This window comes from Mycolicibacterium chlorophenolicum (genome assembly GCF_001044235.1).
GTDB lineage: Bacteria > Actinomycetota > Actinomycetes > Mycobacteriales > Mycobacteriaceae > Mycobacterium > Mycobacterium chlorophenolicum.
This window is the reverse complement of sequence record NZ_JYNL01000035.1, coordinates 1-43,607: the sequence shown is the minus strand read 5'-3', so window position 1 is coordinate 43,607 and position 43,607 is coordinate 1. Positions and strand designations below refer to the sequence as shown.

35 protein-coding genes and 5 pseudogenes are annotated in these 43,607 nt (G+C 65.6%); 20 read left to right on the top strand and 20 right to left on the bottom strand.

The window, feature by feature from the left end; translation table 11 throughout:
• The first annotated feature begins 194 nt into the window (after nt 1-194).
• From MCHLDSM_RS17380 to MCHLDSM_RS36160, 3 genes and pseudogenes are all read left to right on the top strand, one after another.
• Nucleotides 195-853 (top strand): annotated as a pseudogene (locus tag MCHLDSM_RS17380) (DUF305 domain-containing protein).
• A 511-nt stretch (nt 854-1,364) separates the two neighbouring features.
• Nucleotides 1,365-2,627 carry a L,D-transpeptidase gene (locus MCHLDSM_RS17375; RefSeq protein WP_048471244.1) on the top strand — a complete coding sequence of 421 codons (1,263 nt, stop codon included), beginning with the start codon at nt 1,365-1,367 and terminating at the stop codon, nt 2,625-2,627.
• Between the two features lie 417 nt (nt 2,628-3,044).
• Nucleotides 3,045-3,811: pseudogene (locus tag MCHLDSM_RS36160) on the top strand (L,D-transpeptidase).
• A 244-nt stretch (nt 3,812-4,055) separates the two neighbouring features.
• On the opposite strand, the gene ccsB reads toward MCHLDSM_RS36160, so the two are convergent.
• Together ccsB and MCHLDSM_RS37770 are read right to left on the bottom strand one after the other, a co-directional pair.
• Nucleotides 4,056-4,997 (bottom strand): c-type cytochrome biogenesis protein CcsB, encoded by a 942-nt coding sequence (gene ccsB / locus MCHLDSM_RS17370; protein ID WP_048471243.1) that lies wholly within the window; start codon nt 4,995-4,997, stop codon nt 4,056-4,058.
• Between the two features lie 56 nt (nt 4,998-5,053).
• Complete coding sequence (locus MCHLDSM_RS37770; RefSeq protein WP_131722650.1) at nt 5,054-5,344, bottom strand: hypothetical protein; 291 nt, start codon at nt 5,342-5,344, stop codon at nt 5,054-5,056.
• 267 nt (nt 5,345-5,611) lie between these two features.
• On the opposite strand from MCHLDSM_RS37770, the gene MCHLDSM_RS17365 reads away from it, so the two are divergent.
• Together MCHLDSM_RS17365 and MCHLDSM_RS17360 are read left to right on the top strand one after the other, a co-directional pair.
• Nucleotides 5,612-6,613: a M23 family metallopeptidase gene (locus MCHLDSM_RS17365; RefSeq protein WP_048471242.1), complete on the top strand. Its 1,002-nt coding sequence runs from the start codon at nt 5,612-5,614 to the stop codon at nt 6,611-6,613.
• 182 nt (nt 6,614-6,795) lie between these two features.
• Nucleotides 6,796-7,056 carry a hypothetical protein gene (locus MCHLDSM_RS17360; RefSeq protein WP_048471250.1) on the top strand — a complete coding sequence of 87 codons (261 nt, stop codon included), beginning with the start codon at nt 6,796-6,798 and terminating at the stop codon, nt 7,054-7,056.
• Here MCHLDSM_RS17360 and lnt read toward each other — a convergent pair.
• Entirely contained in the window at nt 7,019-8,653 is a 1,635-nt protein-coding gene (gene lnt / locus MCHLDSM_RS17355; protein ID WP_234714080.1) for an apolipoprotein N-acyltransferase, read from the bottom strand. The genes MCHLDSM_RS17360 and lnt overlap by 38 nt on opposite strands.
• Nucleotides 8,654-9,281: 628 nt before the next feature.
• Here lnt and MCHLDSM_RS17350 point away from each other — a divergent pair.
• Nucleotides 9,282-10,004, top strand: coding sequence for a response regulator transcription factor (locus tag MCHLDSM_RS17350; protein ID WP_048471249.1), 723 nt, complete (start codon nt 9,282-9,284; stop codon nt 10,002-10,004).
• A 569-nt stretch (nt 10,005-10,573) separates the two neighbouring features.
• Here the strand turns inward: MCHLDSM_RS17350 and MCHLDSM_RS36155 are convergent.
• Both MCHLDSM_RS36155 and MCHLDSM_RS17345 read right to left on the bottom strand, forming a co-directional pair.
• On the bottom strand, nt 10,574-10,912 hold the full coding sequence (locus tag MCHLDSM_RS36155) for a DUF2752 domain-containing protein (protein ID WP_234714079.1): 339 nt from the start codon (nt 10,910-10,912) through the stop codon (nt 10,574-10,576).
• A gap of 290 nt (nt 10,913-11,202) precedes the next feature.
• A pseudogene (locus MCHLDSM_RS17345) lies at nt 11,203-11,515 on the bottom strand (integrase core domain-containing protein); the annotation flags it as partial.
• On the opposite strand from MCHLDSM_RS17345, the pseudogene MCHLDSM_RS39425 reads away from it, so the two are divergent.
• Both MCHLDSM_RS39425 and MCHLDSM_RS36145 read left to right on the top strand, forming a co-directional pair.
• A pseudogene (locus MCHLDSM_RS39425) lies at nt 11,513-11,954 on the top strand (transposase); the annotation flags it as partial. The pseudogenes MCHLDSM_RS17345 and MCHLDSM_RS39425 sit on opposite strands and share 3 nt — an antisense overlap.
• 363 nt (nt 11,955-12,317) lie before the next feature.
• Nucleotides 12,318-12,776: a rhodanese-like domain-containing protein gene (locus tag MCHLDSM_RS36145; protein WP_234714078.1), complete on the top strand. Its 459-nt coding sequence runs from the start codon at nt 12,318-12,320 to the stop codon at nt 12,774-12,776.
• Here MCHLDSM_RS36145 and MCHLDSM_RS17335 read toward each other — a convergent pair.
• A complete protein-coding gene (locus tag MCHLDSM_RS17335; protein ID WP_201780386.1) occupies nt 12,682-13,365 on the bottom strand; it encodes a cytochrome b N-terminal domain-containing protein in 684 nt (227 codons plus the stop codon). The two genes, MCHLDSM_RS36145 and MCHLDSM_RS17335, sit on opposite strands and share 95 nt — an antisense overlap.
• A gap of 101 nt (nt 13,366-13,466) precedes the next feature.
• Nucleotides 13,467-13,994: hypothetical protein (locus tag MCHLDSM_RS17330; protein ID WP_234714077.1), on the bottom strand; the 528-nt coding region annotated here is incomplete at its 3' end.
• 674 nt (nt 13,995-14,668) lie between these two features.
• Here MCHLDSM_RS17330 and MCHLDSM_RS17325 point away from each other — a divergent pair.
• The 10 genes from MCHLDSM_RS17325 (at nt 14,669) to MCHLDSM_RS17285 (ending at nt 27,880) form a co-directional block, all read left to right on the top strand.
• Entirely contained in the window at nt 14,669-16,090 is a 1,422-nt protein-coding gene (locus tag MCHLDSM_RS17325; RefSeq protein ID WP_234714076.1) for an MFS transporter, read from the top strand.
• Nucleotides 16,091-16,106: 16 nt separating this feature from the next.
• On the top strand, nt 16,107-18,569 hold the full coding sequence (locus tag MCHLDSM_RS17320; protein ID WP_048471238.1) for a heavy metal translocating P-type ATPase: 2,463 nt from the start codon (nt 16,107-16,109) through the stop codon (nt 18,567-18,569).
• 66 nt (nt 18,570-18,635) lie between these two features.
• A complete protein-coding gene (locus tag MCHLDSM_RS17315; RefSeq protein ID WP_048471237.1) occupies nt 18,636-21,050 on the top strand; it encodes a phosphoketolase family protein in 2,415 nt (804 codons plus the stop codon).
• Between the two features lie 73 nt (nt 21,051-21,123).
• Nucleotides 21,124-21,636 carry a YflT domain-containing protein gene (locus MCHLDSM_RS17310; RefSeq protein WP_048471236.1) on the top strand — a complete coding sequence of 171 codons (513 nt, stop codon included), beginning with the start codon at nt 21,124-21,126 and terminating at the stop codon, nt 21,634-21,636.
• Nucleotides 21,637-21,696: 60 nt separating this feature from the next.
• On the top strand, nt 21,697-21,840 hold the full coding sequence (locus MCHLDSM_RS38150) for a hypothetical protein (RefSeq protein ID WP_156455061.1): 144 nt from the start codon (nt 21,697-21,699) through the stop codon (nt 21,838-21,840).
• Entirely contained in the window at nt 21,837-25,118 is a 3,282-nt protein-coding gene (locus tag MCHLDSM_RS17300) for a beta-phosphoglucomutase family hydrolase (RefSeq protein WP_268781658.1), read from the top strand. The genes MCHLDSM_RS38150 and MCHLDSM_RS17300 overlap by 4 nt, the downstream gene beginning before the upstream one ends.
• Before the next feature lie 133 nt (nt 25,119-25,251).
• Nucleotides 25,252-25,557 carry a three-helix bundle dimerization domain-containing protein gene (locus MCHLDSM_RS40460; RefSeq protein ID WP_407661959.1) on the top strand — a complete coding sequence of 102 codons (306 nt, stop codon included), beginning with the start codon at nt 25,252-25,254 and terminating at the stop codon, nt 25,555-25,557.
• A gap of 13 nt (nt 25,558-25,570) precedes the next feature.
• Nucleotides 25,571-26,581 carry an inorganic phosphate transporter gene (locus MCHLDSM_RS17295; protein WP_048471234.1) on the top strand — a complete coding sequence of 337 codons (1,011 nt, stop codon included), beginning with the start codon at nt 25,571-25,573 and terminating at the stop codon, nt 26,579-26,581.
• Nucleotides 26,578-27,192, top strand: coding sequence for a hypothetical protein (locus MCHLDSM_RS17290; protein WP_048471233.1), 615 nt, complete (start codon nt 26,578-26,580; stop codon nt 27,190-27,192). Before MCHLDSM_RS17295 ends, MCHLDSM_RS17290 begins: the two co-directional genes overlap by 4 nt.
• A 520-nt stretch (nt 27,193-27,712) precedes the next feature.
• Nucleotides 27,713-27,880, top strand: a complete 168-nt coding sequence (locus MCHLDSM_RS17285; RefSeq protein ID WP_082168937.1) for a zf-HC2 domain-containing protein — start codon at nt 27,713-27,715, stop codon at nt 27,878-27,880.
• A gap of 259 nt (nt 27,881-28,139) precedes the next feature.
• Here the strand turns inward: MCHLDSM_RS17285 and MCHLDSM_RS17280 are convergent, their stop codons facing one another.
• Nucleotides 28,140-29,012 (bottom strand): alpha/beta fold hydrolase, encoded by an 873-nt coding sequence (locus tag MCHLDSM_RS17280; RefSeq protein ID WP_048471232.1) that lies wholly within the window; start codon nt 29,010-29,012, stop codon nt 28,140-28,142.
• 29 nt (nt 29,013-29,041) lie between these two features.
• On the bottom strand, nt 29,042-30,505 hold the full coding sequence (locus MCHLDSM_RS17275; RefSeq protein ID WP_131722649.1) for a molybdopterin-dependent oxidoreductase: 1,464 nt from the start codon (nt 30,503-30,505) through the stop codon (nt 29,042-29,044).
• A gap of 49 nt (nt 30,506-30,554) precedes the next feature.
• Here MCHLDSM_RS17275 and MCHLDSM_RS40455 point away from each other — a divergent pair.
• A pseudogene (locus MCHLDSM_RS40455) lies at nt 30,555-30,665 on the top strand (TetR family transcriptional regulator); the annotation flags it as partial.
• A 3-nt stretch (nt 30,666-30,668) separates the two neighbouring features.
• Nucleotides 30,669-31,172 carry a hypothetical protein gene (locus tag MCHLDSM_RS17270; protein ID WP_060937702.1) on the top strand — a complete coding sequence of 168 codons (504 nt, stop codon included), beginning with the start codon at nt 30,669-30,671 and terminating at the stop codon, nt 31,170-31,172.
• A gap of 136 nt (nt 31,173-31,308) precedes the next feature.
• Here MCHLDSM_RS17270 and MCHLDSM_RS17265 read toward each other — a convergent pair whose 3' ends face one another.
• The 11 genes from MCHLDSM_RS17265 to MCHLDSM_RS17225 form a co-directional block, all read right to left on the bottom strand.
• A complete protein-coding gene (locus MCHLDSM_RS17265) occupies nt 31,309-32,247 on the bottom strand; it encodes a Gfo/Idh/MocA family protein (RefSeq protein WP_234714081.1) in 939 nt (312 codons plus the stop codon).
• Between the two features lie 205 nt (nt 32,248-32,452).
• Entirely contained in the window at nt 32,453-33,553 is a 1,101-nt protein-coding gene (locus MCHLDSM_RS17260; RefSeq protein ID WP_048471228.1) for a lysylphosphatidylglycerol synthase transmembrane domain-containing protein, read from the bottom strand.
• 170 nt (nt 33,554-33,723) lie between these two features.
• Nucleotides 33,724-35,349 (bottom strand): NAD(P)-binding protein, encoded by a 1,626-nt coding sequence (locus MCHLDSM_RS17255; RefSeq protein WP_174545968.1) that lies wholly within the window; start codon nt 35,347-35,349, stop codon nt 33,724-33,726.
• Nucleotides 35,349-36,344 (bottom strand): thiamine pyrophosphate-dependent enzyme, encoded by a 996-nt coding sequence (locus tag MCHLDSM_RS17250; RefSeq protein ID WP_048471226.1) that lies wholly within the window; start codon nt 36,342-36,344, stop codon nt 35,349-35,351. The genes MCHLDSM_RS17255 and MCHLDSM_RS17250 overlap by 1 nt, the downstream gene beginning before the upstream one ends.
• Before the next feature lie 10 nt (nt 36,345-36,354).
• Complete coding sequence (locus tag MCHLDSM_RS17245; RefSeq protein WP_048471225.1) at nt 36,355-37,608, bottom strand: pyruvate ferredoxin oxidoreductase; 1,254 nt, start codon at nt 37,606-37,608, stop codon at nt 36,355-36,357.
• Nucleotides 37,592-38,182 (bottom strand): 2-oxoacid:acceptor oxidoreductase family protein, encoded by a 591-nt coding sequence (locus tag MCHLDSM_RS17240; RefSeq protein WP_048471245.1) that lies wholly within the window; start codon nt 38,180-38,182, stop codon nt 37,592-37,594. Before MCHLDSM_RS17240 ends, MCHLDSM_RS17245 begins: the two co-directional genes overlap by 17 nt.
• 556 nt (nt 38,183-38,738) lie before the next feature.
• Nucleotides 38,739-39,560 (bottom strand): Acg family FMN-binding oxidoreductase, encoded by an 822-nt coding sequence (locus MCHLDSM_RS17235; protein WP_407661961.1) that lies wholly within the window; start codon nt 39,558-39,560, stop codon nt 38,739-38,741.
• Complete coding sequence (locus tag MCHLDSM_RS40450; RefSeq protein WP_407661962.1) at nt 39,560-39,736, bottom strand: nitroreductase family protein; 177 nt, start codon at nt 39,734-39,736, stop codon at nt 39,560-39,562. The genes MCHLDSM_RS17235 and MCHLDSM_RS40450 overlap by 1 nt, the downstream gene beginning before the upstream one ends.
• A gap of 172 nt (nt 39,737-39,908) precedes the next feature.
• Nucleotides 39,909-40,052 carry a hypothetical protein gene (locus MCHLDSM_RS38145; protein WP_156455060.1) on the bottom strand — a complete coding sequence of 48 codons (144 nt, stop codon included), beginning with the start codon at nt 40,050-40,052 and terminating at the stop codon, nt 39,909-39,911.
• The gene (locus MCHLDSM_RS17230) at nt 40,049-42,757 is read right to left on the bottom strand and encodes a heavy metal translocating P-type ATPase (protein WP_048471224.1); all 2,709 of its coding nucleotides are present in this window, start codon (nt 42,755-42,757) and stop codon (nt 40,049-40,051) included. Before MCHLDSM_RS17230 ends, MCHLDSM_RS38145 begins: the two co-directional genes overlap by 4 nt.
• Nucleotides 42,758-42,815: 58 nt before the next feature.
• Nucleotides 42,816-43,190, bottom strand: coding sequence for a hypothetical protein (locus tag MCHLDSM_RS17225; protein WP_048471223.1), 375 nt, complete (start codon nt 43,188-43,190; stop codon nt 42,816-42,818).
• Nucleotides 43,191-43,607 lie beyond the last annotated feature (417 nt).

The window sequence follows — 43,607 nt, the reverse complement described above, 5'->3', positions numbered from 1 at the left end:
CAGCGGATTCACGCTGCCCACCCACCGCAGCACAGCAAAATCAGTCTGACCGGACCTCAACAGGGTCGATCCACGGATTGAGGCTTAGGTCTAAGCTTCATGCTGGGGCGCGGGAATGGAAGGTGCCGGTCGGGATGGTGCCCTCAGGCCCGGGCACTGTCTAGATGACAGGTATTACGACTGGAAGGATGGACGTGCACAAAAGCCGTTTTGTTGTCACCGCCACCGCGTTGGCGACCGCGCTCGCATTGGGCGCGTGTAGCAGTAACTCGGCAAATAGTCAGAACACGTCGTCGATGTCGAGCTCGGCGGCTGCGTCCCCATCGTCGCCGTCAGCTGACGTGACGCAGGCTCAGGCGCACAATGACGCCGACATCGCCTTCGCCCAAGGAATGATCCCCATCATCAACAGGCGATCGAGATGAGCGACATGCTCTTAGCCAAGCAAGGTATCGACCCGCGAGTGGTGTCGTTAGCCAATCAGATCAAAGCAGCTCAAGAACCCGAGATTCAGCAGCTGCAGGGCTGGCTTGCCGATTGGGATGCGGCGCCGACCACGACGTCGACGTCGTCCGGTGGCGGTATGCCGGACATGCCGGGCCATGACATGGGCAGTATGGGCGGCGGGATGATGTCGGAGCAGGACATGGCCGCTTTGCGCAACGCGCAAGGTATCGAGGCCAGCCGCCTGTTTCTGACTCAAATGATTGAGCATCACAAGGGTGCGATCGCGATGGCGCAGACCGAATTGAATAGCGGTCAATTCTCGCCGGCAGTCGAGCTCGCGCGGTCGATCGTCTCCTCGCAGCAGAAGGAGATCGACACCATGCAGCAGATGCTAGGTTCGCTTTAGCCCAGGCCGAGGCGTTCATTTGGCGAATGCATTAACCCCTGTCCCGGTGCCGACGTGACATGACGCTGGCACGGGACCGTTGTTGAATCTCCCGCGAAGCCGCTACAGGACTTCAACTTCGGTGCCAGTTCGTGATTGTGGATCGCCAGGCACGCTGGCGGCGCGGGCCTGACAAAGGCTTCTTCTCCACGGGGCGCGCACGGTGTTGTCACACCCCTCAACCGCCGTCGGTCCGAAGCCCCAACCCAGCGAATTACGCCGATTGCAGTTGCGCGCCGCACGCAGACTGTCTTCACGATCCGTCGCGAAACGAACATTCGGTTCGGAGCGCCGTTGTAATCGGATCTGACTGTACGATCGGGTTGGTGAGAGTGTCAACCGGCTATCACAATGTGCTTGGGCATAGCTGCCGGATGCGCAATTCAACGTAACTACTAGGTAGGATAGTATTTGAGCCTGGCCGAGGGAATCCCGGCAGTTGCGCATCGCTAATCGGACACGGGGAGCAAGTTTGGTCGTCCATCGTCGACTCAGAACCTTGGTGCTTGCGGCCGTTTTACTGGTTACCGCGGTGCTGGGAGTCGTTGTGAGCGTGAATCTCGGGCGTTGCGGCACCGCCTGCGCGCCTGCTCCCACTAACGCGCAGCCCGGCGATAAGGCTCCCCCGCCGGGACCAGCGGTTCTAGCTATCACTCCCGGGCGCGGCGCCACCGATGTTGACCCGTTGGCAGCGGTAACGGTGACGGCGAGGTCGGGCACATTGGCTGAGGTAGTGATGGTCAACGAGCAGGGTAACCGCATTGTCGGCATAACCACCCCCGACAACTCGGTGTGGAAACCCGGCGTGCCGCTGGGTTACGGACGTACCTACACGGTCAAGGCGACCGCCGTAGCAGCCGATGGTGTTCCGACTCAGCAGGTTTCGACCTTTTCGACGCTGACCCCCCGTAACCAGACGAAGGTCTCGCTGACCACGACAGCGGGGACCGAATTGCGTGACGGTGCCACGTATGGCATCGGCACCGTTGTCGTGGCACGCTTCGACGAACCAATCACCGACAAGGCGGCCGCCGAGCGGCGACTTTCGGTTAGCACTTCGCCTCCTGTGCGCGGATCCTGGTACTGGCTGGATGATCAGAACGCACATTGGCGTCCACCCCAATACTTCTCACCCGGAACAAGGCTCACTGTCGAGGCGAATATTTACGGCGCACCATTGGGTCAGGGACTCTACGGTCAGGAAGATGCCAGGGTGAGCTTCGGTATCGGCGACGCCCATGTGTCGATCGCCGACGACCTGACCAAGCAAGTCAGCGTGTATAGCAACGGCCAATTGGTGCGCACAATGCCGACCTCAATGGGGATGGGCGGCAGCGAAACGGTTAATGGGCAGACTATTTCATTCTGGACGCAGCGCGGCATCTACACGGTGATGGACAAAGCCGACAGGGTGGTGATGGATTCATCAACCTACGGCCTGCCCATCAATTCAAGGCTCGGCTACCGCGAAACGATCACGCTTGCCACCCGCATTAGCACCGATGGTGTGTATCTACACCGACTCGATAGCACGGTATGGGCGCAGGGCAACACCAATGTCTCGCATGGTTGCTTGAACCTCAACGCCGAAAACGCGCGGTGGTTCTTTGACTTCTCAGTGCCCGGCGACGTCGTCGAGGTCCGCAATACGGGCGGCGAACCCCTACAGGTGTGGCAGAACGGCGACTGGAGCATGCCGTGGGATAAGTGGCTGCAGGGCAGCGCATTGTCCTGACCAGCAGCGACCCGGCCATGTCGCTGCTGCGGCTAGCAACTGCGCTCATCGCTAGGTCGAGGGCACTACCTCACAAGTAACAAACAACGAGGGCCGATCGGCGGTGACTTCGCTGACGCGGTGGCATTGCCATAGGTGGCCCCGTACCGCCACAAATGCCGGCTCGGACACGACTCGACGCTGCGGCATTCGGCGGCGTGACGGGTGCTGGTGTTCGTCACGCTCGCCGCAGTAGCAGGCTGCCATCGATCGGGGCCAGCCCTTGTAATGTTAGGAGGCGAACTAGCCTGGATAAGCAGCGGTGTCAGTTTTCGTTGCCCCAACGCATCCATTGTGGCTCGACGCGCACGCCGACCGTGAGAAAACGTAGTTGTTACGTAAAGTGGTGGTACAGCGCACCACCGTGAAAGGGGACACGTGCACAGCATCCTGCGCGGCCTACTAGTACTGACGCTCACGGCTGCGGTTGTGACCGGATTAGAAGCGCCGTCTGCCTCCGCCGTAGCATCCTCAGCGAAGGTTCGGTCGAGCATCGACGGCCGCGTAGCGATGGTCCGCCCGGGACCAGATGAGGTGGTGGGTGTTGGGCATCCGGTGCTTGTGGAGTTCACCGCCCCCGTCGATGATCGCGCGGCGGTTGAAGGCGGCATCACGGTAACCACCTCGCGGCCGTTGAACGGGCGATTCACCTGGCTCACCGATCGCCTCCTGGAGTGGAGGCCGAAGGGCTTATGGCCAGCACACTCGACGGTGGCGCTGCGCGTGGGTGGGATAAAGACCGGATTCACGACCGGGGCGGCGGTTGTGGGCGTAGCCGACGTGTCGGCGCACACGTTCACAGTAAGTATCGACGGCCAAGTGGTGCGTGAGATGCCGGCATCAATGGGTAAACCCGGGTTCGAGACGCCTCCAGGAACCTTCAGCGTGCTGAAAAGCAACGGGCGGTGGTCTTCGACTCCCGGACGATTGGTATTCCACTCGACGATCCCGAGGGCTATCTGATCGACGGTGAGTACGCGGTACGGGTGACATGGGGCGGTGTTTACGTACATTCCGCGCCATGGTCAGTGGGGTCTCAGGGCTCGGCCAATGTGAGCCACGGATGCATCAACCTCAGCCCGGCAAACGCTGAATGGTATTTCAATACAGTCCACGTCGGCGACCCGGTAATCGTGCAAAGCTGACAGCTTTGTCCAGCGGCGGATTCATTCCCAGCCAACACGCAGCAGAGACTACTCAAGCCGGATACTTTGCTTCAGAAACAAGGACGGTGGTCAGTACTTGCCGGCGACATAGTGCTCGCTCGGTGACACTCACATCAGGCGATGTAATCGCGCGCGCATGAGGTACTGGAGGGCTGAAAACCGCATTGCTGGAGCGCTTTTGGAATCGTGATGGCCGGCGTGGCAGCAGGCCTCGGTGTGGGCGCTACATGACGCCGGCATAGGAATGCAGTCCCGCTATGGCCAGGTTGATGAAGAATAGGTTGAACACCATCGCGACGAAGCCCACGATGTTGATCCAAGCCGCCTTCTTATCGCGCCACCCCGCCGTGGAACGTGCGTGCAGATAGGCGGCATATGCCACCCATGCGATGAACGACACAGTCTCCTTGGGGTCCCAGCCCCAGTAACGGCCCCAGGCTTCCTCGGCCCAAATGGCTCCGAAGATTACGCCGAACCCGAACACCGGGAACGCAAAAATCGTTGTGCGGTAGGCGATGCGGTCCAAGGTCTGACTGTCGGGCAGTAGCTGTACCAACGAGTTGCTGGGTAGGTAGCTTTTGAGCAGGAACAGGATACTGGCCACGCCCGCGAGCAGGAACACCCCGGAGCCGAGGCTTACGACCGACACGTGTATGGGCAGCCAGTAGGACTGCAGGGCGGGCATGACGGGTGCGGCGTTGGTGTAGAGCCAGCGGCCCGACACCGTCAGCAGGATCAGCACGGGCACCAGGACGAACACCCACAACGCTCGGTGTTGGGGCTTGCGCAGCATGATGACGCCGGCGACCAGGCCCGAAAAGCACGTCAGGTTGATGAACTCGTACATGTTGCCCCACGGCACCCGCGCGGTGGCGAGGCCGCGCAAAACGATGCATGCGAGCAGCAGTCCGATGCCGACGTAAACCAGGGCGAGTCCGGACCTGCCGGCGCGCTCATTGAGTGGGCGCTTCGCCGCGTCGGCGACGACGCCCGGGGTGGCGGAGTTTGCGCCGACCGCGGCGCCAACGGGCGTGCGCGCCTCGACCGTCCGGGTGCGGGAGTACGCCAGTTCGACTGCCAACAGCAGCAGCGCGGCCACCAGCACCACTACCGACGAAGTGAAAGCCATGTCGGAATAGCGGGCCAATTCGACGTTGATGTGCATGTCCTCGTGTCTCCGATCCAGCTGAGGCCCCACTAGGAAGGCCAGTACGTGACCCGTTAACGATGCCGGGCGTGTTTTGCTGACGACTTGCGGATCTTCTCATCGGTAATGATCACCGGTGACAGTTCATGCGCCGTCGCACTGGCACCGAGCATGCGCTTGCGGCCTGGTCCCACGGGTTGCGACTGCGCAACCCAGCGCATCCAAGGGTCGGTGTCGTTCAACGGGAAGACGCGAATCCTGTTCCTGCCCCCGCGACGTGATTCCTGGATGTCTTGCTCGTGCGCAAGTTGAATTATCGCCACTGCCGCAGCGGGCGACACGCGACCCGCTTCGGACAGGCTCATCGCACTCACACGGTCTCCAATGTCTGGGCACGATCTCAACGTCGCGAACCAACTACTGAGATGAATAGTACTAAGGTAACCGGACTCGACGCACACTGGCACCGATCGAGAGCCGGGGGAATCGGTGTTGCGCGTGGATGTTCCGACATCAGGTGCGAAGCCCGGCTCGGACAACGACTTCGTCGACTCTCTTGTCACATGCCAGCAAGTTTGGTTTAGTCACCTGATCCCGGTAACAATTCGGTCACGGCGCGGAGGTACCCCCAAGTGAGTGCGCAGCGTCGGCCCGCATCACCGCTCCATTCGACAAGCTGGGATCCTGAGGCAACAGAGATCATTCCGTTCAACGAGTTTGGCGCACTGGCCGATCTCGTGTCTCGTGAGCACCGCGCGTTCGACAAGGACTTCAACGTCGTCCATGCCCGTGAATTAGGTGACGACGTCGATGGTGACGATGACCAACTACCGCTACGGCTGCTCCCGTCAATTCCGCGCCACGCGACGAGACGGTCGCACCATTTGCCGTCATCGGGCAGCCGCGGCGGCCTACCACGACCGCGACCACCGCGACGTCACCGCGCTGCGGCCTTGGGGCCCAAGCGCACCCGTGTACTGATCGCGGCGATGGCCGTCGGCGCAGCTGGTGGGGCCGCACAATCCGCGTTCGGTGCTGTCGACATGGACTCTGGGCCGACTGTCATGGCTGCCGAAGCAACGGTCCTCGCCACCGGCGGCGATGCGGGCAGCGACGGCATTCAGGTTATTGCGTCGACTCAGTCGGTCAACCCTGCGGTGACGGCCGAGGAATTCGCTCGGGGGGTGGCTTTTGCCCAGCAGCGCGCCGAACGTGAGGCCCGGTTGCTGCGGCCGTTGTATGTGCTGCCGACCCGCGGCATGCTCACATCGGGGTTCGGCTACCGATGGGGTGCACTGCACGGCGGGATCGACATCGCGAATGCGATTGGTACACCCATCTACGCCGTCAGCGATGGCGTTGTGACTGCCGCAGGCCCGGTGGCGGGGTTCGGTATCTGGGTTAAGCTGCGTCATCCCGATGGCACCGTCACGTTATATGGCCACCTCAACAGCACTGTCGTCGACGTCGGTGAGCGCGTCGCGGCCGGGGATCAGATTGCCACCATGGGCAACACCGGAAACTCCACGGGTCCGCATCTGCATCTGGAAGTCCATGCCAACGGCGCCGATCGCGTCGATCCTGCACCCTGGCTGGCCACGCGGGGCGTAACGCTGGCCGATGTCGTCGGGTAGAAGCGCTGAGTCCTAGCGGTCGCCGATACGGGCCGTCGTGGCACGGCCGGAAGTCGGGTGCAGAGGCCTGGTCCTGGGCAGTAGGTACGCAGGTCGCAGTGGATCGACACTCGCAGAAACCAGCCTACTGTCGCAGATAGTACTGTTTGTGTCCGTAGGAGTTTGAAAGGCGGATGTTTGTCATGAGCCCAAAGCGGCGTGTATCGCGCAGCCGTAAACCGTCGATTTACACACAGGCCTACCGACGTGAACGATTGCGCCGCTGGCTGGGCTGGCTGCTTGTCGGGGTGGGCTTGGTGATGGCGCTGGTGCACGCATACACCCACCTTGCGCGGATGCGCTTCATCGCCTACCAGGACCTCTTGCTCGGCTATCCGATGGCGGCGGTGCTGGTGCTTGCCGGCTTTATGCTCGTCGGATGGGCCGCCAAACCCAGTCGCTAACACGCCCTGATGTCGGGTCAGTCGAGCTACCCGCGGCATTTCCCGGATTCAGACCGCGGCTGATGAGCCTGATGACCAGAGCGCATACGGCGATCGCAATGAGAACCCACTGCACATACGGCGCCCACCGCGTCGCCGGAGCAATACTGGTCTCCAACGGAATTCGACTGTCCAAATAGGCCGCCTCGAAGAATTCGGTCTCCGCGACGACCCGGCCGGCAGGGGTAATCACCGCGCTGATGCCGGTCGTGCCAGCGACGAGGACACTGCGGCCGTGTTCAATCGCGCGGATCTTGGCGAACGCCAACTGCTGACGACTCATCTGCTCGTTGAACGTCGCATTGTTGCTGGGAACTGCCAGCACCTGCGCACCGTTGAGCACGGCTTCACGCGCAGCCCGATCGAAGATCACCTCCCAGCAGGTGGTGACACCGACCGGCACGCCGGCGGCCCGAACAACCCCGGTGCCTGTGCCTGCAACAAAGTACCCGGCCCGGTCGGCGTAGTCCGACAGATGTCGAAAGAATTCCCGCCAGGGCAAATATTCACCGAACGGCTGCACGATCTTCTTGTCGTGTCGTGACCCGGGCCCGGCGACCGGATCCCAAACAATCACTGAATTCGAACTGACGGGGGTCGATGGACTCCAGTCGGGCCGAGTCACAACGGCACCGACCAGAATCGGCGCACCGACCGCCCGAGCTGCCCGCGTAATCTGACGCGCTGCATCCTGGTTGGTGAACGGATCGACATCCGAGGAATTCTCTGGCCACAGGACGAATTGCGGTGGGTCGGCGCGACCTGCGCGGATGTCCTCGGCAAGCCGCAGCGTCTCACGCACGTGGTTGTCGAGCACCGCGCGGCGCTGGGCATTGAAATCCAAACCGAGGCGCGGCACGTTCCCCTGCACCACGGCAACGGTCATCGACGACCCGCCATATCCAGTTGGGTTGCGCACCAGAGGTGTCATCGTCGCTGCGGCGGCTATGACCACTGCAAAGCACAACACAGGAGTCGCAACAGCACCGACGAAACCCGCGCGGTTTGATCGCCGAACTAGTAGGACGACGGCGGCCACGCAGAAGCTCAGCAGAGCGGTGATGAACGACACAAGGGGCACACCGCCCAGGCGCGCGAACACGGCCAACGGGCCGTCAGCCTGGCTGAATGCAACAGTTCCCCAGGGGAAACCGCCGAACGGAATTACTCCCTTTAGCCCTTCGACGGCTGTCCACCAGGCCGCCCACCAAAGTGGCCAGCCGGTCAATCCGCGCAACAACACAGCCGGTACCGCGAAGACGGCTGGAAACAGAGCGCATACGAGTGCCAGTGCCACCCACGGCAGCGGCCCCACCAACACGCCGACCCACGGCAACAAGGGCAAGTAAAACGCCAAGCCGAAAACCAGCCCGTATCCGAAGCCGCCGACCGCACGGGTACGCGGATCGGCCAGCACCCACCCCAGCAGCGCCAACCCGAGCGTCGCGCATATCCACCAGCCTAAAGGGGGAAAGCTCGCTGCCAGCAGTAGACCGCCGCTCACTGCGGCAGCCAGGTTCGCAAGCGTGCGCGGCGCGAGGGGTTTGTTGACGCTCACCTGCCACACCGGCGACTGCCGGACGCGCCCGCCCGCAAACGATGCACACGACCGCGCGGCGTCCAAGCTTTCTGCACCATCGAATACAGTCCTCGTCGGTTCGGCCAACAATTAACTGAGTACGTAGTAGGTAAGTATATGGCTTGAAGGCGGCGACCTCTGGGGGTGGCAATGAGCCACGGTCCCGGGTTTGCTTGAGGCCCGCGCCGGTGGCCATTGCCATGCTCTCGGTTGCTGGAATAAGCCGCCGTGGCGCCGGCTGGCTCGTGATCGCGGAGTGCGTTGCGGCCGAGCCTTGGCTATCCGTATGGCCAACCCCCACTGCCTGCGTGTTGGTGGATGATGTATTCCCAATCAGGCCATCGCGACGCGACGGCTGCTGGACGTCGAGACGCGCAGGTAACCGGCCCCGCCGGTTCGCGACTCCATGCTCCGCTACCAGGTGTTCAGAAGCGGTTGCGCGGTCAGACGCGTTGGTCGTCGCCGACGTCGATCAAGGATCATGCCCTGGCCAAGGCGCGTAGCTCGTCTTCATTCACCCCGCTGACATTTGGAACAATGGATCGAAGAAGCGACGCGCGCTTCGCAGATGGAACAAACGAGTTACGTAGTAGTGCAGTATAACGTTATGCGTGACCGCCTGACCGATTCGCCCATAGGGGTTCTCGTCATCGACGACGACACCCGCTGGATTGACATAGTGGCCGCCTACATTCGCCGGGGGAAGGTGTCCTTGGCAGTTGCCGACGACGCTCAGGACGGACTGGCTGCTGCCGACATGCTCCGACCATCGATGATCATTTTCTCGCTCGACTTAACCGACATCGACACGCTTAACATGTGCCGAGGGCTTCGTGCGACGGGAGATGCTCACATCATCGCCATGGCACGTCGCTGTGACAAGGACACAACAGACCTTGCGCTAGCCGCCGGAGCTGACGAAGTGCTAGCCAAACCTTCCTCCGGGCGGTCAATGGCTGCACGTACCCGTGCCGTTCTTCGCGTTCATCTGGCGTCGCGCCGGACAACGCCATCCTCGGGCGAGTTAGCCGATAGGCGGGTCTTTGGTCCGCTTTCGGTGAATCTCGAACGCCGCGAGGTTTTCGTCGCCGACGAGCAGGTCAAGCTGACACGGACGCAGTTCGAGATACTCGCGACACTCGCTCAACGGGCTGGCGCGGTGACGTCGCGCCAACAGCTGATTGATTCCGTCTGGGGACCTTCTTGGACCGGTAGTCCCAACAACATTGACGTCCACATCGGTCAATTACGTAGGCGTTTAGGAGACGATCCGGCCCGGCCACTCTTGGTATTGAGCGTACGCGGGAAGGGTTTCCGCCTGGCTAGATGAAGAATTGCAAAGACACCAGTCTCGTTGCTGCATGGCGGATGTCACACAGGTGGCCCAATTGCACTTGACGGCCACGGTCCTAGCCATTGAATGTCAACGGCATGTTCGAGACCCCTGAGGCCCTCGAGCGCGCCAAGCTTGGCACACTCGTGTTCGCCTCACACTTCCCAGATGCGGTGTTGTTGATGCCTTATACCCCAGCGGGTACTCACCCGCCGTGTTCGGCTCACGCATGGTGGAATTCAAGCTCTCCGTTAACCGGCGCAACGGCGTCAAGGATCGAGCGGGCGTCCCACGGCGACACTGTCGCGACACTCTTGATTGCACATCCTTGGTAGTTCTCTTCATGTGGTCCGACCTCAGCTGAGCCCCATGCGGCCCCCTATCGCCTCCTGACGACTAGCCGGGTCATTCGTGAGGTGGCTCAGTGCAGGAGTGGGCGTTCATCGTTAGATCCGTTTTAGCAGAACGTCTCGCGTGGCGGAGGACCGGCCAATACGAGAGGCGGCGTTGAAGGCGCCGGCCACACGCCCGGGTTTGACGAAGAGACCGCATCGGACGGCTAGATCCTATGAGCCTGTCCAGGGCGCGGTAAGCAGAGCCGCGTTTGCTTGCTGACGAACTTCAAGCGCTACCGCAAGAATGATGAGCAAGATCACCGCACGTCGCGGCACCCGCAGATAAACCCACCGTCCGGTCAACCAGCCGGCTCCTGTGCGCAGGATGAGGCCAGCGGCCGCAACGAGCAAGACTGGAGCGGCGGGGTTGTAGTGCAGCGCGGAATCAAGTCGACCATGCATCGTCAGGTACACAGACCTGGTTGCGCCGCAGAACGGATCCATGATGCCGACATTGTGCAAGGGCCCGTGGATGTCGATCGGCGGTATACCAAGGACGGCCAGAATCACCGCGCCTATGAGGCCAGTGAACGCCAACCACGTCCAGACAAGCGATTCGGGCCGGCATGCCACCAGCGATAGCGTAGGCCTGGAATCCCGCCTTGCGAAGAATGCATTCAATCCGACCATATGCTCTCCCGCGCCTCCTCGAACGTCGGCCATCTTAATGCCCGTGGCACCACCAGTATTGCCAAGCCGACACACGCGGGTAAATCGACGATTCGCGGCAACGCCGGCTGCCCCGGCCCGCCGCAGGCCATCCGTTTCGAACCGTCGTGGTCTGGATGGAGCCTCGGTTTAGCCACCTCGGCGATTGAGGTGACGGTGTCACGGTAGCGGTTCTCGTAGTCGACCGGTGAGTGGTAGTCAGTGATCAGTGCAGGCGGGTGTGTTGTACCAGTGCACCCAGCTGGCGCTTTCTCGTTCGACCTCGGCGCGTCCGGTCCAGTATTTCTGCCGGTCGATCAGTCCGGTCTTGTAGAGCCCGATGGTCGATTCCATCAGCGCGTTGTCCAGGGCGTCGCCGACTGAGCCGATCCATCCGGCGAACCCGGAGTCCCGCAGCGCGTCGGTGAACACCAGCGACGTGTACTGACTTCCTGCATCGGCGTGTGCGCGATCAAGGACGTGTTCTCCAACCGCATTGAGCTACTTGATCGACTCCCAAATGAAGTCCCGGTTGGCAACCACCGCCCTGCACAGCGCGGTGGCTCGGCGCGGCGATGTGGCTGGGTGCATTTCCTGCACGCCGATCGCCGATCTCAGTTCACGTCAGTGATTTCGTGCACGCTCTGGGCTGTCACGAGATGGTCGGAACAACGGGCTGCGTCGGAGCGGCCGGCGACAACGCCGCCATGGAGAGCTTCTTTTCCCTGCTGCAGAAGACCGTGCTCGATCGCCGCCGCTGGGATACCCGAGCACAGCTCCGCATCGCGATCGTCACTCGGATCGAACGCACCTACCACCGGCGGCGCCGACAGTCGCTCTCGGTCGGTTGACCCCGATCAAATTCGAAGCCATCATGACCACACCGGCCGGTCATTCCGCGTGACCGAAACTGTCACCTGATCGTGCAGCAGACCCGCTCATGGGCAGCATTTTTGGTCGTGCTTCACGGCGCGCCGTTGCCTGGTGTTCGCGCCAAGTGCGCACATCACAGCGCACTTGACGACCGCGCGAACCACAGGATGCCGCGCGACGCGTACCAGCCCCGCCACCTTGGGCTTGATATCTGTGCTCATCCTTACCTCCTCTCCGCATCACGAGATACCCCCTAAGGGTATCCGCTGAGCGGGTGCCGCGTACAGGCCACGATGGCCCTCCGAGCCGATGGGCGAGTGCGTTCCCGATTCAGCGTGATATGGCGTGAGAGGAAAGCCTTCGACCTACTATCGCGCTTAGTAGGATTGTGGAGGTGTTGTCGTTGATCCTGAACCTCAGTGTCCTCGTCGCTACCATCGGTGCGGTGCTGACAATAGCTGGATGCGGTTCTGTCGCCCAACCGCTGACATCGTCGACGCCGCCGCCGCCGACCGGGCAGAGCGAGGCCGTGGCCCGCGCACCGCGTTCAGTGGGACCGCAACAATTCGCCGAAGTTATCGCGGCACCCCAGCGGATCACAATCAATGTGCACGTGCCCTACGAAGGCGACATTGCCGGCACGGATCTCAGCATCCCGTTCGACCAAATCGATGCCCAGATCAACAGGTTGCCGACCGTTCGCAGCACTCCGCTGGCGGTCTACTGCCGTACCGGACGGATGAGCACTATCGCCGGCATCACCCTGACCAAACTGGGATATCACGACGTTGTGGAGTTAGCCGGCGGAATGCAGGCCTGGCAACAAAGCGGCCGCACCCTGGTGTGGCGCTAAACATCGGCGGCTCGACGAACCGACTGCCGCCTGCATGCCCGTCATCACCGGGAGCGCCGCCCAGCAGCTTGGCCACGTCCAGGTTGTGGGCCAGCGCCTCGTACGCCTCCTGGTCCGACTTGATCACGGTGCCGGTGAAGATCGCCAAAAACGCGAGCAGGAACATGGCCGTCCCGATGAGCCAGTTGCCTTCCCGGGGCTTTCTGTAGGAGGCATGGAAGAAGACTCGGAGCATGTGCAGCAGTACGAGGACGAACATGGCCTGCGCGGCCCAGACGTGCAGGGCGCGGGCGAACCCGCCCAGCCATATGCTGGTGACGAGATGCCGGACCGATTGGTTGGCGTCCTCCGGCATGGGCATGTAGAACTGCGCCAAATAGATCCCTGGGACCAGCAGGATCACAAGCGACACCGCGGTGAGCCCGCCCAGACTCGAGCTGAGGTTGTTGGCGTGCTCGGGCACCGGGTAGCCCAGCGCCTTGATGCCCATGCGTTCGTCGATGGCATCCACGGCGCGGTGGACTCTGCCGGGCCGCGCGGCCGTGGTCGTCTCGCCCGGATACGCGGGAAGGTTCTTCTTGGTGCTCACCGCGTCTCCTGTTGGGTGTTGGCCGGCACTCCGGTGGGGTGGGTGAGCTGGCGCGGTGTGTGGGGGGTCGCAACCGCCGCGCCAGGTATAGCCCGGCCAGNCCGCGTCTCCTGTTGGGTGTTGGCCGGCACTCCGGTGGGGTGGGTGAGCTGGCGCGGTGTGTGGGGGGTCGCAACCGCCGCGCCAGGTATAGCCCGGCCAGGATCGCGGCCAGTGACAGGGCGAGCAGGATAGCGTCGCCCGCCGTCATTGATCCCTCGGGCCGGCTTGAACTCGTTCTGGATCACACTGGTGCCTGTCTCGGTGCCGACGATCATCTGACCGCCTTGCGGCGCCGAGGGCAGGGTCCCGCCAAGCGAATCCACCAGTAGGGCCCGGGCCGACGCGGTGGCCGCTGGGTCTTGCCCAGGTTGGTCGACCACCTCCAACGCCTGTGCGACCTTGGGCAGGTCGACTCCCTGCTTGTCGGGCGCTTGGAGGGCATCGATAATGCGTTCGGCCACGCGCTCGTCGCCGGCGTCGTTGGCGATCAACGCGATGGCCTGCTCGATGAGCACCGTCGACTGCTGGGTTTCCATCTCATCGGCTCGGGCGGTGACGGAGGCCAGCACGGCGAACAGCAGCGCCACAGCGACGGTGAGCACTCTCATGGCTGGGCCGCATATGGATCGAGCGGCGACGGAGTTACGACGGTCGGTCGAGCGGTCGGAATCTGACTTTGAACGCCGGTTGTCCCTGCAGCCATGACGTGGCATGCGGGTGACTCCCTCGTTGCGCTGAGTGGTACGGCGGGGCCGGGCCCATAACCTCGGTTCTGGCAGGCGCACGGCGGCGCTGTGTTGACCGCAACTGTGTTCCCGGGCCTCAGCGGCGGGCCGGGTCGTAGGGGGTGTGCGGCCGATCCTCGGTCGGGTGTTGGTGGCTGGATTGATGCGAGCCCCCGCAGCCGACGTGTCCACCATGGCCACCGCCGTGCATGAACACCATGGCGGCGATGGCGGCGACGAGCAAAAGCACAGTTCAGGGAACGCCCGCGAACAGCAGTCCAACGCCGATCGCAACGGCGGCCGCAGGAGCAAGCTGCTTGTTTTGACGTGTCATCATCGTCTCCTTTCGATGCTCGTCAGCTTGGCGTCAGGAACGGCCGGACACCGCTCTACTAAGACCCTCAGTATTAGGCCGAAAGTCTCTTGGATAGCCCCGGATCGTTTGGCAGTGTCGCTCTATGACGGCGGACCGACTGGTGTGGCGACGAGAAAGGGACTAGGTGAGCGTGGCGACCCACAAGTTAGAACCTGCTGCGGTGGGGAATCGGCAGTGGTGGGTTCTCACAGCCGCGGCGGTCGCATCGTTTCTGGTTCTGCTCGACGACACCGCCGTGGCGATCGCGCTGCCGTCGATGGGCCGTCAGCTCGGTCTGGGCCTGTCGGGGCTGGAGTGGGTGATCAACATCTACACCCTGCCCTTGGCAGTGCTCACTCTCGTCGCTGGCCTGCTGACCGACAGGCTCGGTGCACGGCCGGTATTTCTGGGCGGCGTTGCGGCGTTCACCGTCATCTCGGTGCTGGCGGGGTTCTCCACGACGGGTGCGATGCTGCTCGGGATGCGCGCCGCCCAAGGCGGTGCGGCGGCGCTGATCGCGCCGTCGGCGTTGACTCTGCTCATCACGTCGTTCTCCGGGTCGCGGCGCGGTGTCGCTTTGGGTGTGTGGTCCGGTGTCGCTGCCGCCGCGCTGGCCGTGGGTCCGCTCCTGGGGGCGTTGCTGACCGACGCGTTCGGCTGGCGGTCGATCTTTTTGCTCAATCTTCCGTTCGGACTGCTGATGTTCATCCTGGCCCGTGCCGCGCTGCCCGGACCCTTGCCTGCCCTGCGGGCGCCCCGTCCGCGGGTTGATGTGGTCGGCGTTGTGGCGTCGGGCGTCACCCTATTTGCGTTGGTGCTGGGGTTGGCGCAGGCCAACGCCTCCGGATGGGCCTCCCCGCGGTTGTGGACGATGCTCGCGGTGGCTGCGGCCGGCGCCGCGGTCTTCGTGGTGGCGGAGCGACGCTCCACGGCACCCCTGGTGGATCTGTCGTTGTTTCGCCTCCCCAACGTCGCGGGCGCCAATGTGCTGGCGTTGCTGAACCTTGCCGTCATGTGCAGTGTGTTTTTCTTTCTGTCGCTGTATCTGCAACTGGTCATCGGTTTCTCCCCGACGCGGGCTGGGCTGGTGTTGCTGCCCATGACGGTGTTGATTGCCGTCTTCGCGCCGCTGGCTGGGTGGCTGGTGTCACACGTCGGCGCGCGGGTTCTCATCGGCACGGGCATGGTGCTCGCGGCGGTCGGTTTGGTGCTGCTCGCCGGCGTCCATCCCAGCTGGGGACTGTGGCAGCTGCTGCCCGGGTTGCTCGTCGAGGGTCTGGGACTCGGGCTGGCCACCACGCCGATCACGACCGCCGCGATGCTGCAGGTGCCCGACGAACGTTCCGGCATCGCCAGCGCGACGCTGAACGTCTTCCGGATGGTGGGGCTCTCGCTGGGCGTCGCGGTGATGGGGGCGGTGGTGGCCGCCCATTGGCCTGGAGACCTCGCGCGATCGACTGTCGACGCCGCTGCCTTCACGACCGGCATCGCCATGGGTTTCTGGGTTAACGCCGTTCTGGCTGTGCTGGCCGCCGTCCTCGCCGTCGTCGCGATTCGCGCGCCTCGCGTAGCCCCATCCACCGATCTACCGACTTCCCGATGAACTGGAGGACTTTGCCATGAAGGAACAGCCGAAAGATCGCGCCACCGCGGTGCTCGACGTGCGGGGGATGCGGTGGGCGTCGGAGGCAAACCGGATTACCGCGGTGCTCAGCCGCCGCCCCGGTGTCCTGCAGGTGGACGCCAACGCGGTTGCGCAGAGCGCCACCGTTGTGTTCGACCCCAGCGTGACATCCCTTGTGCAGCTGCGGGATTGGGTTCGCGAGTGCGGTTATCACTGCGCTGGACAGTCTGTGCCGCAACATATTTGCGACCCGATGGAAGAGCCCGACCCGCCGCAGGTCGCCCACGGCCATCCGACCGGGCATGCCGGCCACGACCACGGGGCCGCGGTCGCGGATCCTCACGCGGCACACGACGCGGGATCGGGCACGAAGGCGGTGCGCTCGCCGCAGGACGTGATGGGTCACGGCGGCGGGCATGGCGGGATGTCGATGGAGTCGATGGTGCGCGACATGCGCAACCGCTTCCTGGTGGCGTTGGTGTTGTCGATTCCGATCCTGTTGTGGTCGCCGATCGGACGTGAGGTCCTCGGGTTCACGGTGCCTGCTCCGTTCGGGCTGCGCGACGACGTGTTCACCCTGGTGTTGAGCCTGCCGGTGATGTTCTACTCGGCGTGGATCTTCTTCGACGGCGCCTACCGGGCACTCAAAGCCAGGACATTGGACATGATGGTGCTCGTCGCCGTTGCGGTGGGCGCCGGCTGGCTCTATAGCCTCGGAGTGACACTGACCGGCGGCGGTGATGTGTTCTACGAGGCGGCCACCGTGCTGACTACCTTTGTGCTGCTTGGACATTGGTTCGAGATGCGCGCCCGCGGCGGAGCCAACGACGCCATCCGGACCCTGCTGCAGCTGGCGCCGCCGATGGCGGTGGTCGTGCGAGACGGCGAACCGGTCGAGGTGCCCACCGCCGAGGTGGTGGCCGGGGATCTGCTGCTGATCCGCCCCGGCGCGAAGATCCCGGTGGACGGCACCGTCGAGGACGGCAACTCCGAGGTCGACGAATCGATGGTTACCGGTGAGAGCCTGCCGGTAACCAAAGAGCCTGGCGCGCAGGTGATCGGCGCCTCCATCAACACCACCGGAACCCTGCGGGTGCGTGCTACCAAAGTCGGTTCCGACACCGTGCTGGCCCAGATCGTCGCCATGGTGCAGGAAGCCCAGAACTCCAAAGCCCCGGGCCAGCGCCTCGCCGACCGGGCGGCGTTCTGGCTGGTCTTCGTCGCGCTGATCGGCGGCACGGCGACCTTCGGCGTCTGGTGGGCCGTCGGTGCGAGCGTTCAGACGGCGCTGCTGTTCGCCATCACCGTCGTGGTCATCACCTGCCCCGACGCCCTGGGCCTGGCCACGCCCACCGCGATCATGGTGGGTACCGGCCTGGGAGCCAAACGCGGGGTGCTGTTCAAAAACGCGACCGCCCTGGAAACTTCTGCGCACATCGACACCGTTGTGATGGACAAGACGGGGACACTGACCAAGGGCGAACCGGAGGTGACCGATGTCGTTGTGGATGGGCTTGCTGAGGATGAACTCCTTGCCCTTGTCGCTGCGGTGGAACGCGAATCCGAGCATCCGCTCGCCGGCGCGATCGTGGCGTATGCCGCCGCGCGTGGCGTTAAACCGTTGCCACTGACGGGTTTTTACAACGTGCCCGGCCATGGCGCGACCGCCGAGGTATCTGGCCGCCGCGTCGCGGTGGGAAACCGCAAGCTGATGCTCGCCGAGGGTGTCGACTTCGGTGCGCTGATGGATCGGCGAGACGAGCTGGCCGCGACCGGTCGCACGGCGGTGCTCGTCGCCGTCGACGGGAGCGGGGTTGGGGTGATCGCGCTGGCCGACGCCGCGCGGGAAACCTCCGCGCAAGCGGTGTCGGCTCTGCATGAACTGGGTGTCGAAGTGGTCATGCTCAGCGGTGACAACGAGGCAACCGCCCAGCGCATTGCCACGCAATTGGGAATCGACACCGTCATTTCGGAAGTGCTGCCTGGGGATAAGGCCGCCGAGATCGCCGCGTTGCAGCGTGCGGGCAAGAAGGTCGCGATGGTGGGTGACGGGGTCAACGACGCCCCCGCGTTGGCGCAGGCCGATCTGGGCATCGCGATCGGAGCGGGAACCGACGTCGCCATCGAAACCGCCGACCTGGTGCTGATGCGCTCGGATCCGCTCGACGTGCCGATCGCGTTGCGCATCGGGCGGGGCACCCTTCGCAAGATGCGGCAGAACCTGGGATGGGCCATCGGCTACAACGTCATCGCCCTGCCGATCGCCGCCGGTGTCTTCGAACCCTCCATCGGCCTGGTGCTGCGCCCGGAGATCGCCGCCCTATCCATGTCCGGCTCCAGCCTCATCGTCGCGGTCAACGCCCTGATGCTCAAACGACTCAAGTTGCCCGCACCGCGGCAGCCCCATGCCGCTGCGGTAACACGGTCCGAGGCGCCCTCGCCGGTTGGCCTTCCGTAGCAGAGTCGGCGCGGCCACGCATGCGCCACACCAATTTCGCTACCCGCCAATATTGAGGAGTCATCCATGAGTGTCGTCACCCCGAGCTCCGAGGTCGGTAGGACCCGGCCCGATACGTCTGGCCCGTTGTCGCCCGAGGAGCTGCGCGTCATGGATGCGTACTGGCGGGCGGCGAATTTCTTGTCGGTCGGGCAGATCTATCTGCTGGATAATCCGCTGCTGCGCGAGCCGCTGACCCTTGAGCACGTCAAGCCGCGGCTGCTGGGCCATTGGGGGACTACGCCCGGGCTGAACATGATCTACACCCACCTCAACCGGGTCATCAAGGCGCGCAACCTGAACGCCATGTATGTGATCGGTCCGGGCCACGGCGGCCCGGGCCTGGTCGCCAACGCCTACCTGGAGGGCACCTACAGCGAGGTCTACCCGGGCATCGGCGGCGATGTAGAGGGGTTGCGCCGGCTGTTTCGGCAGTTCTCCTTCCCCGGCGGCATCCCCAGCCACGTCGCCCCGGAAACCCCGGGCTCCATTCATGAGGGCGGCGAGCTGGGCTATGCGTTGGCGCACGCCTACGGCGCCGCGTTCGACAACCCCGACCTGCTGGTGGCCTGCGTCGTCGGGGACGGCGAAGCCGAAACCGGTCCGCTGGCCGCGAGCTGGCAGTCCAACAAGTTTCTCGACCTTGTCCACGACGGCGCCGTCCTGCCGATCCTGCACCTCAATGGCTACAAGATCGCCAACCCGACAGTGCTGGCACGCATCCCCGACGACGAGCTGATCGACCTGCTGCGCGGCTACGGACACCGACCCTATGTGGTCTCCGGTGATGACCCCGCACAGGTTCACCAGGACCTGGCCGCGACGATGGACGAGGCGGTGACTGAGATCACGCGGATCCAACATGCCGCCCGGGAAGAGGGCCAGACACAACGGCCGCGTTGGCCGCTGATCGTCCTTGCCACACCGAAGGGATGGACCGGTCCGAAGCAGGTCGACGGCCTGCCCTCTGAGGGGACCTGGCGCTCACATCAGGTGCCGCTCGCCAACCTGGCCGACAACCCCGAACATCTGCGCCAGCTCGAGCAGTGGCTGCGCAGCTACCGGCCCGAGGAATTGTTCGACGAGGCGGGCGCGCTGATCCGGCAACTGGCGGCGCTGCCGCCGACCGGGCAGGCCCGGATGAGCGCGAACCCGCACGCCAACGGCGGGCAGCTGCTAAAACCGCTGCGGCTGCCCGACTTCCGCGACTACGCGGTCGGGGTCGCTGCCCCGGGCACCGAACTGCACGAGGCGACCCGGGTGCTGGGGACGTTCGTGCGTGACGTGATCCGGGACAACCCCCACAATTTCCGGCTGATGGGGCCCGACGAGACCGTGAGCAATCGGCTGGGCGCGGTGTTCGAGCAAACCGACCGGGTGTGGCAGGGCGCGTCGCTGCCCACCGACGAGCACCTGGCGCGCGCCGGACGGGTCATGGAAGTCCTCTCCGAGCACCTGTGCCAGGGCTGGCTGGAGGGCTATCTGCTCACCGGCCGCCACGGCCTGTTCTCCTGCTACGAGGCGTTCATCCACATCGTGGATTCGATGGTGAACCAGCACGCGAAATGGCTGAAAGTCACCAACGGCATCGGTTGGCGGGCGCCGATCGCGTCGCTGAATTATCTTCTGACCAGCCACGTGTGGCGCCAAGACCACAATGGTTTCTCCCACCAGGACCCCGGCTTCATCGACCACGTGGTGAACAAGAAGGCGGCGATCGTGCGGGTGTATCTGCCCCCGGACGCCAACACGTTGCTGTCGGTGGCCGATCATTGTCTGCGCAGCCGCCAGTACGTCAACCTGATTGTGGCCGGCAAGCAGCCCGCGCTGTCCTACCTGGACATGGAGGATGCGGTGGCGCACTGCACCCGCGGGCTGGGAATCTGGGAGTGGGCCAGCAACGACGGCGGCGACGGCGCCGGGGGCTTGCCGGACGTGGTGCTGGCCTGCGCCGGTGACGTACCGACCTTGGAAACCCTTGCGGCGGCGGCCTTGTTGCGTGAACACCTGCCCGCCCTGAAGGTGCGGGTCGTCAATGTCGTCGATTTGATGCGGCTACAACCCGATACCGAACATCCGCACGGGCTTCCCGACTCCCAGTTCGACGCGCTGTTCACCCCGGACCGTCCGGTCATCTTCGCCTACCACGGTTATCCGTCGCTGATTCACCGGCTCACCTACCGGCGGGCCAACCACGCCAACATCCACGTCCGCGGCTACAACGAGGAAGGCACCACCACCACCCCATTCGACATTGTCATGCTCAACGACCTGGACCGCTTCCACCTCGTCATCGACGTCATCGACCGGGTCCCCGGCCTGGGTGCCGCCGCGGCGGCGCTGCGCCAACACATGGTGGATGCGCGGCTGCGCGCACGTGCCCACACCCGGATCCACGGCGAAGACGACCCGGCGATCAGCGGCTGGACCTGGCCGTACTAGGCCAGATCCCGCACGTCGGTATCCACACCCCAGCGCACAAACCCAACAAGACCACAACCCCGAAGGAACAACCATGGACACCCATTCCGATCAATCGTTCGACGACCCGACCAGCCAGGCCGCTGCCAGCGCCGAGTATCGAGTCGTCGCCAGCTACCGCGACTACGACCAGGCGCAGCGCACCGTCGACTATTTGTCCGATTCGGAGTTTCCCGTCGAAAATCTGCGCATCGTCGGTCACGGAGTGAGCACGGTGGAAGCCATCACCGGCCGCATGACCAACGCACGCGCGGCTCTCACCGGTGCGGCCAGCGGTGCATGGTGGGGACTGTTCATCGGGTTGCTGTTGGGGATGTTCGCCGTAGCACACGCGTGGTTGGCCGTCCTCGTCGCCGCCCTGCTGATCGGTGCGGTGTGGGGCGCCATCTTCGGGTTTGTCGGACATTGGGCCACGCATGGCCGCCGCGACTTCACCTCGGTGTCCACTCTGGCCGCCGAGCGCTACGACATTGTCTGCACGCCGGCCCTGACCGCCAAGGCCGCCACTCTGCTCACCGCGCTGCACATTAGCCGACGCGAGGAATGACGAATGAACACTCGCCCGTGGCTGTCGGATCATCGGCCGCCGAGTGGGAAGAAGGCCCGGTTGCAACGCATCCTGTGCCGTCACGTCCTCGGCGACGACACGGCGATGATTCTGGCCTGCCAGTTTGACAAGTCGCTGAGTGTGGCGGCGGGGATGGCCGACATCGCGCGCCGCAATCCCTGTCGTCGCGACCAGCCGTGGTGACCGGCCGGACAGAACCGGTCGGGCCGGACCTGCCATGTCTGCGGTCCTATGCCGCGGTCGTGTTCGACATGGACGGCGTGGTAACCGACACCGACCAGGTGCATGCCGCGGCCTGGAAGGCGCTCTTCGACGAGGTGCTCCCCGAGCTGGCCGCGACGCCAACGCCAGGTTTCGACGTGGAGGCCGACTACCGGCGCTACGTTGATGGACGTACCCGTGAGGACGGCGTGCGCACGTTCCTCGCGTCGCGGGGGATCGACGTCGCCGAGGGTTCGGCTGATGACCCCGCACAACTGCGCACCGTGCGCGGGCTGGCGACGCGCAAGCAGCAGCTGTTCGCCGAGCAGCTCGCCCGGGGCGGGGCCGTGGCCTTCCCGAGCACCGTGGCGCTGCTGCGGCGACTGCGGGCCAGTGACATCCCAACCGCGTTGGTGACCTCCAGCCGCAGCAGCGAGGCAGTGCTCGCCGCGGCAGGCGTGAGCGACCTGTTCGACGCCCGGGTCGACGGCAGCGACGCACTGGCGCTGGCATTGCCCGGTAAGCCTGACCCCGCGATGTTTCTGGAGGCGGCACGCCGGCTGCGCGTCGACCCGGCCCGCTCGGTGGTGGTCGAGGATGCCGAGGCGGGGGTTCGGGCCGGCGCGGCCGGCGGCTTTGGTCTGGTTGTGGGTGTTGACCGGGTGGGCAACCGGGCCGGGCTGCTCGGCGCCGGGGCGCAGGTGGTGGTGGAGGACCTGGCCGCCCTCGAGCTCGACGCCCCGGTCTGCGACTCGGCCGACAACTGGTGCGGCGGCGCGGCGACCCCGACGCACGCTTGGCTGCTGGCCTACGACGGGTTTGACCCGGAGCTGGAGGGCACCCGCGAGGCGCTGTGCACCCTGGGCAACGGCTACTGGGGGACGCGCGGATCGGTGCCGGGCAGCACAGCCGACACTGTGCACTACCCGGGCACTTACCTGGCCGGGGTCTACAACCGGCTGCGCAGCGATGTGGGAAGACGAGTCGTCGAAGACGAGCACCTCGTCAACGCGCCCGATTGGAAGTCGCTGACGGTCGGGCCGCCCGGCCGAGCGCCATATGAGCACGGGTCGGCCGAAATGCTCAGCGATACACAGCAACTCGACCTGCGCCGTGGCTTGCTCACCCGCGCCTGCCGCTACCGCGACGCCGATGGCCGCACCACCCGAGTGACTACTCGTTCCTTTGTGCACATGGCGTCCAAACACCTCGCGGTGCTCGAAGTGACGGTCGAAGCCGAAGACTGGTCCGGCCCGATCTGCATCCGCTGCGGCATTGACGGGCGGGTGGCCAACCGCAATGTTGCAGAGTACCGGCTGCTGGCCAATCAGCACCTGCTGCCGGTCGCCGGCCAGCAGGTCGACCCCGAAACCGTTGTGCTGGAAGTGGTCACCAGCCAGTCCCAAGTGCACACCGCGGTGGCGGCGCGTACCCGGCTGCGCGCCGACGCCCCAGACGCCGACGCCGATGTCGATGCGGTGCGGGTCATCGAGGACAACCCCGGCTACATCGGTCAGGAGCTGGTGCTGGCACTACGGGCGGGGCAAGCGGTGACGGTCGAAAAGATCGCCGCGGTCGCCACTTCCCGGGATCCTGCACTATCGAGCGCGGCGCTGTCGGCCGCCGCCAAAGTCGCGCGGGCCCCCTCAGCTGATGAGCTGTTGGCTTCCCACGAGGCCGCGTGGCAGCGGCTGTGGGACAGATTCGGCGTCGACATTCGGGCGGGGCAACGCCAGACGCTGGCGCTCAATCTCAACACCTTCCATGTGCTGCAAACGGTTTGCGCGGCCGGACCGGACCTGGATGCGGGCGTACCGGCGCGCGGCCTGCACGGGGAGGGCTACCGCGGGCATGTGTTCTGGGACGAAATGTTCGTCTACCCCATGCTCACCCTGCGTCGCCCAGAACTGACCCGGGCACTGCTGTCTTACCGTCACCGCCGCCTGGACGAGGCTCGGGCAGCCGCCCGCGCCGCCGGTCTGGACGGGGCGATGTTCCCCTGGCAGAGCGGCAGCGACGGCCGCGAAGAAACACCGAGCGAACTCTATAACCTGCGCACCGGAACCTGGCTGCCCGACAACTCCCGCCGCCAGCGCCACGTCGGGCTGGCCATCGCCTACAGCGCTTGGCAGTACTACCAGGCCACCGCCGATCTCTCCTTCCTGATCCACATCGGCGCCGAGCTGATGGTCGAGGTCACCCGGCTCTTCGTGAGCATGGCAACCTACGACGCGTCATCGCAGCGTTTCGACATCGCCGGGGTCATGGGGCCCGACGAATTCCATGACGGCTACCCCGATACGCCCGGTCAAGGGGTGCGTAACAACGCCTACACGAATGTGATGCTCGCCTGGCTCATCACCGCAACCATCGAAGCTACCGACCTGCTCGCCGGCAGCGACTGCGGCCCGGCTTGGGACCGTATCGCGCTGCGGCCCGGCGAACGCGACAATTGGGACCACATCCGGCACCGGCTACGGGTGCCGTTCCACGACGACGGCGTCATCAGTCAGTTCGAGGGGTATGAGCGGCTCGCCGAATTCGATTGGGACGCTTACCGGGCCCGGTACGGCGACATCGGACGCCTCGACCTGATCCTCGCCGCCGAGGGCGACAACCCGAACCGATACCGCCTCTCCAAACAAGCCGACGTGTTGATGCTGCTCTACCTGCTCTCCGCCGAGGAGCTGCGGGCCGTGCTGGACCGGCTCGGCTACCTCCTCCCACCGGAGGCGGTACGGCGCACCGTCGAGTTCTACGGTGCCCGTACGACGCACGGCTCGACGCTGAGCCGGCTCGTGCACAGCTGGGTACTGGGCCGCAGCGACCGGCAAGCGTCATGGTCGCTGTTCACCCGGGCGTTGGACAGCGACCTCGCCGACATTCAGGGCGGCACCACCCGCGAAGGCGTCCATATCGGCGCAATGGCCGGCACCGCCGACATGGTGCTGCGCTGTTACGCCGGCCTGGAGACGCGCGGTGACATGTTGCGGCTACACCCGGTGCTGCCGGCCGAGCTGCCCCGCGCAGCATTCGAGATCGTCTACCGCGGCCAGCCGATCAGCGTCGAACTGACCCGCGAGCAGGTTCGCTTGCACCTGCACCCGCATATCGGCGACCACGTCACCGTGTGCATCGAAGACCAGGTGAGCAGGCTCTCGTCGGGCGATGTCCACGTCGTCACGCTCGGGCTGGGGTCGCCAATCGATCACAGCGGGGCCCAAACCGATTCCGAACCCACGCATCTGGCGCCGGGATGACCCCCTGTTCTGCTGGGGGATGCCCAACGGCATGTCGCCGAGGTCCAAAGGCCCTGCCGCGGCAGCGGCGCCAGCGTGAGACTCCCAGAAGCGCGAGCAATAACCGCGACGATTCGATGTCAGGGGTGCCGATATGAGCCGGAGCAAACTGGCCGACTCGGACTTGACCGGCTCGCCGGCCAGATCCGCGCCGAATTCGCCAGTCCCCGAGCCGCCCGGCCTTCCCGTGAGCGAGCTGGATTCGATCGTGGCCGTATTGACTGCGAAGTTTTCGACGTGCACGCGCGCTCGCGTGCGAGATGTCGTGTACGAAACCCATCGTCGCCTTGCCGCGACGGCTCGTGTCCGCGCGCATCTGATTCCGTTGACAGTCAACCTGTCCCGGTCACAACTAGAGCTGGAGACGCGTGCGCCGCGTCCTACAGCGACTCGGCGGTAGGCCGGCTGCTGCTATGGGGATGGCGATCCTGCTCGTGGCGATCGGGCTGGCCGTGGTGTTCGACGTCACGAACGGTTTCCATGACTCGGCGAATTCCGTTGCCGCGCTGGTGGCTACCCGCGCTGCGACCCCCGGGCAGGCACTCGTGGTGGCGACTGCAGGCAACTTCGCGGGCCCGCTGGTGATGGGTACAGCAGTGGCCGACACCGTGGGCGGCGTTGTCACCGTCGCGCCGCACGAAACGCTACCGGCGATAGGTGCCGCTCTCACCGCCGCCATAGGATGGAACCTGGCGACGTGGCGGTTCGGGTTGCCGTCGAGTTCGTCGCATGCGCTGATCGGCGGACTCGTCGGGGCTGCGCTCGCCGCTGGTGGGACAGCCGGTGTCCGATGGGGAGGCATCGCCCACGGCACTCCCGATGGAGTGCTCGGCGTCCTGGCAGGGCTTGCGATCTCCCCTGTGCTCGGCGTGCTGGTCGGCGCCGCAGGCATGGCGGTAGCAGGCCGACTGCTCAAGCGTGCGCGCCGTGAGTTCAATGTCGTTGTGCGGCGAGGGGAGTGGCTGACCGCGTCCGCGCTGGCGTTCAGCCACGGCTCCAACGACGCGCAAAAGACCATGGGTGTCGTGACCTTATTGCTGCTCACCAGCGGCCACCTGTCGACCTTCTCCGTGCCGATCTGGGTGCGATTGATGGCTGCGGCATCGTTGACCGTCGGAACCGCGTTCGGGGGCTGGAGAATCGTGCGCACCATCGGTAGCGGCGTCTACCGGATGGCCCCGTTGGACGGACTCGTAAGCCAAGGAGGCTCTGCGGCAGTGATATTGGCCGGCGCGGCGTTGGGCGCCCCAGTCAGCACCACCCACGTCGTCGCGTCCAGTGTGGTCGGTGTCGGAATGGCACAACGCGCGCACCATGTGCACTGGTCGGTGGTGCGCGAGATTGGCGCCGCGTGGTTGATCACGCTACCTATCAGTGCCGCGATGGGCGCCGCGGCCTTTCTGCTCTGGAGGGAATTCATATGAGGCTTCCACGCGCATGGTTTCTGCCCGAAACCCATGACGTTCTGGGCACCCTCACCGCGCAGCTGGCCGTCGTGGAGGCCGTGGTCGGTGTTCTGCGGGCGTGGTGCGCCGGGACGGGCGGCCAGGACATTGTCGTCCAGTTGCGTTCTCTGCTGGCGTCCGAGCACGAAGTTCGGCGACGGCTACAGACCCAGGTTCGGTCCAGTTTCAGTACACCCCTTGCCGCAGAGGACCTTTTCGAACTCGGTGAGCGGCTGGGCGCGGTCGCCGAGCGCGCCTACGGTCTTGCGCGCGAAGCCCAACTTTCGCGCACGGCTCCAGACCCGCGCCTCGGTGGGCAGGTGGAGGTCATCGTGGCAGCGATGACGCCGCTGGGCGCAGCCATTCGGGCGCTTCCCCGCGGCGGCGCCGCAACGTTGGCCGACGAAGCGTTGGAGCAGCTGGTCCGCGCCGAACACGCATACCGCGAGGCGATCGCCGACCTCGAGGCAGAGACCGACCTACGTCGCGAGCTGCGCCGGCGCGAGCAGTATCGTCGCAGCGAACTCCTCGCCGAGGCAATCCAGCATCTGGCGCGGCGCACCTGGTATGCGGTGTACAAGTCGCAATAGGACATCAAGATCCGACAACCACGGGGCGGCTGGCGGCTGGTTGGCCCGTGCACCGCGTCTAAATCCACGCCTGGCGTGGTCCTGACGAAGGCCCACGGGCCGTCTGCCGGGTGAGTAACGCCTCCGGTCAATCACCCGCGGGTCCCTAACATCGTTGTCGCAGCGGTCGGCAGGGAGCCGGGTGAGCGTGGCGACCCACGACCGACGTCGTGATCGACACCGCTGATGTGGCGCTCGATGGGATTTGACCGCTCGATGTACTCGCAGCGTTGGCGCCCTGCTCGAAGACCGACGTAGGACAGGCGACGGCTGTGGTGCCGGCTGGGCATCCCGTGTGGGCCGCTACTAGGTTGCATAGGACTTTGGCACCGGCCCGAAGTGACCTGATGCCCTACCTAGCGGCGACCGGCGCGAGGACAGTTGGTGGCAACTTCAGGAAGGGAAAGTCATGCGACACAAGATGCGGTGCGGGGGACCGCGCAACGGCTCGTCGCCGCAGCGGGGCGGTCACGATTTCGCGATGTGGGACGCCGCCTACGTGCTGGGTTCACTGTGCAGTGCCGAGCGGCGCGAGTTCGAAGCGCACTTGGGCCTCTGCGCTTCGTGCCGGGCGGCTGTTGCGGAACTCAGCGATCTGCCCCTGATCCTGAGCTGCCTCGGTGATGACGGCGCCAGCGCGATCGGCTGAAGGCCGCACGCCTGCCTAGTGCCCGTCCATCGGAGAAATAGTTGCCCTCGTTCACCCGGGCAGACAGCTTCGGTGTTCGGAGTCGAACCCTCAGCCGTCCGGGTATCCATGCCGCCCGAAGCGTCGGCCTTGTCGATGCGACAGACAGGCGTACCTTTGAATTCCGCAGTCGCACTGCGCTTTTCGCTAGGACACCCAGCTTCAGCTGACGAGCCGAAAACTCAAAGTAACAATACCCAAGATCAGCGAGTCGGGACCACTAAGGCGTGCACGGCGAGGCTTGGAGAAACTCTTGGATCAAACCGGCCAGGGCCACCGGCTGATCCTCAGTGACGAACGGCCCCGTGTCATCAAGGAATTCCAGGCGCGCATCAGGAAGAGCGTCGGCGAGCCGGTGGGCATACTGCACCGGGAAGAACCGCCGGCGCTCGCGCGCCCAGACGATCAGGGTGGGCCGCGAAAACGAAGCTAGGCCACGCGCCGCCTCCTCGGTGAACCGGGTGCTGATGGCGCGGACCAAGGCGGCGAAGTCGCGACGGACCCCACTGATGCGCCGCAGAGGTTCGGTATAAGAGCGCATGATCTCAGCAGGGATCGACCGTTCGGTGAGCCGGCCAAACGCGATCGGCAGCCGCTGAATCAACGGTGAGCGAAGACTCTGCGCCAGCAGGTACAGACCGATCGGGGTGCGGCCCAACAACTGCAGGTGCTTGATGGGCAAGGGCAGAAAGTTGTCGAAGGCATCGCACGGCGTGAGCACCAGCCGTCCGAGGCGTTGCGGATGACGGGCGGCCACCGCCTGGGCGATCGCGCCGCCCGTGTCGTTCGCCACGAGCACCACGTCGCGGAGCCCCAGTGCCTCAAGGAATTCGTCGACGAGTGCGGCCAGCCCGAACAGGGTGAAGTCTGTGCCGTCGCGCATCGGCAGCCGATGCGCGCCCAACGGCCAGTCGGGGGTGATGCAGCGGTATCGGCCGGCCAGTTCGGGCACGACGTTTCGCCATACGTCGCCGTTGGCGATGATGCCGTGCAGGAAGACGATCGGCGTGCCAGAGCCTTCCTCGCGATATTCCACCGGCCCCGCGGACAGGTCGGCCCGGTGCAGGTCGCCCAGTTGTGCCGAAATCGCCATAGCTACTCCCGAAGCGTCGACGGTGGATGCTACTGCGACACGCGGATCGTGATGGTGTGCCACCCGCTCGCGCCGAGCGGAAACGGCGGTCGCTGGCCGCCGTGTTGGACCTCGCCGGAGCGGCTGATCGCGCGCGCCTGAATGGTGTGGGTGCCCGGCGCCACGTCGAGCGTTGCCCGCCAGCGCCGCCACGACGACGGAGCCAGTTCGCGGGCAAGATCCGCCTGCTGCCATGCACCATCGTCGGCGCGCACCTCAACACCGCCGACACCGTGGGGCGGCGCCCACGCGACACCGGCGACGGTAGCCGCGCTGCCTGCTGATGCTTCGGCTGCCGGCACATCGATGCGGGCCTGCGGTTGAATCCACGCCGGCCGGTGCGGCCATCCGCGGGGCGACCAGTAGTCGGCGTGCGGACCAGCGACGAACTCCAGTTCCGACAGCCACTTCACGCCGGTGTACTGGCCGTAGATACCCGGTACGAACACCCGCGCCGGGAAGCCGTGCCGGGCCGGCAGCGGCTGGCCGTTCAACCCGATAACGACATACCCGCTCCACTCGCCCGACCGCAAGGGTTGCACCGGCAGCGACGCGGTAAAACCATCGACAGCCCGCGTTACCAGTGTCGTCGCGCGGTTCGATGGGTCGGCACGCTCGAGCACGGTCCGCAGCGGTACACCGAGCCAGCGACCGTTGCCGACCCGGTGTCCCCCGACCGGGTTGTGAATGCACACCATGACGGCATCGAACTCGTCAGCCTGCGCCGCCAGCTCGGCCAGCGACAACCGGTGGGGTCGCGCCACCAACCCCGTGACCGCGAGCCGCCACCGGTCCGGATCGACCAGTGGCGTGCCCAGATTGACGTCGGTGACATAAAGGTCGCCGATCGGGGTGATCAACGGCGAGAGGCCGGAAAGAGGTTTCGCGCCATCGTCGGGCATCGCCGCGCTCTGACGGGACCGGCCGGCGGCCTCATTCAGCGTGTCGTGCTGACGGTGGCGACGGGCCAACCGCGCGCGCGCCGCGAGGAGCCCGCCACCGCCGACCAATGCCACGGCTGCCTCACCTCGAAGGCTGGCTGGAGCGCGACGCAGGCCGATGGCCGTCGCGACGGCACCGCTCGCCGCGGCGGCGATGATGGTGGCCCAGGACCGCGGAGGGCGCCTTAAGGCCAGACCAGCCGTCGCGATGGCAAGCGCGGCCACGGCGGGCGGGCGAACGTTGGCCGGCAGCCCGGCCAGCGCGGTAGCGGTGCCGATCGCGGCGGCACCCACGCCGATGCGGATCGCGGCCTTATCCCGGCTGCCGAGGACTTCCACCGTGAGATCGACCACCAGCCGAGGGCTCCAGTCGACAACCGCCCTGCCGACTGTGTCGACCAGTGAGCTCCCCCCTATCGCGGCCACGACCTCGCTGACGCCCAGTCCCGCCAGCCCGGCCACCGCGGCGCCGCGCCAGCCGGGACGGCGGCGCCGCCTCAGAGGCCTCTTCATCTTCACTCCGCTCGTGACCTAGCGTGTATTGCTACTGATACACTAGCGTATCGTAAGCGATTGGGAAGGCCGGATCACGGAAGCTGCTCTGCAACTTTTGGCAGAGCAGGGGCTGGCTGGCCTGACCGTCGCAAGCCTCGCGCGGCGTTTGGGCGCTTCACGGATGACCTTGCGCCGCAACGGGATTACGCGAGACCGGGTGATCGAACTACTCAGTCTGCGGGCTGCCGAGGAGTATCAGCGCGCTGTGTGGCCGACGTTGGTGTCGGCAGGCACCGGCCTGGACCGTCTGGACCTAGCCCTGCGGGAAATCTGCCGGGTCGCCGACCCTTGGCGTTTCCTGCTGGTCGGCTTGTTCGCCGAGGACGGTGGCATCTTCCACGAACCCGACGACGCTACCGGCGATGACCGTGCCCGCGCGGTGGCGACCCGAAGCGTCTTCGTCGGGCCCCTCGCGCGGTTGCTGCGCGACGGCGCGCTGGACGATACCCTGGTGAAGATCGACGATGTCGATGAGACCGCGACGGTGCTGTTCAACCAAGTGGGCTGGACCTATCTCGCGCTGCGGGTGGGGCAGCGATGGACACAAGAACGCGCGCAAGTCGCGGTCGTCACGCTGGCTCTGGCAGCCCTGACCGCATCACCTCAGGGCAAGCCTGCCCGGTGATCTGCAGGGTGATGCGAAGTGTGCCCGCGCCGGTGTTAAGAGTGAAGAAAGCTTCGGAAGGACCTGTGTTGTCGTTCGTCGAATACCACTGCCTTCAGCCGTGATTCACTGCTGCTGGCACCATCGATTCGTACGTTCAGCTGGGCTCGCGCAGCGGCAGGCCGGCAGTGCGATAGATCGCGTCGATGACGGTCATGTTCTCGACCGCGTCCTGCGGCGTCGTCTTCACTGCTTGGCCGCGCAGCACTGCCGCGGCGAATGCATCGAGTTGATAGGCGTAGGACGCGCGGCGCGAAAATTGCTCCACGCGTTCGCCGTCGGCTGATCGGACGCAGAGCCGGTGGAAGAGCTGGGGCATGACCGGATTGAGCACCCGCAGCTCGCCCTGGTCGCCCACCACCCTTGCGCTCATCTGCAGTAGATTCGCCGACCACATCGAGCAGCGGACCCGGCCAGTGTGCCCGCCCGGGAACCGCAACTCCGCCGTCATGGCACGGTCGATCTGCGGATCACGCAGTTTGCCCTGTGCCGAAACAACTTCCGGAGTTCCGCCGCCGAACGTGCGAACCATGTGGACCGCATAGCAGCCGGCGTCCATCGTCGCGCCTCCGGCGAGCGAGTAGTTGTAGCGGATGTTGGAGAACTGCGGCAGGGGATAGCACAGGGTCGCCTCCAACCGCTGGAGCTTGCCCAGTTCGCCCGAGGCGATGATCTGCTCGATTCGCAAAGCCAGTGGGTGATAGCGGTAATGGAACGCCTCCATCACCACCCGGACGGACTTCGCGGCGAGTTCGGCGACTTCACGGGATTCGGCGGCGTTGGCGGTGAACGGTTTTTCGCACAGTACGTGCTTGCCGGTGGCCAGGGCGGCTCGGGTCCATCGGCCGTGCAAGCTGTTGGGCAGCGGATTGTAAATCGCGTCAAGGTCCGGTTCGGCGATTAGCGTTTCGTAGCTTTCGTGCACCCGGGTGATGTCGTGTTTCGCAGCGAAGGCCCGTGCATGCGATGCGTCGCGCGCCGCCACGGCGGCGACCACGACCTCGGCGTTGGATTTGGCCGGCTTGATGAGCGCCATCGGTGCGATGCGTGCCGCGCCCAGGATACCGATCCGCAACGGGGCCGCCTCTTTTGCAGTCACGGACGGAAGCTAACACTTGTCGCGGCTCGTTCGATGTCCCGACAAGTCGGAGGCGACTCCGGACCAAAGTAGGCTCCGAAGGTGGCCGAATGCCCGCCAGCGCGTCCGCTTGGTGGCCTACACACGGCGCGTCGCCGGCCCCTCAGGGATCGTCGGCCGCGGGTTTGGGTTCAGCGTCGATGCCGCCTCGTTCGGCGGCATCCGGATCGATCTGGCTCTCGGCGCGGAACAGGACGACGAACAGTATCCAGCCGATCGCGGCGAGGAACAGCCAGCTGATCAGCCGGTAGATCAGCATCGCCGAAATCGCGTGGTGCGCCGACATGCCGCTGGACACTAGGCCGGGCACCAGCACCGCCTCCACGACCAGCAGCCCGCCGGGCGTCAGAGGGATCGATCCGACCGCACGGGCTGCAGCGTAGGCGACGGTCAGCCCGGCCAGCGACGGTGCACCGCCGACGGCCCACGCCGCGAACAACAGGCACGCCACGTCGGCGATCCAGTTGAGCAGCGACCAGCTGAATGCGGCGCCGAGCTCGCGGCGGCTCAGGTTGACCGCCTTGAGTTGGTCGAGCGTTTCGCGCCACTTGGGTAGCCCGTTGTTGGGCGGTTTGGCGCGCAGCGCGTTGACCCAGGACAGAACGCGTGCCCCGATCCCGTCAATCAGGTCGGGGTGGGCCGCGACAGTCTGGGCCAGCACGATCAACGCAATGAAGCCGCCGAGACTGAAGATCAGCGAAAAGGGGTTGTTCTTTGCCCCGAGCAGAAACGCCCCGCCCAACCCGAGCAGCGCCAACCCAACGATCTGTAACACGCCCGCGATCACCAGCTGCCAGGACGCGACCACCGGTGAGGCGCCCCACCTGCGCTGCTGGCGGTAGATGAAGGTGGTAGAGAGCACCGGCCCGCCGGGCAGCGTGGTGCTCAATGCGTTACCCGCGTAATAGGCTGCCTCCGAACGCCATTGCTTCACCCTCACACCGGCCGACTGCAGCAATGTGCGCTGAATCCGGGCGAAGCTGTGCATCGATGCCAGCGCGGCCAGCACCGCCGCCAGCACCCACCACCACTTGGCGGTGTACACGCTGCGCCACGCGCGGGCCAACTGGTCCCACACCAGCACGAGCTCAATGCCGATCACCACGGCGGTGACGCCCAGGATCACCCAGCGCAGCCACCAGTACCTTCCCTGCCGGTATCCCTCGCTGCGGGTGGCGTGGTTGACCGGCGCGTCGTGCGACACGGGGCTGCTGGTAGCTGCGCAGCGGTCGGCCCCATTTGCCGACGGCAGGAGCGTGTGAATCCGCAATGAGCCACGCCAGTGGCGTTTGTGCTCAAAAGTGCTGTGCCAGTTGTGAAAGGCCACTGTCGTCTGCCGCATCGCCTTAGAAGTTGTGTGAATAAACGGATTTCTCAGGTCTGCTCGGGGTTCATTTCGATGGCGCCGCTCGGGCATTCGGCGACGCAGAGGCCGCAGCCTTTGCAGTAGTCGTAGTCGATGGCGTAACGGTTTCCGGGTTCGAGCTTGATGACGGCGTTGTCGGGGCAGACGCCGAAGCAGTTGTCGCAGTTGAAGCAGTTGCCGCAGGACAGGCACCGCCGGGCCTCGAACAGTGCGGTGGATTCGTCGAGCCCGCCCTCTATTTCGTCGAAAGTGGTGACCCGGCGGGCCGGGTCGAGCTTGGGGCGGATGGTCGCGGGCGCGTCGCTGTAGTACCAGGTGTTGAGCAGGTTGTAACTGGCGATCGCGGGTTTGGTGGCTGGCTGGTACGGCTGGCCGCCCAGCCACGAGTCGATGGCGCGCGCCGCTTTCTTGCCATGCCCGATGGCGGAAGTGGCGGTGCGCTCACCGGGCACCATGTCGCCGCCAGCGAAGATGCCCGGGTGGCCGGTCATCAGGTTCGGGTCAACTATGAGCTCGCCGTCGCGCTGCTCGACGCCGTCCAAATTGGACAGTAGGGAAAGGTCGGATGTCTGTCCGAGCGCGAGGATGACGGTGTCGGCGGCGAGTTCTTCGAATTCGCCCGTGGGCTGGGGTAGTCCGGAGTCGTCGAGCCGCATCTTCTCCACGGTGATGGCGCCGTGGTCGGCGTGCGCGATGGTGGCGAGCCATTTCATCCTGACGCCTTCGTCTTGAGCGTCGGTGATCTCGGTGTCGTGGGCCGGCATGTTGTCGCGGCTGCGCCGGTAGACGACGAGCGCGTCGGTCGCGCCTAGGCGTTTCGCGGTGCGGGCAGCGTCCATGGCCGTGTTCCCGCCGCCGTAGACCACGACCTGGCGGCCGAGCAGTGGCCGGTGCGGCCCTTCGACATCGTGCAGTACGGAGACGGCGTTGAGGATCCGGGCCGAGTCGCCGGCAGGTATGTAGGCGCGTTTGCCGATCGCGGCCCCGACAGCGAGGAAGGCGGCCTGGAAGCCACCAGCGCGCATGGCGGCTGGGACATCGGTGACCTGGCGGCCGAGTTCCAGCGTGACGCCGAGGTCCCGGACCCGCTCGATTTCGACGTCGAGGATCTCACGGGGGAGCCGGTAGCGCGGGATGCCGTAGCGCATCATGCCACCGGCAGCCTCGCCGGCGTCGACTATCGTGACGGCGTGGCCGAGCCGCCGAAGGTGATACGCGGCCGACAGGCCGCCCGGGCCCGCGCCGATCACCAGCACCGACTTTCCGGTGCCAGCGGCCGCCGCCTCAGTGGTCCATCCCCGCTTGATGGCCTCGTCGCCGAGGAAGCGTTCCACTGAGTTGATGCCCACCGCCTCGTCAAGCTGGCCGCGGTTGCAGGCACTCTGGCATGGCCGGTAACAGACCCGGCCCATCACGGCAGGGAACGGATTGTCGGCCATGATCTGGCGCCACGCGCCCTCGTAGCCGCCTTCTTCGGCGTGGTAGAGCCATTGCTGGATGTTCTCCCCGGCGGGGCAGGCGTTGTTGCAGGGCGGCAGCAGGTCGCGGTAGACCGGCCGTTCGGTCCGCCAGGAACCGGTCTTGTTCGCCAGGCTCGATCCGACGTCGAGCGTGATCGCGAACGGCTTGTCCATCACGGCTCTCCCAGCAGATCGAACTTGCGGATGTTGCGCTCGGCGATGCCTTGAATGCGCGCGATGATGTCGGTGCGCGGATTCTTGCCGAACAGGTGCGCGTAGCGGCCTTGAATGCTCAGGTAGTCCTCGACAGGCAGCTGCCGGCGGATCTTCGACGTGCTGATGATTTCTCCGTGTTCGGCCTCGAAGACGGGGAAGAGCCCGGTTTCCTTGGCCAGCCGGGCGATGCGCACGGTGTCCCGGGAAGCGCTGTCCCAGCCCAGCGGGCACGGCACGAAAATGTGGATGTAGCGCGCGCCGCGGAAATCCATCGCCCGACGCACCTTGTACTCGAGGTCGCGCAGCTCTGCGACGGTCGCGGTTGCCACATAGGGGATTTCGTGGGCCAGCGCGATCGCGGGTAGGTTCTTGCCCTGTCCGAATACGTTGCCGGGATCCGGTCCGACCGCGGGGGTTGTGGTGGTGCGTGCGGCCGGCGGGGTGGCGCCGGACCGTTGCACCCCGGTGTTCATGTATGCCTCGTTGTCGTAGCACAGGTACAGCACGTCGTCGTTGCGCTCGAACATCCCTGACAGGCAAGCGAATCCGATGTCCACGGTGCCTCCGTCGCCACCTTGGCCGACCACGCGCACATCGGTGCGGCCCTTGGCCTTCATCGCCGCGGCGACCCCGGTAGCTACGGCAGGTGCGTTGCCGAACAGCGAGTGCAGCCAGGGAATCCGCCAGGAGGTTTCGGGATACGGCGTGGAGAAGACTTCCAGGCAGCCGGTCGCGTTCACGGCGATCAGCTGGTTGGCGGTGGCGCGCATCGCCGCGTCGAGGGCGTAGCGGGCTCCCAACGCCTCACCGCAGCCTCGGCAGGCGCGATGTCCGGAATTGAGCGAGTTGGTGCGTTCGGTGCTCGCCTGCACAGATGTCTGCTCCGGTTCGAGCAAGCGGTTGCCGACCACAAAGCTTCCGGTCTGGTAGAACTTGATGGGCTGCACGGGCATTGGCGTTTCCTCACCTGATCCGAGGGGCGATCGCGCCGACGTCGGCGAGCATGTTCTCGGCGTGCGGGCCGGACCGCCGGGTGGCCAGCATCCTCTGCAGTTCCCGGTCGATCAGCGACCGGTTGAGATCGAGGAAAGACACCGGCTCCAGCGCGTCGGCCAGTGCGTCGGTGAACGCGTTGTGCAGCGACGTCTTGGTGATCGCACGCCCGCCTAGTCCCGCGATTATGGTGTGAACCCGCACCGCGGTGCCGGACAGGGCCATTTGTACGTCGGTCGAGACGATCCCGCCGACACCGACGGAGAACGCCTTCTCCACGACCACAACCTGTTTCGCGTGAGCGAGTACGGAACGTATGGCGTCGGCCGGAAACGGGCGGTAGCTGGTGATCCCGAGCGCACCGATTCGCGCGTTGGTCTCGCGCAGTACATCGACGGTGTCGCAGATGGTACCCAGCACCGAGCCCAGCGCGATCACGATCGTGTCGGCGTCCTCGGTGCGGTAGGGGTGGATGAGCCCGCCGGAGTCGCGCCCGAAGGTTTCGGCGAAACGGTCGGCGATATCGGGAATCGCCTCGATCGCCTGTAGGTGCTTGAGATGCGCGAGATAGCGGACCTCGGTGAAGGCGTCCGGTCCCACCATCGCTCCGATGGATACCGGTTCGGCGGGGTCGAGCACCTGACGCGGCTCGTAGCTGGGCAGGAATGCGTCTACCTGTTCTTGGCTGGGCAGATCGACCCGCTCGACGGCGTGGGTGAGCACGAACCCGTCCATGCACACCATCACCGGCACCGACAGTTCCTCGGCGATGCGGAACGCCTGGCAGTGCAAGTCGGCCGCTTCCTGGTTGGTGCGGGCGTAGAGCTGGATCCAACCCGAGTCGCGGTGCGACATCGAGTCGCTGTGGTCGTTCCAGATGTTGATCGGCGCGCCGATCGCCCGGTTCGCCACCGTCATCACGATCGGCAGGCCCAGCCCGGCGGCGTTGTACACGGCCTCGGACATGTAGAGCAGGCCCTGGCTCGCGGTCGCCGTATAGGCGCGTGCTCCGGCCGCGGAGGCGCCGATCGCCACCGACATCGCGGCGAACTCCGACTCCACGTTGACGAACTCGCAGGGCTTGAGTTCGCCCCGCTTCACCAGCCTGGAAAGCGCTTCCACGATGTGGGTCTGCGGGGAGATCGGATAGGCACAGATCACCTCCGGCCGGCACAGCGCGACGGCTTGCGCGACCGCCTGGGAACCCTCAATTTGCCGCAACACCAGCTAGCCCCCTCATTTCGGTTCGCACGAAATCGAAGGCGCTGCGGGCGGCAGCGACGTTGCCGTCTGCGACTGTTCCGGTGAACCGCTCGCGAATCGCCGCGACCACCGAATCCGGTGAGACCCGCCCGGTGAGGGCGGCAAACCCACCGAGCAGCACCACGTTGGGCACCGGTCGGCCGAGGTGTTCGCGGGCCAGGTCGGTCGCCGGCACCGCCAGTATCCGGTCGGGTCGGAAACCTTCGAGGAACTCGCCGAGGCCCAGCTGCGCGAGGCTGCGCGATGAATTGATCAACAGGTAGCCCGCCGGTGCCAGGCCGTCGAACACTGCAACCTGGTGCAGCAGGGTGGCGTCCTGCACGATCAGCGCGTCAGGGCGGACCACCGGCTCGCGTGAGCGGATCTCCTTTTCGTCGATGCGGCAGAACGCGGCCACCGGGGCGCCGGTGCGCTCGGAACCGAAACTCGGGAAGGCCTGGGCATACTTGCCGTCGAGGAACGCCGCAACTGACAGCAATCCCGCCGCGGTAACCACGCCCTGACCGCCACGTCCATGGATACGAACCTCAAACATCGACACCCTTTCCGCCGGTCGCCATCCACTCTTGTTTCCACCGCTGGCCGCACACCAGAGACCAAAGCCCCCGCACGCGGTGACCTATGGCCGCGCGCGGTGGCGGGCTTGGCCGGTGTCAAGGTGTGGTGGTGGGATGCATTGGTAGAAGGCCCGATAGCTAACGCCGGGGCGAAGGGGCGCGATTGAGACAGGCCCGTTCCATGCATGTTGTGCCGCTGTGGGGTTAGGAATGTCCGAACCGATCATCACCGCGCGGCCGGTGCGCACTAGCGACCGGAGTATGGCCACCCAGGAGAGCGGATGCACACGTTGAATGTCGAGCAGGAGGACTTGCGGTCTAATCGGCAGACTAATCGGCAGATTCTGCGGGGAGGCGGCCAACGAGTTCAGCGCGGTCTGTATTGCTGTCTTCGAGAAGGGCATCGACTCCACGGGAGTGTTCAACACCGTCATGGACTTCGTGTAGAACATGAACGAGATTCCGGACACGAAGGCGATGGACAAACTGGAGTACGCCGTGGACCTGATGGACGAGACCGCGGGGCTGCGGGGGCTACGGCCGGTCAAACGCCGATCCGTCGAGCCTCTCGACGACCGCGCCCAGTGGGAGGCGAGGAGTCGCAGGCAGCGGGTCGGCATTTGCCGGTGCCCACCCGATGCGCAGCAGCATCTGCGGGAACCCGCTGACGCCGAAGACGTCGGTCTGCACGGCATCTCGTGTTTCAGCGATCTCCAATGGCTCGGTCACCGGGCAGCTCGCCAACCCCTGTGCGGTGGCGGTCAGCAGCACCAGACTGGTGGCCTCGCCGGCGCGCAGTCTGGCCAGCGGAGTGTCGTCTTTGGTGCCCAGCGCCAGCACGACCGCGTTGTCGTCTGCCGGTTCGGTATCGGGGGGCTGGGACAGTGCAGCACCCGGCGAACAGTCGGCCCGGCAGCGGTGCCGCCGGATCGGAGGGCGGTATGTCGCGGGCGGCACACCGGCCACCGATGCGTTCTGTCCACTCCACGTAGGCAGCTCGGCGAGATAGTCGTCATCGGTGGCGTGTTGCCATACCGCTTGCGCGACAATGCGCCGCAGCTTCGGAAGTGAAATAACTTCGCGCAGCATCACCCCGCTGCTTGCCGCGCGCGTACCCATGACGGTGGTGTCGCCGGCCGGCACATGCCACGAGCTGTAGTGCCGCCGGTCGGTGCGCTGCCGCGGAATCGCCGCGGCCAGCGTCACATCGAGGTCCGTGGCGGGGTGGCGGTGAACCTTCACGGCGGCAAGATGTTCGGGTTCGGCCGGATTGGGGAACCGGTGGACGTTGGCCTGCCAACCCATAGCAGCAAGTGCCACCACGCAGTGGTGAAGCGCCGCGCCGCAGCTGAGCATCAGGTCCCGGCGGTCGGGGTCGGTGCTGGGCAGATGCCCTCGAGATCGGCGTACAGATGCAAGCTGTTCGCGCCGATCCGCCACCGCCATGGCTGAGAGTTGTGCGCCGACGGCGCCCGGGTGGCCATGGACAAGACTGTGCGGATCGTCTCGAGCTCCGGAGAATGAGCGCTCATCAGAAGACTGCTTCCTGTTGACACTTCTGGTGTTCCACACTGGCGCCGCGCCGCGGTTACGCTTCGAGGCGAAGGTCCCCGCTTTCCGGGACTTCTGCCGCCGTCACCAGCGAACCAGAGTTCCTCCCCCGGAGGGGGTTTCGATGCTCAACGCACCGTTCATTTGCTCGGCTCACTGACGCAGGTTGGCCAGGCCACTGCCGTTGACGCCGGCCGAGGTGCTGGGTAGGTCACGCGCCAGCCCGGCGTCGGGCGTGCCCAGCGGCTCGACCGGTGCGGCGCTCGTTGCCGTGTCCGGCCATCGTGACGTGGTCATCGCGCGCCGTTCGCCGCCGTGGTGTAGTGGTTAGGGTCGGCGTCGAAGGTGTTGGCGCAGTGCGGGGAGCAGAAGTACACGGTGGTGCCGTCCACGACGCGTTGCTCGGTGTCCGTGGCGGGTGTCAGTTCCATGCCGCATACCGGGTCGACCGTCGTGGTTTGTCGGCGTGCGTCGACTTGCTCAGTGTGGGTTTCGACGCGGGGCTCGGTGGTGACCTGCTCGGCCGCGGGTAGCGGGGTGGTCTTCCAGCGGCGCAGTCGGTTGGCGTTGCCGACGACGGACAGCGACGACAGCGCCATCGCTGCCGCGGCGATCATCGGCGACAGTCGCAGCCCGAGCATTGGGTAGAGCACTCCGGCGGCGAGGGGGATGCCGACGGCGTTGTAGACCAGAGCGAAGAACAGGTTCTGGCGGATGTTGCGCATGGTGGAGCGCGACAGGCGGATGGCGGTGACCACCCCGGCCAGTGAGCCCGAGATCAGCGTGATGTCGGCGGCTTCGATCGCGACGTCGGCGCCGGTGCCGATCGCCAGGCCAACGTCGGCCTGGGCCAGCGCCGGGGCGTCGTTGATGCCGTCGCCGACCATGCCGACCCGGCGTCTTTCTGCTTGCAGGCGGCGGATTTCGCCGGCTTTATGCTCGGGCAGCACCTCGGCCAACACCCTGGTCACGCCGACTTGCCGGGCGATCGCGGCAGCAGTGCGGGCGTTGTCACCGGTGATCATGACGACCTCCACACCGAGGCGGCGCAAAGCGGTGATCGCGGCGGCCGAGTCCGCCTTGACGGTGTCCGCAACCGCGAACACCCCGGCAGCCCGCCCGTCCACCGCTGCCAGGATCGGCGTCTTACCTTCCCCGGACAGTTGCACGCTGATCGGGTCGAGGGCACTCGTGTCGATTCCGGCGTCGCCCAGCAGGCGCGCGGTGCCCACCACCACGGCGTGCCCCGCGACGGTGGCTTGCACGCCTTTGCCGGTGATCGAGTCGAACCCAGAGACCCTCGGCACGGCGAGGTTGCGGTCGCGGGCCGCGGCGGTGATCGCGGCGGCCAACGGGTGCTCGCTGTCAGATTCCGCGGCCGCGACCAGAGCCAGCAGCTCCTGCCCGCCGAACACCCCGATGGTGGCGATGTCGGTCAGCGCCGGTTTACCGGCGGTGATGGTGCCGGTCTTGTCCAACACGATGGTGTCGAGTTTGTGCGCGGTCTCCAATGCCTCGGCCGAGCGGATCAGGATACCGGCGCGGGCGCCTTTGCCAGTACCGACCATGATGGACAACGGCGTGGCCAGCCCGAGCGCGCACGGGCAGGCGATTATCAGCACGGCGACTGCAGACACCAGCGCCAGGGTCAGCGTGGGTGGCGGGCCGGCCACAAACCAGACGGCGAACGCGGCGATCGCAATGGCCATCACGACCGGCACGAAGTAGGCCGAGGTCGCATCCGCCAAGCGCTGGATCGGGGCCTTTGACGCTTGCGCCTGCTGCACCATTTTGATGATCTGGGCCAGCATGCTGTCGGCGCCGACCTTGGTCGCGCGCACCCGCAGTGAGCCGGTGGTGTTGATGGTGGCGCCGATCACCGTGTCACCAGGATGTTTGCTCACCGGCATCGATTCCCCGGTGACCATCGACTCATCCACCGCGGACTGCCCGGTCAGGACGGTGGCGTCGACCGGGATCTTCTCCCCAGGCCGGATCAGAACCTCATCGCCGGCGATGACCTCGTCGACGGGGATTTCGGTTTCGACGCCGCCGCGCACGACACGGGCGGCGCGCGCCTGCAGCCCGAGTAGCGCGCGGATGGCTTCGCCGGTGCCGGCCTTGGCGCGCGCCTCGAACAACCGGCCCAACAAGATCAGGGTGAGGATCACGCCAACGGCTTCGAAGTAGACCTCCCGTAGGTCGGCGGGCAGCAGTCTCGGGGCGACGGTGACCAGCAGGCTGTACCCGTAGGCGGCGGTCGTACCCAGGGTGATCAGGCTGTTCATGTCCGCGCCGCGATGGGCAAGCGTCAGCCAGCCGGTGCGGTGGATCGGCCAGCCGGTGTAAAACATCACCGGGGTGATCAACGCCAGTTGCACCCAGTGGTTGAGCAACACGGCGGGCACCCAGTGCGCGCCGAAGAGCGATTGCGCCATCACCGCGAACAACACCGGCGCGGTCAGCACCGCCCCGATCAGCACCCGCCGTGTCAGATCGGCGATCTCCGTGCGCCGCTCCTCGGCTTGCGCGGCCTCCACGTCCACGGCGGCCGCAGCGGCGGTTGCTTGCGGCGGGGCGGCCTGCTCGGCCGGGTGCTCATCACCGTTCGGCACAACCGGTTCCTCGCCGCGTTCAACGACCAGGGTGCCGTGGATCATGTTCATCCCGCAGGCGAACCCGAACGAACCGGACTGCGCCGGAGTGAACCGAACCGTAGTGCGCTTGTAGGCCGGCGTAGCCGCGCTGAGCTGAAGATCGGGAAACACGACGTGGGAGGTACAGTCGCCGCTCTCCTGCCGATCGAACACCATTTCCACGGGCAGTCCCTGCCGTACCTTGATGACGTCGGGGCTGTAGCCGCCCCGAACGGTCACCGCGACCCGCTGCACCCCACCGTCCAGTTGGGCCATACGAGCTCGGCGGGGGCCGAAGAAGAACCAGCCCAGCCCTGCGATGGCCGCGACGGCTGCAACGACCACGACGATATCGGCGACGGTCATCACATGCTCGTCCGCAGATCTCGGTTTGCAGCGCTTGGCGGAATGCGTTGGCCGGTAGTCATGTTCGGCGTCCGCAGGCCAGCTCGTGCATGCGGGATTGGTAGGTGGCGGCATCGATATCTCCGGCGAGACGCTCGCGGATCACGAGGCCCTCGGCGATCAACAGGGCAATGCGATCTTTTCTGATCAGCCCCGGCGTCGATGCTTCCCGCGGCTGCGGTGTGCGGCGCGCGGGCGAGGCGCCGGTGCTGCCCTGGTGGGCGGCGGTGTTCGCTGTGCTGCTGGCCTTTTTGGCGATGGATCGGCGGCGGTAGCGACGCCGCGTCGACGCGGCTGCCAACGCGACCAGTGTCAGGACGAGCAGCACGCCGATCCCGGTCGCCAGCCCGTAGCCGCCGCCGACATCTCCATAGCCAGTCATGAACGTGCTCACCTTTCTTCGACGTCCGCCGTGGATCCGCTCACGGGACAGGCACGTTCCAAGACCGGAAACCCTCGCTTTAGGCCGGGTTCGACGAGACGTTCACCAAAGAGCGCACGCCGAGCGATATTCATGCTCACGCACATCTCCTACCAGCAGATAGCGGGTGGCGCCGTCGCCGTGCCCGAGTCCCACCGGCAGATCGTGGCGGCTGCGACGCTCACACCTGTTGTCCCCGTCGACACTTCGCTCAGATACCCACCGGCGGCAGGGGCTTTCGGCCTCAGCGAAGAAGCAGAACGTCACTAGCTGTACTGCCCAGAGAGGTTGGTCGAGAAAGTGTGACGACGCGCTGTAGCGGTCGTTGATGGGAGAAGGTCCCCTGTCGTGGAGTGGAGCTGCTACCACTTCACGACAGGGGACCTTCTC

What these genes read in the sequence shown, in the direction of transcription:
- MCHLDSM_RS40450 (WP_407661962.1), bottom strand. Translation starts at nt 39,736, where the DNA reads ATGAGCGCTCATTCTCCGGAGCTCGAGACGATCCGCACAGTCTTGTCC.
- MCHLDSM_RS17280 (WP_048471232.1), bottom strand. Translation starts at nt 29,012, where the DNA reads ATGGCGATTTCGGCACAACTGGGCGACCTGCACCGGGCCGACCTGTCC.
- MCHLDSM_RS17320 (WP_048471238.1), top strand. Translation starts at nt 16,107, where the DNA reads ATGAAGGAACAGCCGAAAGATCGCGCCACCGCGGTGCTCGACGTGCGG.
- MCHLDSM_RS17255 (WP_174545968.1), bottom strand. Translation starts at nt 35,349, where the DNA reads ATGGACAAGCCGTTCGCGATCACGCTCGACGTCGGATCGAGCCTGGCG.
- MCHLDSM_RS40460 (WP_407661959.1), top strand. Translation starts at nt 25,252, where the DNA reads ATGAGCCGGAGCAAACTGGCCGACTCGGACTTGACCGGCTCGCCGGCC.
- MCHLDSM_RS17270 (WP_060937702.1), top strand. Translation starts at nt 30,669, where the DNA reads ATGACCTTGCGCCGCAACGGGATTACGCGAGACCGGGTGATCGAACTA.
- MCHLDSM_RS17275 (WP_131722649.1), bottom strand. Translation starts at nt 30,505, where the DNA reads ATGAAGAGGCCTCTGAGGCGGCGCCGCCGTCCCGGCTGGCGCGGCGCC.
- MCHLDSM_RS17250 (WP_048471226.1), bottom strand. Translation starts at nt 36,344, where the DNA reads ATGCCCGTGCAGCCCATCAAGTTCTACCAGACCGGAAGCTTTGTGGTC.
- ccsB (WP_048471243.1), bottom strand. Translation starts at nt 4,997, where the DNA reads ATGCACATCAACGTCGAATTGGCCCGCTATTCCGACATGGCTTTCACT.
- MCHLDSM_RS17360 (WP_048471250.1), top strand. Translation starts at nt 6,796, where the DNA reads ATGAGCCCAAAGCGGCGTGTATCGCGCAGCCGTAAACCGTCGATTTAC.
- MCHLDSM_RS17265 (WP_234714081.1), bottom strand. Translation starts at nt 32,247, where the DNA reads ATGGCGCTCATCAAGCCGGCCAAATCCAACGCCGAGGTCGTGGTCGCC.
- MCHLDSM_RS37770 (WP_131722650.1), bottom strand. Translation starts at nt 5,344, where the DNA reads ATGAGCCTGTCCGAAGCGGGTCGCGTGTCGCCCGCTGCGGCAGTGGCG.
- MCHLDSM_RS17295 (WP_048471234.1), top strand. Translation starts at nt 25,571, where the DNA reads ATGGGGATGGCGATCCTGCTCGTGGCGATCGGGCTGGCCGTGGTGTTC.
- MCHLDSM_RS17240 (WP_048471245.1), bottom strand. Translation starts at nt 38,182, where the DNA reads ATGTTTGAGGTTCGTATCCATGGACGTGGCGGTCAGGGCGTGGTTACC.
- MCHLDSM_RS17310 (WP_048471236.1), top strand. Translation starts at nt 21,124, where the DNA reads ATGGACACCCATTCCGATCAATCGTTCGACGACCCGACCAGCCAGGCC.
- MCHLDSM_RS17290 (WP_048471233.1), top strand. Translation starts at nt 26,578, where the DNA reads ATGAGGCTTCCACGCGCATGGTTTCTGCCCGAAACCCATGACGTTCTG.
- MCHLDSM_RS17315 (WP_048471237.1), top strand. Translation starts at nt 18,636, where the DNA reads ATGAGTGTCGTCACCCCGAGCTCCGAGGTCGGTAGGACCCGGCCCGAT.
- MCHLDSM_RS17230 (WP_048471224.1), bottom strand. Translation starts at nt 42,757, where the DNA reads ATGACCGTCGCCGATATCGTCGTGGTCGTTGCAGCCGTCGCGGCCATC.
- MCHLDSM_RS17285 (WP_082168937.1), top strand. Translation starts at nt 27,713, where the DNA reads ATGTGGGACGCCGCCTACGTGCTGGGTTCACTGTGCAGTGCCGAGCGG.
- MCHLDSM_RS38145 (WP_156455060.1), bottom strand. Translation starts at nt 40,052, where the DNA reads ATGACCACGTCACGATGGCCGGACACGGCAACGAGCGCCGCACCGGTC.
- MCHLDSM_RS17235 (WP_407661961.1), bottom strand. Translation starts at nt 39,560, where the DNA reads ATGCTCAGCTGCGGCGCGGCGCTTCACCACTGCGTGGTGGCACTTGCT.
- MCHLDSM_RS17350 (WP_048471249.1), top strand. Translation starts at nt 9,282, where the DNA reads ATGCGTGACCGCCTGACCGATTCGCCCATAGGGGTTCTCGTCATCGAC.